Here is a 57671-nt window from a genome sequence, read left to right on the forward strand (position 1 = left end):
CAAGTTTAGGTGATATCTCTTCCCAACCGATAATTTCTTCAATCGCCGTTATGGGTATACCAGCTATAACAGTACCTAGTATGGGTATTTTAATAGCTTTATTGGATTGATCAGATCTGGAATCATTTATTATATCTCCTTTTTTGATTTAATTTTACAAGGAATTAGACATAAAAGTAAAGATAATAGTTTTATCTGACAAATTAATGGGCAATATAAGTTTAGAAATTGTAGTATATTTGGGTATACCTTGTTATAATTATTGGTGAAGAAGGAGATAATATGGGGGTGTTTAAACATGGAAGAAAAAGAAAAGTTGCTTAAAAAATCTAAAGAAATTTTTAGCTTAGTTAGTTGTATGTATTGTTATTATAGTGGTCCTTATAAAATTGAAACTGTTTGTATTTTATTATGTAATGCTTGGGAATTAATGTTGAAAGCTTATATAATCGGTAAGAAGGGGAAAGAAGGAATAGTATATAAAAATAAACAGAATAAGGGTAGGACTATTGGATTAAATGAATGTATAAGTAAAGTATTTACGAATAAGCATGATATATTACGTAAACATTTGGAGTCTGTAATTAGATATAGGAATTCGGTTGTACATTATACAGTTGATAGTTTTGACTTATCTTTATACTCTAAAATAGAGTATTGTATAGTGAATTTTAAAGCGAAAATGTGTGAACTTCACAATGTTAATATGTCCGATATGATAGTTAACCAGGCTAATGAAGAAATCTTAAAAAATGATGTCGATTTGTATAAGTATAGTAAAAAGAGTTTGTGTAGGGAAATAAATAATGTATTGAAATCTTTGGGGATTGAGTTTAAAATCGATAGTCAATCCTTTGAATTGTTTGATAGGGTGTACGGAATTAAAGAAAATAAAGAGTATTGTCTTATAAGTAATGTTAATAACAGGCCATCTTATAGATATTCATCAAGAGTTTTAAATTTTATCGTAGGATTGATACAAAAAAATCCTAACAATATTAAAGAAGTCTTAAAGAATAAAATAAAAAAATAAGCTAACCCCAGGGGCAAAGGAATTCTTGGTTTAATTTATTAAATTAAACCTACTCCTATTTAGGAACCCAGCCTTATCCATCCCAAGTTAGCTTACATTTATATAATATGTACATATCGTGTATATTATTCATATACACTTACATTGTACAATAAATAATTTATAAAATCAATATTTTGTAGGTAAAAATCTGTTTAACTAGGCTTATTTAAGCTGGTTATTTTACTCGGAAATATAAGCTTACATTAAATTTATAAGTGCTTCGCGAAGCTATATTAATACTTGATTGTAGTAGAATAATTGGTATTGCTATTCATAGATGAATTATGTAGAATATTAGTGTTCGCAAAAATGGTGTGTCTATTTATGATTAGCAGCTGTTTTTAAATTTAACGGTCGCACCTCACGCAGGTGCGTGGATTGAAATTTATTTGTCCAAATTCTAAGTTGTCAAATATTTTGTCGCACCTCACGCAGGTGCGTGGATTGAAATTAGTAGGCTTGTCCTCCTTACTTTTAAACTCCCGTCGCACCTCATACAGGTGCGTGGATTGAAATTAAGATTTTTTATTGATGTGTACATAATCACCCCTGTCGCACCTCACGCAGGTGCGTGGATTGAAATCTTTATAATGGATTTGCTTTATGAGTTATTTAGATGTCGCACCTCACGCAGGTGCGTGGATTGAAGGTGTCATACATATAATAAAAACCACTTGAAATTAATCGAGTGGTTTTTAAAATCTCCGTCTAAGTTCTACGACTTTACCAATTATGTGTATAGGTTTGCTTACAATGTCATTTTTATCATAGTACATAGGCTCATATCTAGGATTTAACGACACAAGGCTTATACCGTCCTTGTGTTTTATTATTTTTTTACATGTTGCTTCATCACCATTAACGCAAACTATAGCTATGTCTCCAGAGTTAACGTCTTGCTGTTTCCTGACTATTACGACATCTCCAGCATCCATTGTGGGAGACATGGAGTCTCCTTTAATTTTTAACGCAAAGTACTCTCCTTGAGATGCAAGTTTAGGTGATATCTCTTCCCATCCGATAATCTCCTCAATCGCCGATATTGGGATACCCGCTATTACGGTGCCTAGTATGGGTATTTTTACGCAGGCTTGTACGTTTAGACCAAGACCATTTTTATATGATATTACTTTAGTAGAACTGGTAACTTGTATAGGTTGCTGTGCATTGATAAATTCAATATGATCTTGATCATTTAATAGTACGGATTCATCGATTCCTAATGCTTGGGCAATTATTTTAATTTTGGACTGAGGAATATCGTTGATACCAGTCTCTATCTTATTTATTGTAGACCTAGCTTTATAACCGCACCTTTTTGCCAATTCATCTTGCGACAATCCACGCATTAGTCTAATACGTTTGATTTTGTCGCCTAGTTTCTTTTTTTCAATATTATTAGTATCCATGTATAAATTATAGTAAGCAATATGTCAATCAGTCAATAAAAACAGCCTTTTTAATAAAAAAATGTTGACTTTACATAAACAAGGTGGTAAAGTGTGATTGTAGATTAATAATAAACATAATGGACATGGAGGTGAGCAAATGGATAATATAAGGCTAGTGGATTGTATACACAAATCAGGATTAAAACACAAATACATTGCAGGTCAACTGTCATTAAGTAAGCAGGGGTGGAGTAATAAAATCAACAACAGGACAGAGTTTAGGCTGTCAGAAATTAAAAGATTATGCACATTACTTAACCTTGATAGTAAGCAGAGAGATCATATTTTTTTTGAGGATTAAGTAGATTTAAAATATACAAAGTAATGATAAATAACGATAAGTTACGCTAAGTTACAACTAGTTAAATAATAACGTAAAAATAGATTGAAAAAAGAAAAAGGCAAGCCAATAACTAAGCTTACCTTCTCGTTGGGTCATCTGATCTACCGACCAAATAATCAATAGATATATTGTAATAATCAGCTAATTTAATCAACGTATCATATTTAGGTTTAGATTTCCCATATTCGAGATTTTGATATGATCTATCGTTGATTTTAAGATAATTGGCTATATCTAATTGTGTTAGATTATTAGATAATCTTAGGGTTTTTAGTCTATCTTTAAAATCCATAAAAACATACCTTATTAAAAAATAAATAAAAATAGTTGACACGAACTAAACCTCGTGATATAGTGTATCTTGTAGACGAGGTAAACACCGTATCAATTTTAAAGGAGGCGTATGAATAATTTAAAAAAAATTCGAAATAAAGCTGGTCTAACCCAGATGTATTTATCTAGTCTGATAAATATAAACGTGCGTAGCTACCAGAGTATAGAGCTCGGTAAAAGTTTACCGAGAGTAGATAGAGCATTAGCAATAGCAAAGATATTAAATACAACTGTGGAAGAACTATTTGGTAAAGATAAGTAATGCTAAATTACGCTACGTTACAACTAAGTAAATAATAACATAAAAAGGAGATTGAGACAAATGGCAAATGACATAAAAGTATTTGAGCATGATGAATTTGGACAAATAAGAACAGTTTTAATTAATGAATGACCAAACATGGTTTGTTGGAAAAGATGTAGCTAGGGCTTTAGGATATGCAAATGGAAGCAGAGATATAAATAGACATGTTGAGATCGAGGATAAAGTTTTGAGAAAATTACCACAATACCAAAACGGTAGTTTGGTATCAAACACAGTATTAATCAACGAATCAGGATTGTACAGTTTAATTTTATCAAGCAAATTGCCTAAAGCTAAGAAATTTAAAAGATGGGTGACTAGTGATGTATTACCATCAATACGGAATACAGGGGCTTATATAGCATCTAACAGACTTGATGAGTTAGATGATAGGGTTAAAAAATTAGAATCTAAAACAGTAATTGGCAAAGCCCAAAAGCCGATTGTGGGGGTTAACACATCAGAAATAGCATTTAGTTTAGGGATATCGCCTAAAGCTTTATTTGAATTTTTGAGATCGACTGGAGTCGCTAATCGTAAATGGGATAAATACGAGTTGCACGATGATTATGTTGGATTTGGTTATATCCAGAATGCAAGAGTAGCTTATGAGAGATGCTACGAAAAAAGAATTAAATTTTGGACGCTTAAAGGCGTTTGGTTTGTAATGGATTTATATAATAAAAGGCAAGCCAATAACTAAGCTTACCTTCTAGTTGGATTAGTAGTCTCGCCGACTAAATAATCAATAGATACATCGAAAAACCTTGCCAAAGCTATTAGTATATCAAAAGTAGGTTTGCGAGCATTCAACTCATAATTTTGTATACCTCTTTCGCTTATCCCTATAGCTTTAGCTAAATCTTTTTGGGTTATATTATTTTTAAGCCTTAAACCTTTTAAATGATTACCAAAATCAAACATTTTACACATCTCGCTAAAAATTTTATTAAAAATAGTTGACACGAACAATTGTTCATGTTAATATATATTTGTAACACGAACAAACGAGTATCAAGTAAGTTGAGAAAGGAGAAAAAATTGCATAATAATTTAAAGCCAATCCGTGATAAATTGGGTCTTACCCAAAATCAGGTATCAGATATAGCGGAGATAACTTTGAGAAGCTACCAAAACTATGAATACAGTAAACGGATACCTAAAGTAAACATCGCATTAGATATAGCAAAAGCTCTTAACACAACGGTGGAAGAACTATTTAGTAATGATAAATTACAATAAATTACGTTAAGTAATGATAAGTAACATAATAACACAAAAAGGAGATTAGGACAAATGGCAAATGATATTTTATACACTGTACCCGAGGTATCAAAATTGATTAAAACCAATCCATCTTATGTTTACACATTAATAAGATTAGGATTACTACCAGCGCTAAAACTTGGGAGTTTAAAAGTAAGGAGGACAAGCCTATTAGATTTTTTAGAGAGATTTGAAGGCAAGGATTTAACAGATTTGGAACATATAAGAGATTTAGAAACAGGAGTGTAAAAGTATGATAAGAAAACAAATTGAATCTTTAATTGGACAAGTTGATGATAGGACTTATGCCGAGGCTCTGAAAATGACCGAGGCAGATATTAAAGCTAACAGGTTAAGCTTTAATCTGAAAACACAAATAGAAGACTTTATTTTAATCCTTATTAACTCTATTAAGATAATAAGGAGAAAATAAAATCTCCAAAAATAAAAAACCAATATGATTGTACCAAATATTTAATAATAAGAAAAGTTTTTTAACAAATAAAAATGTATGAGGTATGGATCCGTTAACTGATGAGTTGGTAATAGCTTATAGTGTACAACCAAACGATACAGAGGTAAAAATAGTCAAACTAAAACTAGAAGAATGGGACAAGGATGAATTAAAAGATATACTTGCGGGGGATTTTGTAACCTTTGAGACGTTAGAGGTAGTCACACCAGAGGAACTATCAGATGTAGTATCTGATTGGATAAGCTTTAATGATGATCTGACAGATGATGAGTTTATAGATTCTTGTGTAAAAAATATAACTAAACAGTAATGGAGGACTGAAATTTATGATATTAACTTTTAAGCTAGATTCTAATGATACTAACGGGATTAAAAAATTAATAACTTTATGTGAAAATTTACTAAGTTTTGAAGAAACAGCTACCCCGGAACTTGAATTTGTTAGGGAAGAACCTAAAACAGATATTAAAATTGATGACTTGAGGAATGCATTAATAAAGTTAGCAAAGGATAAAGGGAAAGAAACTGCCAAAGAATTACTAAATGAATTTAAGGTTGAAAAACTTACAGATGTAAATACATCTGACTATGATAGATTATTACAGCGTATACGTGAGGTGCAATAATGTTACATGCTAAATTATCAGCAAGTGGTGCTAAAAAGTGGATTAATTGTCCTTTATCAGTAGTGCTGGAAAGTAAGATGCCGAATGAAGAAACACCATATGCAAAAGAAGGAACTTTAGCCCACGAATTAAGTGAATTAAAGCTTAGAAGGGAATTAAATCTAATAGGTAAAGAGGCTTATGATACCGAAGTTAGTAAACTTGATTATGATGATGAGATGGACAAGTATACAGATTATTACTGTGATGTAGTGATGGAGATTGTAAATAAATATGATCGCAATTATAGCACGGTCAGACTAGAGGAAAAGGTCGATTTTAGTCCATGGGTGCCAGAGGGATTTGGGACATCTGATGTAATCATTATATCGGATAACACCGCGGAAGTAGTTGATCTCAAATATGGTAAAGGTGTTAAAGTATCTGCAGATAACAACCCTCAATTAATGCTCTATGCACTAGGTGTATTAAACGATTACAATTATATTTGTGATATTAAAGAGGTTAATTTAACAATTGTACAACCTAGGCTGGATAGTATATCTAGTTTTAAGATAAATGTTTATGATCTGCTTGAGTGGGGCGAGACTATAAGAGTTAAAGCATTAAAAGCTTTTAATGGTGAAGGAGATTGTGTAGTAGGTAAGCATTGCGATGATGGATTTTGTAGAGCTCGCCCTATCTGTAAAGCCTACGCTGATGAGAGACTAAAGATAGCCAAATATGATTTTAAAGATCCAGCGGAATTAAGTGCTGATGATATAGCAGATATCCTCGGGACTGTAGATGAGCTAGTTAGATGGAGTAAAACAATTAAGGATTATGCTTTAACTAAGGCTTTAAGCGGTGAGGAGTATAAGGGATTCAAACTGGTTGAGGGGAGGAGTAATAGAACATTTAACATAGATGATTCTAAAGTTCTTGAGATTTTAAAAGGTGGAGGTTTTAAAGAATCTGAGGTTTGTGAGACAACTCTTAAGAGTCTAAGTAGTCTCGAAAAAATGATAGGTAAAAAGGATTTCAAAACTATGCTGGGCAGTCATGTTATTAAACCTATGGGCAAACCTACCCTAGTACCAATAGATGATGTAAGACCTGTATACAATAGTGCAGTTAACGATTTTAATAACATTTAATAAGGAGAGTAAGACATGGAAAATTTGAATACAAAAGTAATCACAGGGAAAGTAAGATTTAGTTATGCAAATGTATGGGAGCCAAAAAGTATAAACGGGAGTAATCCTAAATATTCAATATCTTTACTAATTCCAAAATCGGATACTCAAACATTAAATAACATAAAACAAGCAATCGAAAATGCAAAGAAAATAGGATTGAGTGTTTTTAACGGTAAAGTACCAGCCAATATTAAAACACCACTAAGAGATGGAGATATTGAAAAACCAGATGATGAGATTTACGCAGGTTGTTATTTTGTAAATGCAAATAGTGTTAATAAACCAGGTATGCTGGATAAATATAAAAATCCAATTACTAACCCAGAGGATTTCTATAGTGGCTGTTATGGATATGCATCAATCAATTTTTATGCTTTTAATACTAACGGTAACAAGGGTATTGCTTGCGGACTTAACAACCTCATGAAGATAGAGGATGGAGAACCACTAGGAGGACGAGTAAGTGCTGAGATAGATTTTGAGGGAATTGATGCAGCGACTCTAAACGCAGAAATGGATGAGATATTAGGATAATGAGAACACTCGCGATAGATATTGAAACTTATAGCGATATAGATATTAAAAAAGCAGGGGTCTATGCTTACGCAGGATCTACTGCTTTTACTATACTCTTATTCGCCTATAGGTATGATGACGAAGAAGTAAAATTAATTGATTTAACAGAGACAAAAACATTACCTCAAAGCATTATAGATGATCTTATTAATCCTAATATTATTAAGACAGCATATAATGCAAATTTTGAGAGGGTATGTTTATCTAAATTTTTAAATATTAAATTACCAATTGATGATTGGAGATGTACAGCAGTGCAAGCATCAATGTTAGGATTACCTAACAACCTCAAAGATGTAGCTAAGGTATTAAACCTAGAATCTCAAAAGGATTCTAAGGGTACAAGGCTTATAAATTATTTTTCAGTTCCTTATAAAGGGCAAAGACGTATGCCTAGTGAGGATATTATAAAGTGGGAGGAATTTAAAAGTTATTGTATCCAGGACGTAAAAGTGGAGTCTGCAATAAGAGATAGATTAAGTAAGTATCCAATATCAGACTCGGAGCAAGAGTTATACATAATAGATCAGATTATTAATGACAGAGGTATCAAGGTGGATGAGGTTTTTGTGGATAATGCCATAAGATTTGATGCAATCCACACAGACATATGTAAGCAAGCTTTTAATGAGTTAACTGGAGGAGTTAATCCTAAGTCAAGCACTCAAATCAAAGAGTATTTAATTAATAGAGGTCTTAAGGTATCAAACGTTGATAAATCGACTATAGCCGATATCATAAAAGATACAGATGATAAAGGGTTAAAACAAATACTTGATTTAAAACTAAAGCTTGGTAAGACATCAGTTAAAAAGTACGAGGCTATGAAAAGATGTACTTGTAGCGATGGGCGTATAAGAGGCTTATTACAGTTCTATGGAGCAAATCGTACAGGTAGATGGGCAGGGAGATTAGTACAAGTACACAACTTACCACAAAATCATTTGGATAATCTAGAGGATGTTAGGGGTTTAATAGTTAATGGGGATTATGATCTGTTAGAGATGCTCTATGATAACATCCCAGATGTATTATCTCAACTTATAAGGACAGCTTTTATTCCAAGTGAGGGGAAAAAGTTTATAGTATGCGATTTTTCAGCGATTGAAGCTAGAGTAATAGCATATCTAGCCGATGAAAAATGGAGGATAGATGTATTTAATACTCATGGGAAAATCTATGAAGCCTCAGCCGCTCAAATGTTTAAAGTACCTATTGAATCTATAACAAAATCCAGTCCACTCAGGCAAAAAGGAAAAATTGCTGAGCTTGCACTCGGTTACGGAGGTAGCGTTGGAGCATTAAAGCAAATGGGAGCTACTAACATGGGATTAGATGAAGATGAACTTCAAGGACTCGTTGATAGTTGGAGATTGGCTAACCCTAATATAACCAGATTTTGGAAAACTGTTGAAAAATCTGCAATAAACGCTGTTAAAGGCATAGCGTCTATCATAGATAAAGGTATAAAATTTAAGAGAGAGGATGGGATATTATTTATAACCCTTCCATCTGGTAGGAGATTAGCATATGTAAAACCCCGAATTGTATTAAATAGCTTTGGCAGTGAATCTATAGCTTATAATGGGGTAAATGGAACAACCAAAGTTTGGGAAGAGATCGAAACCTACGGGGGAAAGCTTGTTGAAAATATTGTACAAGCAGTGGCAAGAGATTGCTTAGCAGAGAGTATTAAAAGATTACATAAGAGAGGGTATAGGATAATATTCCACGTGCATGATGAGGTTATCCTCGAATCTGATAAAGATATTAAAGTTGAAGATATAGAGAGTATTATGGCTGAGCCTATTAAGTGGGCAGAAGGTTTAAATTTAAGTGCTGCTGGATTCGAAGCAGATTTTTATAAAAAAGATTAATGAGGTGTTGTTTATATGATTATGTATGTTGCTAATAGCAGAAAAAATAAATTTTGGACTAAAGTGGAGTTAACTTGGGATGATTTTGTAGAGAATCTTAGGAAACCAATCAGAACAGATGAAACACAAGAAGAATATTTCAGTATGCCTAAGGATAAACAAGATGATATTAAAGATGTTGGTGGGTTTGTTGGAGGTGAATTAAAAAAGGGGTTACGTAGATCAGGTAATGTAATAAACAGATGTTTATTAACATTAGACGCTGACTATGCAACCCAAGACTCAATAAAATATTTGGACGAATGTGCAGATTTTAGTTACTGCCTATACTCGACGCATAAGCACACGAGGGATAATCCTCGCTACAGATTAATTATACCACTTTCTCGGCCGTGTATCACGGATGAATATGAAGCTATAGGAAGAAAAGTCGCTAGCCAATTAGGGATTGATATGTTTGACGATACAACATATCAACCACATAGACTTATGTATTATCCGAGTGTTAGTAAAGATGGGGAGTATGTATTTAAACATAAAAACGGAACCTTTTTAGATGTAGATAAGACATTAAAATTATACGGTATTAGTTGGAAGAATAGAGCTAATTGGCCAGTATCTGACAGGGAACAAACAAAAATAAGAGTGTCTAAAAATAAGCAGCAAGACCCGCGAGAAAAAGAAGGATTAATAGGAGCTTTCTGCAGAGCTTACAACGTGCATGAGGTAATCGAAGAATATTTATCAGACGTCTATAAAGAGTGTGGGAATGATAGATATACATATCGCAAGGGTAGTACATATGGAGGGGTGCTGGTATATGATGATGGATTATTCACATACTCAAATCATGCGACTGATCCAACATGTGGCAGATTGTGCAACGCTTTTGATTTAGTTCGTATCCATATTTTTGGACATTTGGACGAGGGATTTAAACAAACGATAAATGTAAAGTATCTGCCTTCTTTTAAAGCTATGAACTATTTGGCGTACAAAAATAAAAAAATAGACCCAAGAGAAGTAGAAAGTTTTAAAAAATACAAGGGTAAACTTAAAAAGCGCGAGGAACATATAGCTATAAAGTATGGAGATCATGTCATGATATTCGAGGGAGCTGGTAACGGAGCATGTAACACGAAAGAATGCGGGTTTGAAGTACTTAGAAATACCGTTACTAGCTATGCAGAAAAGCATAAAAAACAAGAAAAAATAAGACCTGATGAATTATGGAAAAATGAATTAAAATACAATAAAAAAAGAATAATTATGCATTCTATTGATAATATTGAACTTATTTTATCTAACGATAAAAATTTGAAAAATAAATTTGCGTTAGACACTTTTGATAGTAAGATTTGGGTCCATGGGGAGTTACCTTGGGATAGAAAACATAAGACTAAGAGACAATGGGAAGATTTTGACGATGCGGGATTGAGAGCGTATCTCGAAAAGAATTATGGTATAAATCACCGCAATAATACTTATGATGCGTGGGAAGTAGTTGTAAGAAAAAATAAATATAACTCAGTCGCAAAGTATTTAATATCTCTAAGGCATGATGGGATCAAGCGTTTAGATACACTGTTTATTGATTACTTGGGTGTTGAAGATAATATATATTCAAGATCCGTAACACGCAAATCACTTGTTGGGGCTGTTGCTAGAGTATTCGAGCCAGGTATAAAGTTAGATACGAGTATAGTACTGGTAGGAGACCAAGGTGTTGGTAAAAGTCAGATAATTAATAGGTTAGGTAAAGAATGGTACAGCGATAGTATAACGACACTCAAAGGTCGAGAGGCATGCGAGCAGATACAAGGCTTTTGGATTATAGAGATCGCAGAACTTGCGGCAATGGCAAGGACGGAAATAGAAACCATAAAACAATTTATGACAAAACAAGAGGACACATATAGGAGTGCATACGCACGGAATGTAAAGAGCCACAAGAGGCAGTGTATTTTTATCTGTACTACCAACAACCACGATTGTCCAAGAGATACGACAGGTAATAGAAGATTCTTGCCACTAGATGTTGATGCTAACAAAGCTACAAAGAATATATGGAGAGAATTAAACTCTTATGAAGTAGATCAAATATGGGCGGAGGCAGTGAAATATTATAAGGCTGGCGAATCATTAATATTGGATAAAGAGGCTAATGATCTAGCAAAAGAGCAGCAAAGAGAGTCATACTAAACACAACCCTCTTGAGGGTATTGTTAATGAGTATTTGGAAATGCCCGTACCAGATGATTGGTATGAGAAAGATACTTTTGAAAGGATCAACTATATAAGAAATGAGAAGAGAGTAGGAAAACCTAGAAACAAAATATGTGTTATTGAGGTGTGGTGCGAATTACTCGAGGGGGACAAAAAAGATTTAGATCAACGCAAAAGTCGTGAAATAACAACCCTGATACTTAAAAGCGGAGAGTGGGAGAGAGCAAGTATGATAAGAACTGGATATTTATACGGGAGACAAAGAGGATTCAAAAGGAAAAATTCATCCTAAGTGTCAACACTTGCAACACTTGGAGCAACTGATATATTGAAAAGTGTTGCTTCTCATAAAGCTTAAAATATAAGGCTTATAACTATATAAGCAACAATGTCAACACTTATATATATAAAAGAGTATAAATAATAAAAATATATAGATATACAGAAATATAGATATATAAAAAATATATAACTATATAGAAAAAGTGTTCCTAGTGTTGCTCTGTTGACATTAAACGCTTGAGAATAGATAATACATAGGTTTGGGAGAGCAACACTTTCAGTTGATAATTTTAATGGAGTTTTTATGTTAGAAAAAACTATTGAGAATTACTTTAAAATCAAAATTGAATCTAATGGAGGTTTGTGTATAAAACTAAATGGGTTTGTTGGCATACCAGATAGGTTGATCCTATTACCTAGTGGTAGAATATTTTTTGTAGAATTTAAGCAAAAAGGTAAAAAACCTCGTAAGATTCAAAGTTTTATACATGATAAATTAAGGAGTTTAGGTTTTAGAGTTTATGTTATAGATAATAAGGACAAAATAGAGGAGGTTTGCAGGGAGTGGAATTTAGACCTCACAAATACCAAGAAGAAGCAATTAACAAGATAATTAAGATTGATAGATGTGGTTTATTTTTAGATATGGGATTGGGTAAAACGGTTATAACTCTAACAGCTATTAATGATTTAATGTTTAATCGCTTTGAAGTCAATAAGGTTGTAATAATAGCACCTTTAAAAGTAGCAGAAGATACATGGGTTAAAGAGTTATCTAAGTGGGATCATTTAACTAATTTAAGCATGTCTCTTGTATTAGGAGATAAGAATAAGAGGATTAAGGCATTAGAGACACAAGCAGATATATATGTGATCAATAGGGAGAATGTGTCTTGGCTTGTTACATATTTAGGTAGAGATTGGGATTTTGACATGGTGGTTATTGATGAGTTATCCAGTTTTAAAAATCCATCTGCTAGTAGATTTAAGTCTCTTAAGAAAGTTATAGGTAAAAGTTCCAGGGTTGTTGGGTTGACGGGTACACCTAACCCTAATGGGTACATAGACCTTTGGGGTCAGATATACCTACTTGATAGTGGTGAGAGACTTGGTAAGACCTTGACTAGATTTAGGGATACTTATTTTGTACCTGATAAGAGAGATAGTTATAGGATATTTACCTATAAATTAAAATCTGGAGCGGATAAATTGATTAATAAAGAAATATCTGACATTTGTATAAGCATGAAGGCTGATGATTATTTGGATCTACCAGATAAGATATTTGTTAATCACGAAATAAGTTTAGAAAATAGGCGGTCTTATGATGAATTAGAGAAAGAATTTTATTTTGAGTTTGATAAAGGATCTGAAGTTACAGCTGCATCTAAGTCAGTTTTAATTAATAAGTTATTGCAGTTATGTAATGGTGCAGTTTATACGGATGGAGATAAATATCAGGTAGTGCATGATGATAAATTGGACAAGTTGGAGGAGATAGTTGAGAGTACTCTAGATAGTCCTATTTTATGTTTTTATCAGTATAAGCATGATCTGGATAGGATAATAAATAGATTTGATTTTGCGAAAGAGTTATCACAAGATAATATCGATGCTTGGAATAAGGGTAAAATTAAATTACTACTTACCCATCCAGCGTCTAGTGCTTATGGACTTAATCTACAAGATGGCGGCAATGTTATTGTGTGGTTTGGTCTTCCTTGGAATCTAGAGCTATACCAGCAAGCTAATGCCAGATTACACAGACAAGGACAAAGGCGTAATGTGTTTATACATCATTTGATTTGTGCAAATACTGTTGAGGAGAGAGTGCTAGATACACTACAGCGTAAAGGTATAGTGCAGGATGAGTTATTAGATTACCTTGCTTTTAAATATAGATAAGGAGTGTTTGATTTGGAATCGATTAAAGATTTGTTAGAGCATATAAGATTTGCGGATCTAGAGATAAAGAGTTTGATGACTTTGAAGGATAGATTAGGAGCGAGAGCTCTAGCTATAACATCAAACATTTCGGAGAGAGTTAGCGGTAGTAAGGATATAGATGGTGTCTATAGTATTGTGGATGAGTATGTAGATTTAGAAAAAGTTATAATTGATAAATCTAAAGGATTACTAGAAGATAAGAAAAAAGCTTTTGATATTATTAATGGCTTGGATGATAATATGCATAGAATAGTCTTAATTGAGCGTTATTTCAATTCTGAGCCTTGGAAATCTATAGCTATACATATTAGTCGAAGTGAAAAAAGAACTCGTCAGATCCATGATAAAGCGATTAAATTATGTGAGATAAGGAGAGAGACTGATGTACGATTATGATAAATTGATAGATTTGGTAGTTGAAAAGCGAAAAGAGAAGGGTTGGTATCAGTATGATTTAGCTAATGCAGTTTATATGAATGCTAGGATTATATCTAGGATTGAGAGTAAGCGGAATGTGGTTAAGTTAGATACGTTTTTATTAATGCTTGAAGCTTTAGATTGTGAAATTGAAATAAGACCTAAGAAAAAATTTTAGCGTTGCTTGAGATGTAAAATCTTGATAAAATATCCGTAACAAATATTTAACATTTATATTTGAGAGGATGTGTTTTTTTGGGGTTATTTGGTTCTAAGAAAAAATGTGTAGCTTGTGGTGTAGGTGATGCTAAGCATAAAATAGCAAATAAAGAAGAGATATGCAAAACGTGTACTAGTAGATTAAGGGTAAATATTTTTAGCTTGAAGAAATTAACGTCTCGAGAGATTAAAGAATTTTTGTGTGATTTGGACTCATTTACTGTTACTAAAAGTGTATCGTTTTATCTGGAAGTTGATGAAAAAAATAAGAAGTTTTTAGCACCTTTATCCAAGCGTAAAATTTATGACTTTTCTCAATTAGTTGATTTTGAATTGCTTGAAGACGGCGAATCACTTGCAAAGGGAGGCTTAGGTAGAGCCTTAGTGGGAGGTGCTCTCTTTGGAGGGGTTGGTGCTATTGTTGGAGGTGTCACTGGTAAGCGTAAGGGTAAAAACATATGCAATAGTCTGAGGATAAAAATAACTTTAGATGATATTAGCGATCCTGTTTTATACATAGATTTTATTAATGTGAGGACAGATACAAACAATCCTTTTTATAAAAATATTTTTAATTCTGCCCAGGAGTGTTTATCTATTTTGCAAGTTATATCTAATAATACACCTGATGTTTCTGTCGATACTGGTGTATCCAGTGCTGATGAGATTCTTAAGTTCAAAGATCTATTAGATAAAGGAGTAATAACACAGGAGGAATTTGATTTAAAAAAGAAGGATTTATTAGGATTATGAGTATGTTAGAGAGAGGAGATTTTTTTAATGGGATCCTCTCTTTTATATTTTTTTAAAAACACTTCCGTAAATTTCCCAAAAGTTCCGTAAATTTCCCATCATTTCCATCTTGCGTTGTGAGATAATTAGAATGTGAAAATTTGTGATAACGAGGAGGTGAGGTATGACTAAGAAGCAAGAAAGATTTATAATTGAATATCTAATTGATTTGAATGCGACTCAAGCTGCAATTAGATCAGGTTATAGTAAAAAGACTGCGTACTCGATTGGGAGTGAACTGCTGAGCAAACCTGAGATAAAATCACGCATTGAGGGGTATATGCAAGAAATGAAGAGTGCTAGAGTAGCAGAACTTGAAGAAGTACTTGAGTATCTCACGTCTGTTATGAGGGGAGAATCTAGGGCTTGTGTAGTTGCTGTTGAGGGTACTGGTGATGGATGCTCATCTGCCAATATAATTAGTAAACCTCCAGATGAGAGAGAAAGATTGAAAGCTGCTGAGTTACTTGGTAGGAGATATGGGATGTTTAATGATAAACTTAAGGTTGATAGTGTTATACCTGTTGTTATAAAGGAGGACTTATGAGGACTTTTGCAAGTGGAGCTATAAGAGATGACAATGATTGTAAGGGTAGATGCGATTTGATACCCCTTGATATTGTGATTAATGTAAAAGAGGATAAGCCTTTAAATTTAATACATAATTTTAAAGTATCGGGAGAAGTAGAGCATCTTATTGATTTATTAAAATTAGAAATGAATGAAGATATATATAATGTTTTGTTGGATGTTAGTCATAGGTTTGGCTTAGGTGCAATTAAATATGGAGACCATAATTGGCAAAAAGGTATACCAGCTAATGTGTATATTGATAGTGGTACTAGGCATTATCTTAAGTACATGAGGGGTGATGATGATGAAGATCATCGTGCTGCGTATATCTGGAATATTATGTGTTGTATTTGGACATGCGAGCATTTACCAGAGCTAAATATATATGCTAAAATCGCCTAGAAGGCGTTGATTTGATGGTAGAGATATCTTTAAAAGATGTTGTAGGTAAGGGGTATAAGGATTTTTGGAAGTTTACAGGACGGTATAGAGTTGTTAAAGGTAGTAGAGCTAGTAAGAAATCTAAGACTACAGCTTTGTATTATATAGTTAATCTTGTGAAGCATCCTAAAGCTAATCTATTGGTTGTACGTAAAACTTATAGGACACTTAAGGATTCGTGTTTTACGGAGCTTAAATGGGCTATAAATAGATTAGGTGTACAGGATTATTTTGATATTAAAGAGAGTCCTTTGGAGATTATATACATACCTACAGGGCAAAGGATTTATTTTAGAGGTTTAGATGATCCATTTAAAGTAACATCGATCACAGTTGAGGTTGGTTATTTATGTTGGATGTGGCTTGAGGAAGCTTATGAGATCAGCAATGAAGATGATTTTAATGTTTTGGACGAATCTATAAGGGGTAGCTTAGAAGCTGCTCCTTTTTTATTTAAACAAATAACTCTCACACTAAATCCTTGGAATGAAAAGCATTGGATTAAGAAAAGGTTTTTTGACACTAAGGATGATGAAATTTTAGCTATGACGACAAATTATATGTGTAATGAGTGGCTAGATAAATCTGATTTAAGAGTGTTTGAGACTATGAGTATCAATAATCCTAAAAGATATAAAGTCGCTGGATTAGGTGAGTGGGGTATAGTTGATGGACTTGTATATGATAATTGGGTAGAGCAGAGTTTTGATTTGAATGAAGTGCTAAAAATATCAGGTATACAATCAGCGTTTGGATTAGATTTTGGTTACACCAACGATCCATCAGCTTTGTTTTGTGGACTTATTGATAATGCTAATAAGATTATTTATGTATTTGATGAGATGTACCAAAAGAGTATGTCTAATGAGGATATATATAATGAGATATTGAAACAGGGGTATGCAAAAGAAAGAATAATAGCTGATAGTGCTGAACCTAAATCTATTGATAGGCTTAGAGTATTAGGTCTCCATAGGATTAGAGGAGCTAGAAAAGGTCGAGATAGTGTTAATAATGGTATTGATTATATACAGGGATTTAAAATTGTAATACATCCCAAATGTGTGAATTTTTTGATTGAGATCAACAACTATACTTGGGATGTCGATAAGAGGACAGGTCAAAAGATTAATAAGCCTATTGATGATTTTAATCATTTGATGGATGCTATGAGATACGCACTAGAAGGGTTTATAAGAGGTGATATATTTAGTTTTGATTAATAATAGGGGCTATTGCAAAAAAACGCAACAGCCGCTTTTATTAATCTTGTTCTTTTTTAGAGGATTTAGGTATTATTTTTAATTCACATCCTAAAATATCTATTATTTTGAGTAGAGTGTTTAATTGTGGGGAAGAACTTTTGTTTTCGATTCGGGCTATAGCTGATTGAGGTAAATTACAAGCAGTGGCTAGATCATGTTGAGTCATATTATTTGATTTTCTTTGTTGGATAAAATCGTAGATAAATTGGTTGTATGTATGGTTTGGAGAGTCTATTATAGTGCTGTTTTCATATAAGTGTTCTGGAGATATATCTAAATCGTCGTTCCACACGACAGTACCACACTCTATTTTGGCTTTAGAAAATAGCACGGGGTTTTTTAGAGGTTCAAATATTTTTGTATCTAATAGAGGATTAAAATCAAAAATTCTTGTTGATCCGTCAGAAAAATTAAGTATTAGCCTGTAATCAGGTGTAGGTTCTACTTTTGTAACAACCCACATGGGTATATTGTTCATGGCATAGACTCCTTTTTGTATTGTTTGTTAAATAGATCCACTATCGTAGTGGATCTATTTTAAAATAATCTCCTTCTCTCATTAAGCTCCAATTTGCTATGAGTTCATCTTGGTGTATCTCAATCCACGCGACAATAAGTTTTTGATGCCTGGTGCTCATTTCTCCATCAGTTAATTTACCATCAAAGTTAAATACAGCTTTATAATTTTGATACTCAGCGTGTAAATGCGGCGGATTGTGTTCATTCCAGTTCATGCGTATGATTATTCCGTAAAATGATGATATGACTGGCATTTTTGTACCTCGCTTTCGATTTAATAATTTAATTATATCAAATTCGATATAATTTGTCAATGTAGAGGTCTATAAAATGGGAGGGAGTTGGTTAGTTGGACAAAAGAATTGTAGAGCTTGATATAGCAAGGTGGAGGACAAGTCTTAAACGTAAGATAATGATTGATGGAGAAAGGTATTATAGAGGAGATCATGATATTTTAAGGCGTAAGAGGACTGTCATAGGGGATAACGGAGATCTTAAAGAAGTTGATAATCTACCTAATAACCGTATTGTAGATAATCAGTATAAAAAGATGGTTAACCAGAAGGTTGATTATTTACTTGCCAAGCCTTTAACTCTTGAATGTGACAATAAAAAATATTTAAGTTTGCTTAAAACAATTTTTAATAAACGATTTCAAAGGATTTTGAAAAATGTTGCCGAAGATGCCCTTAATTGTGGTCTAGGTTTTTTATTTGTCTATTATGATGATCTTGGAGAGCTTAATTTTAAGAGATTTAAGCCCTATGAGGTTATACCGCATTGGTTAGATGACGAGCATACTAAATTAGACTATTTAATTAGGTGTTTTAGCGTCGAGATTTTTGAAAATAATATGTATCGTTTAGTTGATAAAGTGGAAGTGTATTCTTCTAACGGGATTGATTATTATGAATATACAAATGGTAATTTAAAACCCGTTGAACCTTATCATAATAATTATTTTACACGAGTTGTAGATGGCGTGGAAAATCATTATACGTGGGATAAGATACCTGTCATATCTTTTAAATATAATCATAAAGAAATACCTCTTATTAAAATGGTCAAAACCCTTCAAGATGGGCTTAATCTCATCGAATCTAATTTTCAAAATCAGATGGAAGAGGACGCAAGAAATACAATCCTGATACTTAAAAATTATGATGGTGAAAATCTAGGAGAGTTTAGACGCAACTTAGCTACTTACGGAGCTATTAAGGTTAGGACTGAGTCTGGAGCTGATGGTGGTGGAGTTGATGCCTTGCAGGTTGAAATCAATGCAGATAATTATAGGACACTCTTAGATGTGTTTAAGAAAGCCATTATTGAGAATGCTATGGGTTATGATGCTAAAGATGAAAGACTCTCAGGTACTCCTAATCAGATGAATATTTTATCTATGTATTCGGATATTGAATTAGATGCGAACTCTATGGAAACTGAGTTCCAAGCCTCTCTTGAAGAATTATTGTGGTTTGTTAATGTGCATTTTGGACTTAAGGGATTAGGTAATTACGATAGCAGTATAGTTGATATTATTTTTAATCGAGATATTTTAATATCTGAGAGCGATGTAATTGATAATTGTGTTAAATCGATAGGTATTTTATCCAATGAAACTATATTATCTCAACATCCTTGGATATCTGATGTTGATTTAGAGCTTAGGAGACTTGATGAGCAAAAACAGATGGAGTTAGATTCTTTTGGATTTGGAGAAACTCCTGAGGATGAATAATTATTGGAAAGATAGATTTCTTTCCTTAGAAAAAGCATCCCATAAAATAGGTGTTGAAACTTATAAAGAGATAGAAATTGCATTTGATAGAGCTCAAAGAGAGATAGAAAAAGAGATTGAATCCTGGTATGGTAGATTTGCTAAAAATAATAATATCGATATGGTTGAGGCCAAGAGAATCCTAAATACAAAAGAGCTTAAAGAACTTAAGTGGGATGTTAATGAGTACATAGCAAAGGGACGAGAAAATGCAATTAATCAGAAATGGATGAAAGAACTAGAAAACGCATCTGCTAGATTTCATATAAATCGACTTGAAGCTTTAAAACTTAGGATGCAACAATCTGCTGAATTAGCTTTTGGCAATCAACTAGATTTAGTTGATGGCTTAGTTCATAAGGTATTTACAGAGAATTATTACCGGAGTATATTTGAAATCCAAAAAGGGTTCAATGTAGGTTTTAAGGTTTCTGAGATTGATGATAATTTACTCAATAAAATAATATCTAAACCTTGGGCTAAAGATGGTAAAACTTTTTCTGAGAGAATATGGGGATCTAAGGATAAATTAATTAATGAGCTGCATGCTGATTTAACTCAGAATGTTTTATTAGGCAAACCACCTAAGGATCTTATAAATAATCTTGTTAAAAAATTTAATACAACTAAAGCTAACGCTAGCAGGTTGGTGATGACCGAGCTAGCGTTTTTTCATACAGTTTCGCAGAGGGATGCCTTTAAGGAGCTTGGTTCTGAGCAATATACGATACTAGCAGTACTTGATAATAAAACATCCTTAGTTTGTCAAGATTTTGATGGTAAGGTATTTGATACAAAGGATATGTCTATTGGTATAAATGCACCTCCTTTCCATCCTAATTGCAGGAGTGTAATCTTACCTTATTATGATGACGATTACGAGATTGGTGAGAGAATAGTAAGTGGTGATGATGGTAAGTCAGTGTATTACGTGCCAGAAGATATGAATTATAAGGAATGGCATGCTAAATATGTTGATGGAGTTAGCGTTAAAGGAGTAAAGCCTCCTGAGAAGAATTATAAGACAATCTCTATTAGTGATTTAACTAGGTTCCAGGATTTAAGTAATTTGTGTTTCAAAGCGTTTATGGAAAGTGAAAAGGATACTTTACGATTTTATACAGATGATGGTTATAGTGTTATAAATGCCTCGCTTCAAAGTGGCGATATATCTGACGATATTTGGGATAAAGTTAAAAATATAGATGACTCTATAGAACGCTTTGAATTATCCGAAGATATAATAGTTTACAGGGGAACTAAGATGGATTATTATAAAGATGTTAAGGTTGGAGATATAATTGATGCTAAAGTGTTTTATAGCACTTCGTTTTTAGAATATATAGCTCAGGATTTTGCCGATCAACTTAATAATCCAGTTATGTTAGAAATAAAGGTTCCTAGCGGCACTAAATCCCTTTACATAGGCTATAATAGTTCTGTAGGTGATGAAGCAGAATTATTACTCAGCAGGCATTTAAAATATAGAGTTTTGAAAATGGAACTTGGAAGATTATTTTTAGAAGTGGAGGAGTAGCAAATGAGCAGAGCTTGGTTTGATATTACTGAGTATTTTAGGCAACGTGGGAAAAACTGGAGCAACTTGAATGATCAAGAGAGAGAGGTTTGGAGGGCTGCTTATAGAGAACAGTTTGGGAAAGAGTACAAACCTAGAACTCTTGCAGATCGTTGGGCTAGAGAGGATCTGACACCTACCATAATCCATAGAGAAAAGAGAGATTCGTAATATAAATATGATTGTGTATTGGGGTGGTAGTTTTGGCAAAAGATGATTATTATGTGATTGTATATAAGCTTTTATCTTATTTGTATAGTTGTTTGAAAAAAGGCACATATGTAGACATTGAGAATCTAAGAGATGTTATAAAGGTAGATATAGTAGATTCGTATTGGAATTACATAATTCTAGAGTTATATAAAGAGGGATATATTGATGGAATTACTAAAATTAAATATATAGGTGATATCAATGAGAATGTTAAAATTAACAAAAATATCAGAATTAAGCCTAAAGGAATTGAATTTTTAGAGAGCAATTCATTTGTTGCTAAAGCTAAAGAGTTTATAAAAGAAGCGGGGGAAATATTATTTTGGTTGTAAACACTACTAATTGATTCGGTAGTGTTTTAATTTGATTAAATTGTGATATAATTATATGATACTTGTTTGCAGAAGGAGGTTTGTTATGAGAGGTGTTATGGAGTATGCAAAGTATTTTATGCAAAAGGCTACTGGGTTAGATAATACTCTTGATGGTAATATGAAATTGCAAAAACTCTTAACGTTTGCTAATTTAATAAATATCGCTCTAAACGATGAACCTTTATTTAGTGAGACAATGCGAGCATTTAAGAATGGATGTGTAATAGAAACTGTACGTTTAAATTACCGTGAATGCTATCAATCTTTGAAAGAGGCTAGTAAGACATTTAAACCTAATTTTTCAAATTCGGAATTTGAAATTTTAGATTTGACTTTAGGTATATTTGATAAGCTGTCTGCAAAAGAATTATCGAATTTAAATCATGAGTTTGAGTTTTGGGAAAATGCTTATAAAAGATATAAAAGTACCAATGATAGCGTAGACTCAAATATAAGCGAAGATGAAATAAAAAATGAACTTCATGTGATAAAATCCATTATAGATAGTTACAAGAATAGAGATAATAGTATGCTTGTAGAGAGGGTTAATGGTATTGATTTTTTTTATGATCCTAAGAATTTAGATATAGATGGATTTGTTTTTGTATCCGGAGAAGAAGTAAGCATTTTAGATGAACTTTATGAGTTTTCTTTGTCTGAAGAGGCTGAAGATAATTGTTATACTATTTATTTAGATGAAGGGGAGCTTGTTATATTTTGAATTTTAAGGATGAAATATTATTAAGATTAGATCAATATGAATTAGAACAAGCTTATATTGATTTAGGTATTGATTTTTAAACACTGTTTATTTAGCAGTGTTTTTTTATGCCTTTTTGGTATTGTAGGCGAATAAAGAACAAGACAAAAAGAACTGGACTGAACCAGGTGAAAAATGATTTTGAAAGGATTTTACTATGAAGAAAGATGATTTTTTAAAATTAGGGTTAGATGACGAAATAGCGAAAAAGTGTGAGGCTGCATCGCTTGAAGAACTTAAAGAGTATATACCAAAAAGTAGGTTTGACGAAGTTAATAGTGCTAAGAAGAAATTTGAATCTGATGTAAAAGATAGAGATAAACAATTGGAGGATCTTAAGAAATCTACAGGTAATATTGAAGATCTTAAAAAGCAGATTGAATCTTTACAAAAAGAAAATAAAGAGAAGGCTGAGCATTATGAATTAGAGATGCAAAAACTTAGAGTAGATACAAAAATAGAGTCTACCTTATCTAATTTTGGTGCGAGGAATATTAGATCTGTTAAAGCATTACTTGATGGGGTTGATAAATTTAAATTTGACAAAGATGGAAATATTGAAGGGTTAGAGGATCAGATTAAGCAAATTAAGAAATCTGATCCTTATTTATTTGCTAATAATGATACATCGTCTGTTAAAGGTGTAAAGCCTGTCGAATCTACAGCTGAGGCTAAATCAGTTGATGTAAATAATATGACGTACTCTGAGTTAGTGTCTTATATGTCTAATAACCCAGATTTTAAACTTAATAATTAGGAGGTATTATGAGATTTGATTCAAAACTTTTTAATCCACAAGCATTTGGTAGTTATGTAGACCGTATACCAAATGTGACTAAAAATGAATTAGCAAGGAGTGTTGCAGTTGGAACAAATGAGCAAGCAGCGAGATCATTATCCACTCAAACAGGATCTTTATATACGAGAGTACCTTATTTCGGAAGGATAAGTGCTCAAACATCTCAAAACAATGATGGTGCTACTGATATAACATCTACAAATACATCAACTTATTCTCAGGGATTTGTTGTTGCTAGCAGGATGGATGGCTGGACAGAGCGTAGTTTTAGTAAAAATATTACTGCAGGCGTTGATTTTATGGATAACGTTGCTAAGCAAATAGCAGATTATAAAATGGAAGTTAAGCAAAATATATTGTTAGCTATGCTTAAAGGTATTTTTTCTATGTCTGTTGGTACAAGTACAATAGAGGAGCAAGCGGCTAAAGAATTTATTGAAAAGCACACTTATGATTTAAGTGCTAAAACAGGTGATGACAGCAAGGTTAGCTCATCCACTTTAAATAAAGCTATACAGCAAGCTTGTGGAGATAATAAAAATATTTTTAAACTCGTTATTATGCATTCCGAGGTGGCAACTAACTTGGAAAACATGAAGTTACTTAAATATATGACTCAAACAGATGCTAATGGTATTGAGAGGGAACTATCTCTTGGGACTTGGAATGGTAGGATTGTACTAATAGATGATAATATGCCAGTTGATAGTACGACTAAAAACACACCTACGTATACAACTTATGTGCTAGGTGAAGGATCTATTATTTTAGATGATATTGGTGATGCCTTACCTTATGAAATGTATAGAGACCCTAAAACCAAGGGAGGTCAGGATACGTTATATGTTAGAGATAGATTTGTTTGTGGAGTAGACGGGATTAGCTTTGAAAAACCAGCTACGATAACTGCATCAGCTTCTAATACCGATTTATCTACAGGAGCTAATTGGTGTGTTATAAATGATGGCGTTAAATCTATACCGCATAAAGCTATAGCAATCGCTAGAATTTTATCTAAGGGATAAACAGCTGTGTTAAATTTGGTAATTGAGAGATTAAATTATTTAAATTATAAGGTTACTCAGAGTGATCTCTATATTATTAAATTCCTAATCTTAAAAGAGGGAAATATTATTAGGATCGATTGCAATATAACTGATATACCTGAGGAGCTATCTTATATTCTTGTAGATAGGATAGTAGGTGCTTTCCTCCGTGAGAAGAAAATTGTTGATCCTGAGAGCCTTATTGGTATTGATTTAGATACTCAAATTAAACAGATACAAGAGGGAGACACCAATATTACATTTAGCGATAAGTCTAAGACCCCTGAAGAGCGTTTTGATGAGCTGATTAACTATTTGGTTAATAAGGAGGTAGATTTAGCATGCTATCGCAGGCTCAGATGGTGAGAATAAGAAAAGCAAAAGAGATAATGTATATTGGTTTGTGTACCATCGTTGAATACCATAAGGTTAAGCAAGCAAACCAATCTACAGGATTTACTGAGGTAGCTGTGTTTGAGGATATACCTTGTAAGTTATCTTTTAAGAGTGCACCTAGCGTACTCGAGAGTGATAAGGCTTCGGCTTTAACTCAATCCATAAGCTTGATATTAGCTCCGGAGATTGAAATAAATCCTGGAAGTAAAATTATAGTGACTCAAAATGGAGTTACTAAGGCTTATAAAAATAGTGGAGTACCTGCTGTATATACGACTCACCAAGAAATAATGCTTGATATTTTTAAGGGGTGGAGCTAGTGAGCGGATTTAATTTTAATGATTTGATAGCATTGAGAGATAAGATGGGTAAGGCTCTAGCAGACACAGAAATTAACAACTGCTTATTAGATACAACCAAGGAGCTTGGAGGTAGACTTTATTCGGGTGCTGTACGAAATACAATCCATCGACCTAAAGGTACAGGTACTCTTAAGAGGGGTTGGAAATCTCAGGTTAATAGTGTTGCAAATAACAAGTGTAGTGTTGACGTGTTTAATAATGTACCTTATGCGATTTACGTTGAAAAGGGGCATAGGACTCGAAATCATAAAGGGTGGGTTGAAGGTCAATTTATGCTTGAGAGGGCTGAAAATGAAGTTAAAAAGGTTATGCCTCGGCTAGTTAAAAGTAAAATTGATAAGCTTTTAAAGGGAGGATTTAAGTGATAGTAAATAGTATTATAGATGCTATCTGCATTACTATTAACGATGAGTTTAGTGATGCTTATACGATATATACGGAATCTATAAAACAGGGTTTTGAAGAGCCCTGTTTTTTTATACACAATTTTAGTGCTACTAATAATTTGTTTTTGGGCAATCGGTATTTTCGTGAGTCTATGTTTTGCATAAATTATTTCCCTCTCGAAATTAATAAGAAGAATAAAGAGTGCCATGATATAGCTGAGAGATTGTATGAGTGTTTGGAGTGGTTGGATGTTGGTGATAATTTGTTACGTGGTATAGGATTAAAGCATGATATTTTAGATGGAGTGCTTAATTTTTATGTTAATTACAATTCGTTTGAATATAAACCAAAAGGTACTACGCCGATGGGCGAGGTTGTGAAAAATTTGAGAGTGAAGGAGTGATAGTATGGACAAGAAAAAGATCAAGGAGCCAGAAGAAATCGAAGTTGCATTTAGTAAGGAACAAATTTTAAAAAGTTCCCGGTACGTAGATAAGAGAGATATCTTAAATGCTTTATTAGAGGATGATAAAAGGTATAAACTCAAAGAGGTAGATACGTTTATTAGTGATTTTTTAAAGAAAGAGGTGATTTAGTATGGCTTTAGGTGGAGGTACGTTTATTACTCAAAATAAAGTGTTACCAGGTACTTATATCAATTTTATATCTGTTAATTCTGCAAGCCCTAGTTTATCTGATAGAGGCGTTGTAACTATGCCACTAGAACTTGACTGGGGTATAGAGGATGCCATTTTTGAAGTTACTCCAGAGAGTTTAGAAAAGGATGCTGTTAAACTTTTAGGATATGAATATACGCATGCGAATCTTAAAGGGCTAAGAGATCTATTTAAAAATATAAAGCTGCTCTACGCTTATAGGTTAAATGGGGGAGGTATTAAAGCATCTAACATTTACGCTACAGCTAAATATTGTGGATTAAGAGGTAATGATTTAAAAATAGTCATTAAGAGTAACATAGATAATCAAGGGCATTACGATGTTATGACTTATCTTGATAATGTACTTCTCGACACCCAAACAGTAGATGATGCTAGTAAATTAGTCTCTAATGATTTCGTGGATTTTAAGAGTTCGGCTACCCTACAGGAGGAAGCTGGAGTTGCGTTAACTGGTGGTACTAATGGTACAGTTAACGGAGCATCTCATCAAAATTATTTAGACAGAGTTGAAGCTTATACATTTAACGCTATGGGAGTTACATCCACAGATGATGATATTAAATCTTTGTATGTTAGTTTTACGAAACGTCTTAGGGAAGATGTCGGAGCTAAATTTCAAACTGTAATCTACAATAAATCTGCTGATTATTTGGGGGTTGTTAATCTTAAAAATAGAGTGCTAGATGCTCCTGAGTCCTCCCTTGTATATTATGTTACTGGATTGATTGGTGGGTGTGCTGTTAATAAATCTAATCGTAATAAGATATATAATGGAGAGTTTGAGGTTGACACGAATTATACTCAAAATCAATTAGCGACATGTATTAAGTCGGGAGAGTTCGTCTTGCATAGAGTTGGGGATGATATACGGGTCCTTGACGATATAAACTCGATGGTATCAATAACGGATGAGCAAGGAGATGTGTTTAAGGACAATCAAACTGTACGAATTATTGATCAGATAGCTAATGATATAGCTGTTATATTTAATACTAAGTATCTAGGGGAGATACCAAATGATAGTGCAGGTAGAGTGTCCTTATGGAGTGATATTGTTAAGCACCACGAGGAATTGCAAAAGATTAGAGCAATTGAAAATTTTAGCGCTGAAGATGTTACGGTTATACAAGGGGATACAAAAAAAGCAGTTGTTGTAAGTGATGCTATAACTGTGGTTAATACTATGGCTAAATTATACATGACTGTTAAGGTTTCTTAGGGGGTGATTAAATGGAAAATAATGTTAAGATGCATTCGCGCGATACAATATCTGCAGCACTCGCAGAGTGTTTTATAACTATAGATGGCAGTAGATATAATTTTATGCAAGCCATTAATTTAGAGGCAAAGTTTGAAACATCTAAATCAGAGGTACCAATACTTGGAAAGCCCGGTAAAGGTAATAAAAAAACTGGGTGGAAAGGTACTGGATCTGCAACTTTTCACTATAACACGTCTATTTTTCGTAAGCTTATGGAACGTTACAAGGATACAGGAGAGGATATATATTTCGATATACAAATTACTAATTACGATCCTTCGAATAGACTTGGAAGGCAGACAGTTATTTTATATGATTGCAATCTAGACAATGGGATTTTAGGTAAATTTGATGCGTCAGGAGAATATCTAGATGAGGATATGGATTTTACTTTTGAAGATTTCAAAATTCCAGAAGAATTCAATATGTTAGAAGGGATGATTTAATATGTCTAAATTTGCTAGGTTTATGAAGAAAAATAAGATCTTAAAAGAAAATACTACATACGCTCCAACTAAGTCTTTACTTGATGAGAATGGAGAACCTGTAAAGTTTACTATAAGACCTTTATCTACGCGGGAAGAAGGAGATATAAGAGATGCTTGTACGATTGATGTGCCTATTACAGGCAAACCTAATATGTACAGACCAAGACTTAATACCACAAAATATTTAGCTAAAACTCTTTGTGCTTGTATTGTTGATCCGGATCTCCACAATAAAGAGTTACAGGATTCTTATGGAGTTATGAGCCCAGAAGAGTTGATAAAAGAGATGATAGATGATCCAGGAGAGTATCAAGACTTTGCCAATTTTGTTCAGACTTATACAGGCATTGATAAGAGTTTAGAAGATGAGGTGGAAGAGGCAAAAAACTAATTGAAGAGGGGGATGCAGAAGCTAATTATGCTTATTATGCCCTTCTCAAACTTAAGGTGCTTCCGTCTGTGTTTTTGAACATGGATAAACAAGAAAAGGCTTTTGTTATCGCTTGTATAAAAATAAAGATTGAGCAGGATAAAAAAGAGCAGAAAAAACTAGAGAGCCAAGCTCGTAGAAAGAGGTGATAAATATTGATAAAAACATCTATCGAATTACAAGATAACTTTAGTGCTACCATACATAGAGTTATCCAGTCTGTTAGTCTTAGTGTTAGTGCTATGCAAGAGTTACATAATAGTGTCAGCACACCTGTTGATGTAAGGGCTATGGATGCTGTACGTGATAATTTAAATCAAGCCACAATTGATGCTCAAGCATTGGATAGAGCTTTTAAACAAATTAGTACTGAACATATAGCAGCTCCTAAACTAGATAATATCAATTGGGTATCACCTAATTTTGAGGTTTTTACTAACTCTGGAATTGATAGATTTAATCAGGAGATATCAAGTGCTAATAGTTTATTAGATCAGTTGAATCAACAACAACTTAAATTATCGACTACTGCATCTCAGATAGATATATTACCTGATAATATGATATCTGATATTACATCTGTCCAATCGAGGATTGACGGTATAAGAAATAAAATAATCGAGCTGGAGAAGATACCACTTTGGCAGGTTGATGATTCGACCAATGCTCAATTAGAAACATTAAGAGGTAAACTTGCTCAAATGGTATCCGAACAACAGGCTCTTAATAATGCAGTGGATAATATGGATTTTGAGTCAGCTAATAGATCATGTTTACAATTATCTAATACACTAGATGGAGCTGAGCAGCATATTCGGGATAATATGAATGGTCAGGATAAGTTTAATAGGAAAATCCAGGAAGGACAGAATCAAGCTAGTAGATTAACGGGTTTGATTAAAGGGGCAGTAGGAGCGTATTTAGGTATTGCTGGGATGAAAAGTGTACTTGATTTATCTGATACTATGACCTCAACTACAGCTAGACTTGATTTGATGAATGATGGGCGGCAAGACATAGAAACATTACAAAATATGATATATTTGTCGGCGGAGAGATCTAGAGGATCATACCAAGATACTGCAGATGCCGTATCTAAATTAGGACTTATGGCTGGAGATGCATTTAGTTCGTCGGAGGAGATAATCGCTTTTACCGAGCAGCTTAATAAACAGTTTACTATTGCTGGTACAGATGCTGCGGGGATATCGGCGGCGATGTTACAATTAACTCAGGCTATGGGATCTGGAGTTTTAAGAGGCGAGGAGTTTAACAGTATTTTGGAGCAAGCTCCAAACATTATAGAGTCAATTGCTGAATATATGGATGTACCTAAAGGAGCTCTTAAAGATTTAGCAGGGGAGGGTAAAATTACAGCCAATATTGTTAAAAATGCAATGTTCGAGACTGCAGAGAAAACTAATGCTAAATTTAATTCCATGCCTAAGACTTTTTCTCAGATTGCGACGTCAGTACAAAATACCGCTCTTATGGCTTTTCAACCCGTGCTTGAAAAGTTAAATGACGTTATGAATAGTGATGCCTTTAATACTGTAATACAAAATATAATAAATGGATTATCAACCCTTGCCAATATAGCCACTAATGCTTTTAATGTATTGATAGCCATTGGCAGTTTTGTTGCTGATAATTGGTCGATTATTAATCCTATTATTTATGGGGTTGTAGCAGCTTTTGCTGTTTATTACGGTAAAATATTACTTGTTAAGGGAGCTACATTAGCTATGGCTGCAGTTAATGGCGTTGTTGCAGTAGCTAAGGGTGTGTTGGCCGCTGTAACCTGGGTTGCAACTAGTGCAACATGGGCTCAAGTTACGGCTCAGCATGGATTAAATGCAGCTATATATGCATGCCCTATAACATGGATAATAATAGCTATAATCGCCTTAATAGCAGTTGTATTTATGGTAGCAAATGCAATAGCTAAGTTTACTGGGATTGCTACTAACGGTTTTTCTCTGATTTGTGGTGGGATTAATGTAGTCATACAGTTTTTTTGGAATTTATTTAAAACTGTTCTTAATATTGGTTTGGGTATCAGTAATGTTGTATTTGCTTTGGGTCATAACATCCAAACCGCTTTTGGTAATTCGATTGCAAATGTGCAGTCGTTTTTTTACAATTTATTGTCTACTGCACTAAATGTAATTGCTAGTATTGCCGAGCAGCTAAATAAGCTACCATTTATCAGCTTTGATTTTTCAGGTATAACCTCTCAGGCTAATGATTATGCGAGCAAAGCAGCGGCATTGCAAGCGAATAAAGGTGAGTATAAATCATTAACAGATGCGTTTAATAGTGGCTTTAACACATTTGAGACTTTTAAGGACGGATGGGATTCAGATGCGTTTAATAGTGGAGCTGCTTGGGGTGATTCTGTTGGTGATAAGATATCAGGATTATTAGATGGTTTTGGGGGAAACAGCAATATACCTAACCTTAATGATTATGCGGATCTAAGTAATTATGGTGGTGCTGGTAATACTGATATAGGGGCTGGATTAAATGACATAGGCAATGGCTTAAATGATATAGGTAGTGGTGTTAAAGATACAGCAGGTAATACGGGTGCTATTAAAGATTCTCTTGAAATAACTGAGGAGGATCTAAAATATTTAAGAGATTTAGCTGAGAGAGATGTTATCAACAGGTTTACGACTGCCGCTATTAGTGTAAATCTAGGTGGTGTTACAAATAACGTAAATAACGGCATGGATCTGGATGGGATCATAGATAAAATCGCTACAGGTGTAACGGAAGCGGTTGAAGTTGCAGCAGAGGGGGTACACGTATAATGTATAGTTTTTATTTGGATAAAATTATGTTGCCTGTCGCTCCATCTAAACTCAAAATAGGTTTTGCTAGCCAAAATAAAACGCTGAATCTAATAAATGAGGGTGAGATTAATATTTTAAAAGATCCAGGATTACTAGAGATAGAGTTTGATGCAATGTTACCTAATACGCAATACCCTTTTAGTATTTATAAGGATGGTTTTGTTAAAGCTGATGATTTTATAGCTAAGATAAATAAGCTTAAGATGGATAAAAAACCTTTCCAATTTATCGTGACGAGGACACGACCTGATGGTACTGCCCTTTTTAACACTAATATCAAGGTATCTTTGGAGGAGTATGAAATGGCAGAAGATGCCGATGAGGGATTTGATGTTATATTGTCTATTAAACTTAAGCAGTATAAGGTTTATGGGACTAAAAAAATTAAGCTTGAGAAATCTACTAATAATGAAAAAGTTAAAACTCAAGAAGTCAAAGAAAGAGAATCAGATGCTAGCGAAATTATGATAGGATCTGATGTTATTGTTAATGGTAGATTGCATAGAGATAGCTATGGTAAGGGACCCGGACAGACAAGAACTAATTATAAAGGTAAGATAAATTTGATAAATGAAAAAGGATCACATCCCTATCATGTAACAACTCCTGGAGGGTCTCATCTTGGTTGGGTTACTAAAGATAGTGTTAAAGGGGTGTAGGTATGGATTATGAAATCATTATACAAAATATTGATGAGCTTTATATACCTATAACTGAAGAGGGCATCATTTGGAAGACTGAGAGGAAGGGTGTACCAGGACAGCTTGATTTTAAAATTTTAGATGACGGTGAGATCAAAATCGAGGAAGGTAATGCAGTCAGTTTTAAGGTTAATGGAGAGAAAGTATTTTATGGGTTTGTTTTTACGCTTAAAAGAGATAAGGATAAGCTTATAAGTGTCACTTGTTATGATCAATTGAGATACCTCAAAAATAAAGACACATATGTTTATAATAATAAAACTGCAGGTGAGATAATTAAGATGATTGCCGAGGATTTTGAAATGAATTGTGGAGATATTGAAGATACGGGATATAAAATTCCGTCGAGGGTCGAAGATAACACAACCCTGTTTGATATGATACAGAATGCTCTTGATTTAACACTTGAAAATAAAAAAGAGATGTATGTTTTATATGATGATTTTGGTAAGCTTACTCTTAAAAATATCTCCTCTTTGGCTTTAGATATTCTTGTCGATGCGGAGACTGGAGAAAATTTTGACTACTCATCAAGCATTGATTCCGATACGTATAATAAAGTTAAGCTTACTTTTGATAATGAAGACACAGGAAAACGAGATGTCTATATATCTCAAGATCGCGAGAATATGAATAAATGGGGTGTGCTACAATACTTTGATACTCTCTCGGAAGGAGAGAATGGAAAAGCTAAAGCTGATGCACTTCTGTCTTTATATAACCAAAAGACTAAAACTCTATCTATTAATAATGTCTTCGGGGATATACGAGTTAGAGGTGGATCTATGCTTATTGTAAAACTGGATTTAGGTGATGTAGTAGTAGATAATTTTATGATAGTTGATAAATGTAAGCATGAATTTAATAAAGATGAGCATTTTATGGATTTAACTTTAAGAGGAGGAGATTTTATTGCTTGATGCTAATGATTTGTTAGTTGCTATAAAAAGAGCATCGATAGATGCAATTGAGAGTGTAAAACCTGTAAATATAGTTTATGGTAAGGTTGAGAGTGTTAGTCCTCTTAAGGTTAGCGTTGAAAATAAATTAACCCTTACTAAGGATCAATTAATTGTGCCAAATAGATTTAAAATTTATGAGATTGATTGTGAGATTGAAAGTAAAATTGGGATAGCTAAATACGATAACACCCTCAAACCTGGAGAAAATATAATTTTATTTAGGATGCAAGGTGGTCAACAGTATTTAGTTATAGATAGGGTGGTTAAATGATACCTAAGATTAATATTAATCTATCTAAAGTTAATTTAGAGTCTACGATTGCTCCTAGTAAAAATTATAGGATGGATATAAAAAAAGAATATATCAATGGCTACAATGATTTGATTGAAGGTGTTAAACAAGCAGTGTTTAAAATATTAAATACTGAAAGATATAAGCACTACATATACACTAAAAATTATGGAGTTGAATTGGATGATTTGTTTGGGGAGCCTATATCCTATGTGTGCCCTGAGATTGAGAGACGCATATTAGAAGCTCTTAAGATGGATGATAGAATTGAGTCAGTTGATACTTTTAATTTCGAGATATTAGGTAAAGGGATTTTACATGTAACTTTTACCGTACACAGTATTTTTGGAGATTTTAATACCTCTAAGGAGGTGTATTTTTGATGTATGATAACATTAGTTACGATTTAATATTAAAGCGTATGCTAGATAGAGTTCCGAGTGGTTTTGATAAGCGGGAGGGGTCTATCATTTATGATGCTCTTGCTCCAGCTGCGATGGAATTGATGGGTATGTATATTGAACTTAATATAATTTTACGAGAGACCTTTGGCGATACTGCGTCAAGGGATTTTTTAATTAGGAGAGCGAAAGAAAGAGGACTAACACCTCAACCAGCAACACAAGCAATACTCAAAGCCATAAGCAAACCAAGCACATTAGATATTAAACTTGGATCCAGATTATCTTTAGAGGATCTTAACTACGAGATCGTCGAAAAAATACAGGATGGAGAATATAAAGTTAGATGTGAAACCCTAGGAGTATTAGGTAATAAATATTTCGGCTCTGCGATACCAATAGATTACATTCAGGGGCTCGAGTCCATAGAAATAACTGAGTTGCTAATACCTGGAGAAGACGAGGAAGATACAGAAATATTTAGGAAAAGATATTTTGATTCCTTTGATTCTAAAGCCTATGGTGGTAATGTTGAGGATTATCTACGTAAAACTAATTCCATACCTGGAGTGGGTTGCACTAAGGTAATTCCTGTTTGGGACGGTGGTGGCACAGTAAAACTCACTATATTAGATGCTAATTTTGACAGAGCTAATGATACTCTTATTGAGTATGTGCAAGATATTATAGATCCTACAATGGATGCTACAGGTATTGGGATTGCTCCAATAGGGCATATTGTAACCGTTGATACGGCAGAAGAAGTAGCAGTTAATATTAGTAGTGTTATTGTTTGTGATACAGGTTATACTTTTGCTAGCTTAAAATCAAAATTAATGACTGTGTTGGAGGAATATCTATTAGAAATCCGTAAGAGTTGGGCAGACCAAAATAATCATGTAGTACGTATCGCTCAGATTGAATCAAGGATATTAGCTGTAGAGGGTATAGTAGATATCACAAATACTAAGATTAACAGGGTTGAGAACAATCTTACACTAGATAAGTATCAGATACCTATTATAGGAGATATAACAAATGAGGCAAATTAGTCTAATAGAATGGATACCTAAATATCTACAAGAATATAGAGAACTTAAAAAAATAATGGATGTTGAGAATCCTGAAATTAAGCAGTTGTATGATGAAATAGCAATCCTTATGGATAATCTATTTATACATACCTGTAACGAGGATGGCATAGCAAGATTTGAAAAACTCCTAGATATCAATCCAGATGTGGATGATACTCTAGATATACGTATAACTAGAGTATTAAGTAGATGGACGGATTCCATCCCTTACACTTATAAAGGATTACTCCGTAAACTTGATATCTTGTGTGGCGAAGGTAATTATGAGATTGAACTTGATAATAATGCTTATACTCTAAAACTAGATGTTTTATCGATGACAATAAAGCAATTACAAGAGTTAAAGTATATGTTATCATACATGATACCAGCTAATATAGCAATGGATTTAGAAGCCCGAAGGGAAGTTAATATATCTATATACACTGGCATTGGTATTAACAGGATCAAAAATTCAAAAGTTAATATAAGCCCCCACGTAGAAGACTTAATCAAGGCTTCTTTTTTTGTTGGTGCGGGTGTTAAGAGATGTAAAAAAATTAAAGTGCAAATTAATCAAATAAATTATAAAGCTGTTTTAGGACGTTTTGTGTGTGGGGCAATGAAGGTAGGTGAGATAAATGATAATACATAGTTTTAGATTATTAAGTGATAATCTACGCATGAGACCTAAATTATTTTTTAGGGGCAAAAATATAGAGAATTTAGACCAATTCCCACGCGGCGGCATATCTGTATCTTGGACTGGAGATCCAGAGGTAGTAGATAATGGTATAAAAACTGTACCTGGTACATATGGTATGTTTAACTATGCCATGAGCGGCTGGCAAGAATTTACAATGTGTTACACATTTAAGATACATGCCAAGGCGGAATGGAGAGGATTTTTAAATTTAGCTTGGGGGCGCTCTACAGTAGGTATGCGGATTGAGAACGGATCTGGAGATAGAGCACGTGAAACCTATTTGTGGGGTATCAACAATGATGACAAAGCTATAGTATCAATAGTAGGTGGTCCACCTTGTTTTGTAACTGATGTTGATAAAATTTATAACTTAATTGTAGTCGTGTCAAAAACAGAGCCTGTTAAGATATACGTAAATGGTAATCAAACACATGAGCTTATACAACCTGATGATAAAAAAGGGTTTAACGGTAAGGGCCATGCTAATATAGACACTCATGCTTTTAATAGGCGATTATCCGCTAATAGATCTGATGATAATGTAACACATTATGCTCTACGAGTTTGGGATAAGGCTTTAACATATGATCAGATAATGCAAGAGGTGTTAGAAGATGCCAAAGATTATGGTATTGATATTACAATACATAGATCTGTCGTAAATAAATTCCGTGTGAATGAATATAAAGTTGGGGAGTGAGAAAATGAGTTATACAAAAACTGAGTGGATTGATAATGTTACTATAGTTGATGCTGCAAAACTTAATAAGATTGAGGATCAATTGGAGACTTTAGATACTCAAAAAGTGAGTAGGGATGGGAATAAAGGACTGTCCAGTAATGATTTTACAGATGCTTATAAAACTAAGCTTGATAATTTAGAGGATACGATATCAACATCGACGGAAGATAAAGTCGACAAAGAGGATGGTAAGGGTCTCTCATCTAATGATTTTACCGACGAATATAAGGTCAAAGTTGACTCGATTGCAAATGTGACAACAGACATAACAACAATCCAATCGACACTGGACACTAAAGTTGATAAAGACGGCAATAAGGTTTTATCCGATAATAATTTTACTAATGAGTTAAAGCAAAAAGTAGAGAGTATAGATGCTTTAAATACTACTTTAGATACTAAGGTAGATAAAGTTAACGGTAAAAGTTTATCATCTAATGATTTTACAACTGAGTATAAAAATAAGGTTGACTTAATAGATGGAATACAAACAAAGGTTGATAGACTAGAGAGAGCATCCGATGTAATAGAGATAACAGCGGTTGATGGTAATATTACGCTGGAGACTAATAAAATATATAGGACTAGTATTAGTAGTGATACTGCTTTTGTATTACCTACTATAGATGATAGTACATTCCATCAGATTTTAGTACAAGCTGATGTATCAGATGGAGTTAATATTGATTTTGGTACTGAGTACTATTTTGGTAGTGGGTATCAAGGAGATGCGGGTAAGTATAATTTTATTTTTGAGCATAACGGCAGTGATTGGGTATATGGTGCTCTATACACAGGAGGTCAATAGTGCAAAATAAGAACTTATTTTTTGAGTATGTGGTATTGACTACTAAGAGTTACGAGTTTGTAAGTCACGTGGTAGCAGGTAAACAAATGAGATTTACTAAAGCTCAAATAGGTGATGGTGAGGTAATAGATCCAGATAATCTTGCTAATTTGGATGAGCTTATTAACTACAAAAGCGATGCTGATATAGTAGGTGTACGAGGTGATGGTAAGCAAGCAATTATAGATATTAATATAAATACCGATCATGTAACGGATGCTTTTAAGTTCCGTGAAGTCGGTATTTTTGCTGAAATTGATGGAGAGGAAATACTTTATGCTTATCTTAATGCCGGTGATAAATTTGATTACTTAACACCGAATGAAGGAGGTCAAACATTTAGCCAAACCATACAATTTGTAGTTGCGGTAGGAAATGCTGCAAATGTTGAGATTGTATTTAGCAAGGTAGATATACCTGATGCATCTATAAGATTATCAATGCTATCAGACGAGATTATGGATTATATTAATGGAATACAATCTGATATAAGCGAGCACATAACAAATGATATTTTAGGTTCCGGAGTTCATGGGTTAAAGTTTGATGAGACCCAAGCTAAGTTAAAATACAATAAAAATGGAGCGTGGATAGATATACCAACAGGGCAGGCCGCAGAATCCGAGATTAACAATCATAAACTTTTGTCAATCCTTAATGATAGTGGAGTACATGATTTTAGATATGTGGTAGACCGTAAAAAACTCCAATATAAGACTGATACAGGCTGGGCTGATATGGAGATCGAGGGGACTGGTGATATATCGGTCACCGGATTGACAGCTGACACCTTAAGAGCAGGGGTAACAGTTGTCATAACAAGAGGTGATCAAGAGATTGATAGGATTGTTGGATCTTATACAGCTGATGCGACAGCAACGAGCGATGATATTATGCCAGGTAAAACCGCTTATGCTAATGGACAAAAAATTACTGGATCGATGATTGCAAATACAGGAGATATACAGTTAAGCAATCCATCTATTGTAAATGATCGGCTTAAGAGTCCTACCATCCCAGATGGTTTATATAAAAACGCTACAGTATCTTTTGGACACAATCTTTATCCTGAGTCTATAAAGGCTGGAACTAATATTTATGGGGTTAGTGGTACATATACAAATGATGCTAATGCTACAAGTGCTGATATATTATCGGGTAAAACTGCTTATGCAAGAGGCAGCAAAATAACAGGTAATATTAGTACTTACTCAGGTGATAGGAGTATATCCGCTCCGACAATAAGTGGGAATAATTTGATTACTCCGACAATTAGTAACGGGTATTATAATAATGCTAGATTATCTTTTCCAAAAGGTAATCTATCGCCCGAGAATATCAAAAAAGGAGTTAATATATTTGGTGTCACTGGCTCAATGGATTCAGGGCGTGTTCTCGGTGCATTGTGGGCAAATTTCTGGAATTCTGGAGGGGGTAAAGACACGGTTGTATGGGATAGTAATTATCTAACAAAGAGGAGTGATTTAACTTTAAGTTTAGCACAATCAGCTAATATTGTATTTAAAAAATCTATTTATACAACCGAAAACTCAATGTTCAGTTTCAATTATAATGATGGATATTATAATGCAAGTCAGCAATTTACTATGACGATAAATACTAGCTCTACAGGACAAATAAAAGTTTGTATTGTTATATTATTAGCTTAAATTGCAGCTAATTTTTATTATATATGGCGAATCCTCTTATTATGCGTTTAATAGGCATTTTAAGAGGATTTTTATTGCAGTAGTGTTATTACATTAAAATATTAAAACAATAGGATTACAGGTTAAATGGTGAGGTGTTTTTTTCGGAGATTAAACAAAACAATAGAAAATTATGTAAATGAGGGGAGAACAAATGAAGAATAATGGGATTGTAAAAATTGGATTACTAATTTTAATATTAGTTTTTGCGATAGGGTTAAGTCTTTGGATTGGAATAGATTTTGCGATAAGGACATTAATACTTGTTATGTGTGTTGATTATGTTTTGGGGTTATCTCTTGCGATAAGCGATAAATCTAAGCATGGTGACGGAGGGTTATCAAGTCATATAGGGTATAAGGGACTAGTTAAAAAGATTAATATGTTATTACTTGTTGGGGTTGCCGTGATAGTTGAAAACTTTTTAATAGGTATGGGACTGCGTGTTAAGTATATAAAAGATATCATTGTTATAGCTTTTGTACTTAACGAGATTATATCGATCCTAGAAAATAGTAAGCTAATGGGATTGGACATAACCCATATGGTATCTCAGGCTTTAAAGATATTTAAAAATAAAAAATAACCTCTTTTCTCAGGTTTGAAGAAAGGAGGTTATTTTTATGCAAATTAAAAAGCTTAGTAATTGTTTTAAAGCTACTTCAACAATTACTAAAGTTAATAAAAGAAATACTACTTTGATTATATCACTTTCGGAGGTATTTTACAAATGAAAATCAATGAGAAACTAGTAAAGTATAATTTTTCGAGTCGTAAAGGAGAAAAAATAAAATACATAACAGTTCATGATACAGGTAATCCAGATAGAGGTGCCGATGCTGAGGCACATTTTAAATTACATGATAGAGCAGATAGAGGAGCATCAGAACATTATTTTGTTGATGATAAACAGATATTAAGGATTATAAGAGATGAGGATAAAAGTTGGCACTGTGGAGATGGAAAAGGAAAGTATGGCATAACAAATGAAAATAGTATTGGAATTGAAATGTGTATCAATAGCGATGGAGATTTTGATAAAACCTATAAAAACACACTAGATTTAGTTAAACATCTAATGGGTAAATATAATATATCAATTGATAAAGTAGTTAGGCATTATGATGCTAGTAGGAAGAGTTGTCCTGATACTTGGTCTGAAAACAATTGGGATGGGTGGGATAAATTTAAAAGTGATTTACAAGTTAAAAAAGATTACACACCATCCATAACATTATTGTATAAAAATGTTTTACAAAGAGAGCCAGATGATGAAGGCTTAAAATATTGGAATGAGCAATTGAATACTGGACTTAGTTTTGGAGATTTACTTAAAAGATGGGGCGAGAGCGAGGAGTTTAGAGAAAAGTATGCTATATAATTATATAGCATACTTTTATTTAACATATTTTTATGCCTCTTTTTAGTTATTCTAAAGGTGGAAGTTTTTTTAATGTTTTAGAATCCCACATTTCCATCAGGTCAGTTTTATATTTTTCCGCCCACTCTTTTACAAGTGATTGAGCTATGTCTGTTAAATCACCTTCCACCATTTCGAGTGTGTCAATTTTAAAAATACCTAATGTATCGTCATATAAAGCTTGGAAGTGAGGAGGGTTATAGCCAGTGAAAAATATTTTAACAGTAATGCCATAAAATTTGGTAATTTCTCCCATTTAATTCACCTCGATTTAGTTGGTTTTGTTGTTTCAAGAGGAACTATTGCAATTGTTTTCCCTAAGGGTTTTAGTAATTTTAAAATAGTGTTAAGTTGTGGTATATTTGTTCCTTTTTCCATCCTCGCTATAATTGGTTGTTTTATGTTGCTTAACTCTTCAAGTTGTTTCTGTGTGAGTCCATTTTCCTGTCTAAGTTTTATTATTTCGGATACAATTTCTTTTATCTTTTCTTCAATCATTAGCAAGTTATTTTAATATTCCATTTTCCCAGAGTTCGTATTCTGAAATATCTATATTTTCATTCCGGGATATTCCGATACCGCCAGAATCAACACATACATTTTTAAATAGCGATGGATTATCTTGTATAGGTTTAAACATTTGAGGTAGCTTTTCAAAAAGGTTTTTTACGTCATAAATTTTTTCAATATCATTTGTAAAAGTGACAGACAGAATAAAGTTTTCAAGAGGTTCTACATTTTTAATTTTAATTGATAAATTCATAGTATTTCCACCCTTAAATTTTTATTTAAGCTTTCCACCATTATCTTAATGGTGGAAGCTTTTTTAATATTTTGGTATTCCACATTTCCATGATATCGCTGTTATATTTTTTAGCCCACTGCTTTAAAAATTTTACAGCATACATGGGAACAAGATAACTGGTCAAAGTGGGATAATTTTAAAGAGGATTTAATGAGATTAGATACGGAAAATCATAAGGATTACATATCATCTATAACATTACTCTATAAAAATGTTTTTCAAAGAGAGCCTGATAATGAAGGTTTGACTTATTGGAATGATCAATTAAATACAGGATTGAGTTTTGGTGATATGTTGAAACAATGGGGAGAAAGTGAAGAGTTTAGGGAAAAATATATAATTATTAGAAGGTATACCTTTTAGAGGTATACCTTTTTTATTTTTGTAAGCAATTCTTACGAATTGCTTACATTATATAAAATATTATAAATTTTTACAGGTTATTGTGGGTATTTATAAGTGCTTTAGTGCCGTTTATATTTTGAATTTTACTATATTGTAAGTATCCATGAACTATGATAGATATTTATAAATTTTTACGTTTTGTCAAACATATCATGTAGAAACTATTGTTAGATTTACTTTATGACCTATACGGGGAATATATTAATATATTTTTATAGAATTTTTGATGAGGGATCTTCCCCCTTATTTTTATATTTAAAGATGAAATGTATTTTAATACAATATTTTCTATTTGTAAAAAAATTTATTTAAGGTAATAATAAGATAAGGTTAATAATTTGTTTAGGTTAATAATTTTGAAAGGTAGAAGTATGGAATATGGATAGAAAAAATTGTGATGATATGAATATAAACGTAGAAGATTACAGTACTGATAAATTATTAGATTTTTTAAATGAGAGCGATACATATTTTATAAAAGATGATAAAAGTGGAATTATTGGAAATAAAAAGACAGGTGTTATGATAGATAAGAGGACTGGTCAGAAAATTTTTGATAGTAAAAATAGGGATAGTTTAGAAATTAAAAATTATTTAGGTAATATAAAATATGATTTTTTAGATTGTAAGAGTTCTATTAAAAGCCTTAATACTTCTGATTTAAAAATTTTTGAAGATAATTCTAATAATAGTTCAAATAATAGTGAAAAAGAGAATGATATAAGCAATTTAAATCCATTTGAAAATAATTTAAAGAATTCTAATTTGAGCAGAGATAATTTGAGAAGATTGTTGTTAAATAGGGCAAGAAAGGTGAGTAAAAAACCTAGTAATATTGAAATTGAAAGTAGTTTAAATAAGAACAAGAATTTAAATTTAAGTGAAAGCAAGGATATTTCTAATGAAAATTTATCTGATAATAGTAAGAAATTAACTGAAGATAAGGAAGAAATAATTGATAAAAATATAAGTTTAGAAATAAACAAGAAAGAAGATGAATTAATAAGTGATAATATTGGAAGTGATGAAGAACTATTAAAAAAGATTAATTCTAAATTTAACAATGTAGAAAATGAGATTTCGGATATTAAAATTGAAGATTCGCATTTAAATGATTATAATTTTTATTCTTTTGAAGAATTTGAAAATTTAAATTCAGATATGGAGAGCTCTAAAAATGCTGCTATAGAAGTTAAGAGTGAAAAGAAAAAGATTAATGAATTAGATAAATTTAAGACAATTATGGATTTTGAAGATTATTTACTGATTATGAAAAGCGATGAAGAAATTCTCAAATCTCCATTTTCAGATGAAAAAATTGAAGTTCCTAAGGTGGTTGTTAAGGAAGATGAAGAGGGTGATTCCTTTAATCCATTTGATACTTTATTTGAGGTTGAAGAGATTGAGAATCATGATGTTAACAATGAAAATGCAATTGAAGAAGGAATGCTTCCAGAATTTAATTTAAATCAAACTATGAGTAAGAAGGTAAGTATAAGGGAAGTAATCAAAAATAAGCAGAAAAAGAAACAGGATAAGAAAGAGATGCAAGAGAAATTATTCTTTGAGACATTAGACGAGAGGATAGAACAGTTTAAGAATTTTAAAGAGAATAGTATAGATTCACAAGGTGTATTAAATGCTATTAATATGGATTTAAATAAGATAAATTCTTCGATCAAGGTTGAGTTTAATAATTTAAATAAACGAAGGAATGTAAGATCAAAGGATGGATCATATAAGAAAACATTGAATTCTAAAGATGATAAATTTTCCCTTCAAAATTTACTCGAAGAGATTTATGAGGAAAAAGGGGAAGAAGCAAAGGGACTTGATACAAATGAATTAGATATAGATGCTATAAAGAAAGATTTATCTAATAATGAAAATACAAAACAAATAGTAAATTAAAAATTGGGTTTAAATTTGTATAAATATTTACTATAATAGTTTTAATGCTAAAAATGAGAGGACCAGTTTATGGGAAAGTATAAAGATGATCAAGAAAACATTTTTGATAAAAATGAATTCTATAAAGAAGATGATGAGGAAGATTTGTCTGATGAGTATGCGTATCTTTTAGAAGATGAGGATAGCCTTGAGAGTGATGATAAACCTCTACCCAAGAGATCGGAAAATAGAAAGCATAGGGGTAGGTTTTTATCTACGATTTTAGAATGGGGTATAACGATAGTTGCAGCTTTGTTAATATCTTTTCTAATAAATAAATTTTTAATATTCAAGGTATATATACCTTCAGAGTCTATGTTTCCAACTCTTAAGGTTGGAGATCAGCTTTTTGTAACTAAAATGTATAGTGCAGATTCTATACAAAGAGGAGATGTACTTGTATTTTATTCGGAAGAATTCAATGAATTACTTATAAAGAGAGTTATAGGGCTTCCAGGGGATGATATAGTTGTTAAGGCATCGGGAGAGGTGCTTGTGAATGGTGAGGTACTTAAAGAGGATTATGTTTTTCAAAAAGATGAAACTGCCATATTTGATTTGAATTTTAAAGTTCCTGAGAATGAATATTTCTTCCTTGGAGATAATAGAGCGAATTCTCTAGATAGTAGATATTGGAGTGATCCTTATATAAGCTTTGATGATATAAGGGGAGAGGCAAGAATTATTGTTTATCCATTTAATAGGATTAAGTTATTAAAATAATGTTTAGTCGTTCTTTTAAAATATACCGTTAGAAGGTATAATTGAAAGAGCGACTTTATTTTTTTAAGAAGGATAATGGGGTATGGATGTAAAATTAAATTATAAAATTGAAAAGGAATATTTAGATAATGTGCTTGTTTATTTAAATGACAAATTGGCTGAGTATATAGAAAATAGACGAGATATTTCTGATTCTATCGTTGAGTATCGGAAGAAATTTATAGAAGAATATAGAGATGATGATGATAAAATAATAGATTATTTTGATCATGAAAATTATAAGAATGAACAAATTTTTATGGTAGTTGAAAGAAAAATTAAAGAGATTCTTTATTTAAAAAAAACCCCTTATTTTGGAAAGATTGTTATAAGCGAGGATGGTAAGGAAGAGAAATTCTATATAGGATCATATGGGTTTGATGTTGGACTTGAAGTTCCTCTCATAATCGATTGGAGAGCACCTATAGCTTCCTTATTTTATCAGGGTAAAATTGGAAGTCTTAGTTATACAATACCATCTGGTGAAGATATTTGTGTTTCTTTAAATGAGAGAATACAATTTTTGATTAGAGATGGGAAAATAATTTCCATGTTTGATTCAGAGATAGATGTTAAAGATGAGTTTTTAAAGGAGATGTTATCTTTAAAATCTTCAAATAAATTAAAAACTATCGTTCAAACTATTCAGATCAATCAGGATAAGATAATAAGGGAAGATAGGAGAAAATCAATTATAATAAATGGAGTGGCAGGAAGTGGAAAGACATCTATAGCACTCCATAGAATAGCGTATTTACTTTATAATTTTAGAAATTATTTTAAAGATAGGGTTCTTATATTATGTCCAAATAAGATTTTTATGGAATATATATCATCTGTTCTTCCATCTCTTGGAGAATACGGAGGAGTACATAGTTATACCAGTGAGGATTTTATTTATTTGAGTACGGGGGGAGATTTAAATTTTAATTCTTATGAATTACATATGGAGAAGATACTTAATGATAAAGAATATTTAGATGAATTTAAATTTAAGGGTAGTTCCAAGGTAAAATGTGAACTGGATAAGTTTATTTTAGATGTTGAGGAAAATATAAATCTTGGAGGAGATATTTATTTTAGAGAGGAACTTATTATAGATTATGAGGAATTAAATAGATTATTTTACAAATCATTTAAGAGTCGTGCTATAAGTGTTAGAATAGATTTAATAAGAAAGAGAATATTTGATAGAATAAATAAAGTTAGAAATAGTTTTGTTTTTAAAATCAAAAATAAGTATGAGAGCATGAAGGTACATCCTGATATGGAGAATTACTATGATATGTTGATGAAAAATGAAATATATGACGTAGTAAGAGAGAGCAGTGATTTAAAATCATCGCTACATTATTTAAAATTAGAGTCATCTTATGAATTATATAGGGAATTTTATGAAGATTATTTTTCAAAAGATCTAGGCGATTTAGATTTTGGAGATTTAGTATTAATAAAGTATATTGATATTAAGTTTTATAAGCCTAAAAAAGATCGGGAATATAAGCTTGTTGTTATAGATGAGGGGCAAGATTTTTCTTATATGTTTTATGAAGTTATAAAACTGTGTACAGAGGCGTCTTCTTATTTAGTAGTTGGTGATTTAAATCAAAGTATTATAAAATTTGAAGAAAATTTTATTTATAGCACACGTGTACTTGAAAATAAAGAAGATTTTACAATACTTGATTCGTATAGATCAACTAAAAATATAATTGATTATTCTTTGAAATATATAGATAATGATATTTGTGTTAACTCTATAAGAAATGGTGAAGATGTTTTATATTATGAATGTGATTATGATGATTTGAGAAGATTATTAATTGAATCCATAAATAATTTAAGATTACAAGATGAGACAAATATAGGAATAATTGTTTTAAACCAAAGTATGATAGATAAGGTATACAATATGATAAGATCCAATTTTTATATTAAAGTAATTAATAATGAGGATCACGTTTATAGTGATAATGGAATATTTTTAATGACAGTATACTTATCAAAGGGACTTGAATTTGATTCTGTTTTGGTTATTGATTCTGGATTTGAAGATAATATTTTATATATAATGTTAACTAGAGCTATGCATAAAGCAATTCATATAAAAATAAAAAATGTAATACCTTAAAGTATTACATTTTTTATTGTATTATCTATTAAATTAATGAACTTATCTTTAATAATACAGTCTTCAAAATATTTATTTAATATTAAATGCTTATTTTTCAATTCTGTACATATTAAATTAAATTCTTTAAGATAGTTGTTAAGCTCTTTTTTCATAATTGATAGTTCTTTATTTTCAAAATCTATGAGAAATTCTTTATCATATATTTGTATTCCTGGAATTTTATCATTAAACAATATATTATTTGAGATTATGCAAAGGTTTAAAGTTGGAATTCTTATATGATCTATTGATTTATTTATAGAATTTTTATAGATTTCATAATACAAATTTAAATTAATTGATTCATTTAATATTTCGTTTATTAAAATATCTTTAAATATAGAAAAATAATCATTTAGTATAAATAGTTTGTTTTCATAGGAATGTAATTGACTTGAAAACGATTTAAAACCATTTATTCCAACAGATGAGATTAAAAACTCTGAGTTATTAAGATTATCTTTATGGGGAATATCGTTAAATATATTATTTAACAAATTATCTTTAAAATTGTATAGTTTATTTGTGTTTAGGTATTTTGAGAGTTCTTTAGATATTAATTTAAATAGGGTATATATTTTATTTATCCATTCTTTTAGATTATGTGATAGAACATATTCTATATCTTCTTTTATTTTTATTATGCAATCATTTTTTTTATAGTTAACAAATGAATCTAGTTCTATTAAATGAGTGTCTTTACTAAGATCATTCGAAGTATTTATCGAGATATTTAAATCAGGAAGAATAATTTTGCAGATATGATCATTTATGAATTTGTCATATAGATATAATTGAGTTGTTTTAATATTGTATAATCTATTAGAAATTATATTTAGAGACTTATTACTGATGTAGTTGTTTTGTGATTTTAAATATATATTTTTTTCATAATTGCTGTTTAATTCATTTAAAAATAATCTTTTTAGATAGAATGTCAAGATAAATGCTCCTTTTAAAATTACTTATAATATTATAATAGTAAATAAAAAAAATAAGGTGTTTTAAACACCTTAATTAAATGTATTATTTTTAAATATTTTGCAATCGAAGTTGTTATATTTACTTAGGACAATTTTTGTACATTCATCTATGATATCAAAGTTTATTTTATCGTAAAATTCTTTTTTTAGTTTAATCTCAAAGAAAATAGTATTCTTTCCGTTTTTATTTACTACTCTAAAATCTATAATATCGCTTATTTCATTTATATTTTCCTTAATAAGTGACCTAATTGTATTATATATTTCGAGTGATTCTTTATTATGAATGTCTATCGGATCTATATGTATAACCAGATGTATCATCATAGTATTTTCAATATCTTTTTCTATTCTATCTATTAGTGAGTGTACATCTATTAAATTTAAGTTGGAGGGTACTTCTACATGTATAGATGCAAGAGTTTTGTTTGGGCCATAATTATGAACGACAAGATCATGTAGCCCCAAAATGTTTTTATAGCTCAATATTTTCTCTTTCAATTCTTTAACTATCTCATCACTAGGAGCTTCTCCAAGAAGAGAACTCATAGTCTCTTTTATAAGTCCAATTCCAGAATAAATTATAAATAAGGATATAATAACTCCCGCATATCCATCTAATGATATTTTTATAAAATTTGATAATAAAAGTGACGCACTTAAAATCGTAGTTGTTAAGGCATCGTAAAATGCATCAACTGAAGTTGCCTTAAGAGATTTTGAGTTTATTTTTTTAGATACTTTAAGGTTTATTATACCAATCCATATTTTTATAAAAATGGATATTATTAGGATTACAAATAGAATTATGCTAAAATTTGTATTTTCTTTGCTCATTATCTTTTCTATGGATGATTTGATGAAACTAATTCCAATGAATATTATGAGGAATGAAACTATAAGAGATGCTATGTATTCATATCTACCGTGGCCTTGAGGATGTTCTTTATCAGCTGGTTTCATAGAAAATTTAAATGCTATTAGGTTTATTATGGATGATGCAGAATCAGATAGGTTGTTAAATGCGTCAGCTGTTATTGAAATACTTTTTAATACTACTCCTATGAACACTTTTATTAAAAATAAAATTAAATTTAAAACTATGCTTATATAACTGCACAAAAGACCATAAGAGGAGCGGACTTTTGGATCCTTAACATTTTGATGATTTCTTATAAATTTTTTGGATAAGAAGTTTAACATATTAGACCTTCCTAAAATTTTATTTGTATTAAAGTATAACATTATATAGTTGATGTTTAAACAAAAAATTATTGACTAATATTGTTAGAAACATATAACATTAAATTAAAAATATTTCAGAAGATGTTATTTTAAGGAGTGTATTGTGTGTCTATAGTTGTACAAAAGTATGGAGGAAGTTCCGTAAGTACGATTGATAAAATTAAAAATATAGCAGAGAGTATAATAAGACGTGTAGAACAGGGAAATAAGGTTGTTGCTGTTGTTTCTGCTATGGGAGATACTACAGATAATTTACTTTCTATGGCAAAAGAGGTTTGTGATAATCCGAATAAAAGAGAGCTGGATTCATTACTTTCAACTGGTGAGGTAGTTTCTAGTTCTCTTTTAAGTATGGCTATAAATTCTTTTGGATATGATGCTATAAGTTTGAATTCATTTCAAATACAATTGAAGACCTTAGGGGTTCATGGTAAGTCATTAATTGAAGATATTAATCATGAAAAGATACTTGAATATTTAAATCAAGGTAAGATAGTTATTATAGCAGGGTTTCAAGGTATAAATGACAAAGGAGATGTAACAACTCTTGGACGTGGTGGATCAGATACTACTGCTGTGGCACTTGCTGTGAAATTAAAATGTGATTGTGAAATTTATACAGATGTTGATGGAATATATAGTGTTGATCCGAGGAATTATAAAGATGCAAAGAAAATTCCAGAGATAGATTATGAAGAGATTTTAGAATTGTCTAGCCTTGGAGCTCAGGTAATGCATTCAAGAAGTATTGAACTTGCACAAAAGTATAAAATTAAGATTTATGTAGGAAAAAGTTTGGGAGATATGAATGGAACTTATATAATGGAGGTTAAAAATATAGATATGGAAAGTAAGCCTATAATAGGAATTGCAACAAGTGATGAAGATATTGCATTGAGTATAAAGAATATGAAAAATGATATTAATTTGATTTCATCTATTTTTAATGATGTTGGCAAGAAAAATATAAATGTTGATATGATAAGCCAAACAACTCCAATCAATTCTAGTATAAATTTATCATTTACAATTCCTCTTGAGGATTTATTTGAATGTAAGGAAGTTTTAAGTAAGTATGTATTAGAAGATGATATAACTATAGATGAGAGTATTTGTAAATTTTCTGTTGTTGGTATTGGCATGAGATCAACATCTGGTGTTGCGGCAAAGTTGTTTAAAATATTTAGTGAAAACGACATAGAAATAAAAATGATAACGACGTCAGAAATCAGAATAACATGTGCAATAAACAAGAAGGATAAACTTAAAGCAATCGATTTTGTGGCGAAAGAGTTTAATTTATGAGGTTGGTGTAATAAGTGAAGTTACATGGTTCTTTAAATATAGTAGAAAATGATTTATGTATTGGAGACATAAGAATTTCTGATATAGCAAATGAGTTTGGAACTCCTTGTTATATAATGGATGAAAATTTGATTCGAGAGAATATAAGTAGATTTAAAAAATCTATGGGAGAAAATAATGTAGTTGTTTATGCAGGAAAAACTTTTTTAAACACTCATATGGTTAACATATTGAAAGATGAGAAAATAGGTTTAGATGTTGTATCTGAGGGTGAACTTTACATAGCATTTAAGTGTGGTTTTGATATGAAAAGTGTTATTTTTCATGGTAATAATAAGAGTGATAATGAAATTAGGATGGGAATTGATTTTGGAGTTGGAAGATTTGTTTGTGATTCGGTACAGGAGCTTATAAGAATTTGTACTATCTCGAGGGAGCTAAATAAAAAAAGTAAGGTATTTTTGAGGATAAATCCGGGGATAGATGCACACACACATGAGTATATAAAGACAGCTTGTATAGATTCAAAATTTGGTATATATAAGGATAAATATATGATATCAGACTTATTAAACGAGTATAAAGATAATGAAAATTTAGAGATAGTTGGGTTTCATTGTCATATAGGATCTCAGATATTTTCAAAGGATGCATATATAAATGAAGTGGATGAAATATTTGGTTTAATGAACGAAGTTAAGGAATATGGATTTGAATTAAAAGAGGTAAATTTAGGTGGAGGATTTGGTATTTATTATACAAAAGATGATTCACCTATGGATATCGAAGATAATATAAAAATTATTTTAGATAGGGTTCATTATAATTCTAATAAGTTTAGCTTAAGTTTACCAAAGGTTTATATAGAACCAGGTAGAAGCATAGTTGGAAACGCTGGAACGACAATATATAAAGTTGGAGTTATAAAGGAGATTGAAAAAATAAGAAATTATGTATCGGTAGATGGAGGAATGGCAGATAATATAAGGACAGCTCTATATAATGCGGATTATGAGTGCATTATTGCAAATAAGGCTTCAGAGAGTAGAAATTATAGAGCGAGAATAAGTGGTAAATGCTGTGAATCCGGAGATATTTTAATAAAGGATACTCTTATACAAACTCCTGATAGCGGAGATATTTTAGCTATTTTTTCAACTGGTGCGTATTGTCATTCCATGAGTAGTAATTATAATAAGATAACCAGAGCACCTATTATATTTTTTCATAATAATAAAGTTGTGCTCAAAACTAGAAGAGAAAGTTTAGATGATTTAACTAGATTGGATGTTTAAATGAATAATTTTGCTATATATCCAAATAATAAAATAAGGTTGTAAAATTATCTTTTAAGGAGAAAAAATGATTAAACTTATTATATTTGATGAGGCAAATGAGATATTAAACATAGAGAAATTTTTAAAAGATGATGTAGATATTGTTGGATATTTAAAAGGTGATAAGAATTACTTTGATGATTATATAAATGGTATAAAGGTTTACGATTTAAACGATTTACATGATATTTTATCTAAAATTGGTTTTGACTATATTTTGGTAAATAGTAGGAGATATAATATTATTTATGATAAAATAAGGGAATTTAATATTAATCCAGAGTGTATACTTGATGTATCGTTCTTTTTTTATGATTCTATAATTAGTGAGATTAGAGATAAACTTTCTTATTGTAAAGAGGAAAAAAGTTTAAATTTTGATATCATGTTTATGGGAAGAAATTATATAAAAGATGAATTTATTTGTGAATATTTTAATGATTACATAAATATATCCAGCATTTTTTCGGATGCACATTATGATTATCATTTATTATATTATTTGATAAAGAGTAACAAGATAAGTAAGTATACTAGGATAGGAATTTTTACAAATTACTCTATGATTTATGAAAATATAGATCTAAAGGATGATAAGTATGGTTTTATGAAGATGTTTGAAGATATATTTTCTGTACATAAAGATGTAAGTGTGAGAAATACTTTTTCATCTTTTTGTTGTAAGAATTTTAAAAGTAATGTAAGCAAGATATTTAAGAGATTTAATTTAGATGATGTTGTATTTGGTGATAATTTTAATATATCTTGCCATGAAGATGGAAAGATTCAATATGAAACTCAAATAGAAACCATTAATTATAAAGAAGCCAATATTATAGCATTTAAGATGAATAAAAATATAATAAATCAAACTCTTAAGATGTTAAAAGATAATGGGATAGATGTATTTTTTATAGTGCCACCTGTACATAAATTATATAGAACATATGTAAACAAAACTCTTCAGAAAGAATTTTATATGATTTTAAATAAAAACTTGAATGATAAATTATATGTATTTGATTATTTTGATTTAGAATTTGATGATAATTATTTTTCTTCACCATCTAATTTAAATTATAATGGATGTAGAGAATTTTTAAGAATACTCAGTAAGGATATAAACAATAAGTTTTTGGATGTTATAGCTTGTAATGATTTATAGTTGTTTTGAGAGGAAAAGATTATGAAAAATAAAATTATAGAGAGGTCAATTGATTTATGTAAATTTTTAGATAAGGGTGTTAGTGTTTATCATGCTACTGAAAATATATGTGATAAATTATTAGATAGGGGATTTAAGGAACTTTTATATAAGGATAGTTGGTGTTTTGAGGGTAAGGGATTTGTGAAGTTTAACAATTCATCTGTATTTGCTTTTTCATTAAATAAAGAAAGAATAAAAGATGGAATTAAGTTTATATTATCTCATTTAGATTCGCCTTCCCTTAAGATAAAGACCGGGAGCGATATTTTAAATAGAGATGGTATTTTATATCTAAATGTCGAAGTTTACGGAGGTGCTATATTAAATACTTGGCTTGATAGGGGTTTATCTATTGCAGGTAGGGTTTTTATAAAGAGTGAGAATTATAAATTTAGTGAGGTTTTAATAGATTTTGAGGATGATATAGCATTTATACCTAATTGTCCGATTCATTTAAATAGGGAGATTAATTCGGGATTTTCTTTGAATAGGCAAACTCATATACTTCCTATAGTTCTTACTAATTCTTTGTGTAGCGATGCATCTTTAAAAGGAATGATATCATCATATTTAGGTGTATCTAAAGATGATGTGCTAGATTTTGATTTATATTTATACGATACTCAAAAGGCTAGTATAATTGGTTTTAATAAGGAATTTATACAAAGTAAAAGAATAGATGATTTAGCGATGAGTGAATCAAGTTTATATGCGTTTATGAATTCGTGTGATCATGCAAATAAATTTATTTGTATGTTTGATGGTGAAGAGATAGGAAGTTCTATGAGTGAAGGTGCTTATTCTAATACATTATTAAATATATTAGATAGATTATATGAATTAATGAATATTACAACTGAGGATAAGCTTATATCGCTTAATAATAGTTTTATAATTTCTGCAGACATGGCCCATGCGTATAATTCAAGTTATTCTGAGAAGTTTGATGAAAATAATAGGTGTGTTATAAATAAAGGAATAGCTATAAAGAGTAATTCAAATAGGAGTTATGTGACAACAGGAGAGAGTTCATCTTATATAAAATCCTTATGTAATAAGATAAGAATACCGTATCAGGTATATTATAATAGATCAGATATACAAGGGGGATCAACTCTAGGTCCAATAATTACTAAGTATTTATCTATAAAAGGTGTTGATTTAGGTAATCCGATGTTTGCTATGCACTCTTGTAGAGAAACTTCAGGGGTTATTGATCACCATTATATTAGTGAATTATTTATGGAATATTTTAAATGAAAAGGGTCAAAATTATTGACCCTTTTTTATTTTGTGTAAAAGGCATACAGCTTGGCAAGCGATCCCTTTCTCTTTTCCTGTAAAACCTAATTTTTCTTCTGTAGTTGCTTTGATTGTTATTTGTGAAATATCTATCCTAAGAACATTACAGAGTGTTTCCCTCATTATATTTATATAAGGATTAATTTTAGGCTTTTGGCAAATTATTATACTATCTATATTTGAAATTTCATATTTTTCATTTTCCATAAGTTCGCGAGTTTTTTCGAGCAATTTTAAAGAACTTATATCTTTAAAGTTATCGCTTGTATCTGGGAAGTATGTTCCTATGTCGTAAAGTCCACATGCTCCTAGTATTGAGTCTATTATAGCGTGTATTAAACAATCTCCATCAGAATGGGCTACAAGACCTTTTTCATGGGGTATTTTAACCCCTCCTAAAATAAGATCACGATTATAATCTAATTTATGTACATCATATCCAATTCCTATTCTCAAAATTTAATTCTCCTTAAATTCCTATTAATTGAAATAGTTCATTGAGTTCATCATAAGTTAAGTGCCTATACTTTCCAACTTTTAAATTACCTAACTTTATATTTAAAATACGAGTTCTTTTTAAATATGAAACTTTATAATCAAGTGTTTCACACATACGTCTAATTTGTCTATTAAGACCTTGAGTTAGTATTATCTTAAAGGAAAAATTATCTATTTTCCATATTTTGCATGGTTTGGTAATTTGATTTAATATTTTTACCCCGGATTTCATCTTTGAGATGAAGTCAGGAGTTATTTCCTTATTTACACGAACTAAATATTCTTTTTCATGGTTATTTTCTGATCTTAATATTTTATTTACAATATCTCCATTATTTGTAAGTAGTATTAACCCATGAGAATTTTTATCTAGTCTACCTATTGGGAAAATTCTTTTAGGGTAATTTATAAAATCTATTATGTTTGATTTGTCTTTTTTACAAGTTGTTGAGGTTATACCGAGTGGTTTGTTTAAAGCTAAGTATATGAAATCAACTTGATTTTTAATTTCTTTGAGTGATGAGTTCTCTTTTATGTATATTTTGTCAGAGTAGTTAACGAGTGATCCAAGCGTTGCTATAGAATCATTTATAAAAACTTTATTTTTTCTAATAAGATCATCAGCTACTCTTCTCGAACAATATCCGTACTTAGATAAAAATTTATTAATTCTTAGCTTTTCTTGATTCGAAATTTTATTCACATTTAAACTCCTTAAAAAATATTAAGTTCATTTTATCATAGAAGATTATTAAGTACTATTTATTTTTACCAAATTTCCGGAGTTATTTATAATGATATTTAAAGGTATATCTTTTAGAGCTTCCCTTAGTTTATTAAAAGATTTTTTATTTAGGGGTGGACCTATTATGTAAATTTTTACATCTTGACCTGGTTTCAATATGTTATTTTCCATGCCATAATTTATAAATGATGGTATGGAGTGATCTATTTTTTTCATTATTTGTTTATTTTGTTTGATCATTGTGCGAGCTGATTTTGTTTTAGGTCTATAAGATAAAATATAGCCATTGTGATTCATCTTCATATGCATTGTTAAGTTCATTTCCATAATGATATAGTTGTTTGGTATATTAAATATCATAAAATATGTAACTATAATTGAAAATACTGTTAAATAAATTTTAGATTTTAAGTTAAGTGAAAAGCGTTTTTTGTTTTTGCAGAGGAATAATTCCCCTTTTTTGTATTTGATGTTTTTCTTTATAAAAATATTTAAATGTTCATTTAAAATAATAGAGTATCTTGAATTTTTTTCAACAATAACACTTAAACATTCTATGTTTTCATTTATCATTGAAAGTTTAGAATTATTAAATAAATAAAACGATAAGTGAGAACAACTCTTTTCGGTAAAAAGAATTGTATAGATCTTTATAAGTTCTATATTTCTTTTATATATTTTAATATTATTTTTGTTAGTTATATTTTCACTTATTATTTTAAATAATATGGAATTATTTATTTTAGATATTTTATTATTTTTTAAGTATATAGATATATTTTTAGAAATTATTAAGCATTTACATTTTTCAAATGATGATATATTATTTAAATTATTAAAATTTATATTTTTGATGTATATACTTTGACTCAAGAATGTATAAAGATCTTTTAAAATTTTATATTTTAGATTATATTTATTTAAATTAATAAGATCATTCATAAAAGTATCCTCTATTGTAAGTTTAATTAGCAGATATTTGAAAATTTTAGTATAATTTCATTATTAAGATTTATTTTTCTATGTAAAAGTGTTTTTTATACTATTTAATAATGATGAAAAAGATAAATAAATATTAAAGATTTTGTTTATTATAATTAATAGTAGTCAAAAATAGATATACATTTTTAAATATAGGAGTTATATAAATTGTTATTTTAAGTTTTAGAAGGTTTTTTAAAAGGAGGAGAGATAATTGATAAACAAGAGCTTTAAAATAAATATGGTCATTATTATAGGAAGTATATTGTTATTTTTGGTATTAAGTTATTCAGAGTATATGGTTAGGGCTATAAAGCCTAATAATGGTAATATTAGTGTAAAGTCTTTAGAAATTAAAGAAAGCTCCGACGGAATGAGTTTTGATTTAAAGTACCCAGAAGTTGAGTATGGAGATAATATTGTAAAAGATAAAATAAACGGATCCCTAAGGGCTCAGGTCTTGGAGTTTAAACAGTATATAGAGGACATATATAAAGAGTTTATTTCATCGACTCCTAAAGAGTTGGTGGATAATTCTATTTCCTCTGAATTTAGAGGAATGTCTGATTTTGAATATGAAATTATAGATAATATTTTATCTATTAGACTTAATTTAATACAATTTACTGGTGGAGCTCACCCTATGACATATAGAAGGGACTTTAATTTTGATTTAAAAACTGGGAATGTTTTAAAATTTGGAGATCTTTTTAATGAAGAAGGAAAGAAAGTATACAAAGATAAAGTTGATTCTATAATTAGGAATGTTATTGAGGAGAATCCTGATAATTATTTTGTAAATGAGTTTAAAGGTATTGGAGATAATGTTCAATATTATTTAACTAAAGATAATATTGTGATATTTTATCAATTATATGAATTAGCACCGTACTCTGCAGGTATACCTGAGTTTAAAATACCTTATAGTGTATTTGGTGGGAATATAAATGTAGACCCTTTAAAGTAGAAGATTTTCTCTTATTTTTTAGTTTATAATTGAGTGTTAGAGGTGGAAAAATGAAAGGATTATTTTTAGATTATTCCAAGTGAACAAGTGTAAGAAAGGCCAAGGATTGGCTTGTTAAAAATAATATAGATGTTGAATTTAGATCTCTTATTTCAAATACACCAACTAAAGATGAAATTTTATCCTGGGTGTTAAAATATAAGGCAGATATAAATAAGTTCTTTAATGTTAATGGTAAGATATTTAAGGAAAATAATTTGAAAGAGAAGATAAATGAATTATCTTTAGAAGAATGTGCTGATATGTTATCAAAAGAGGGTATGCTCATTAAAAGGCCTATATATATGGGTGAAGATTTTATATTATTTGGTTTTAAAGAGAAGGAATGGGAGTCGTATATATTAAAAAAATAAAGCTATGTTCTACATAGCTTTATTTTTGTTTTTTAGGAGTAATGTCTGAGAATTCAGATATTTTAAAACATTCTCCTGTATTTTCTATTGATAGATTTTGTTTTAATAGTTGACTATATCCGTCTGTATGTAGTGATTTATATGTGAT

Annotated in this window: 74 protein-coding genes and 1 CRISPR repeat array (2 of these 75 running past the window's edge); of the genes, 59 read left to right on the forward strand and 15 right to left on the reverse strand. The window is 31.1% G+C overall.

Features of this window, described 5'->3' with window-relative positions:
- Positions 1-148: the 5' portion of a LexA family protein gene (locus tag SFBM_RS00520; RefSeq protein WP_371137054.1), read on the reverse strand. The gene continues 296 nt to the left of window position 1, outside the view; 148 of the gene's 444 nt are visible here — the first part of the coding sequence; the start codon lies at positions 146-148; the stop codon falls past the left edge of the window.
- A gap of 150 nt (positions 149-298) precedes the next feature.
- On the opposite strand from SFBM_RS00520, the gene SFBM_RS00525 reads away from it, so the two are divergent.
- Entirely contained in the window at positions 299-1033 is a 735-nt protein-coding gene (locus SFBM_RS00525; RefSeq protein ID WP_014017795.1) for a DUF3644 domain-containing protein, read from the forward strand.
- A 395-nt stretch (positions 1034-1428) separates the two neighbouring features.
- Positions 1429-1726: a CRISPR direct-repeat array (repeat unit 33 nt; unit sequence GTCGCACCTCACGCAGGTGCGTGGATTGAAATT).
- A gap of 44 nt (positions 1727-1770) precedes the next feature.
- On the opposite strand, the gene SFBM_RS07845 is transcribed toward SFBM_RS00525, so the two are convergent.
- A complete protein-coding gene (locus SFBM_RS07845) occupies positions 1771-2424 on the reverse strand; it encodes a helix-turn-helix domain-containing protein (protein WP_242821628.1) in 654 nt (217 codons plus the stop codon).
- A gap of 199 nt (positions 2425-2623) precedes the next feature.
- Here SFBM_RS07845 and SFBM_RS00535 point away from each other — a divergent pair, with 199 nt between their 5' ends.
- Entirely contained in the window at positions 2624-2827 is a 204-nt protein-coding gene (locus SFBM_RS00535) for a DUF739 family protein (protein ID WP_014017797.1), read from the forward strand.
- 118 nt (positions 2828-2945) lie between these two features.
- On the opposite strand, the gene SFBM_RS00540 is transcribed toward SFBM_RS00535, so the two are convergent.
- Positions 2946-3161: a helix-turn-helix domain-containing protein gene (locus tag SFBM_RS00540; RefSeq protein WP_041568926.1), complete on the reverse strand. Its 216-nt coding sequence runs from the start codon at positions 3159-3161 to the stop codon at positions 2946-2948.
- 156 nt (positions 3162-3317) lie between these two features.
- Between SFBM_RS00540 and SFBM_RS00545 the strand changes: the two genes are divergently transcribed.
- Positions 3318-3464, forward strand: coding sequence for a helix-turn-helix transcriptional regulator (locus SFBM_RS00545; protein ID WP_242821629.1), 147 nt, complete (start codon positions 3318-3320; stop codon positions 3462-3464).
- A gap of 124 nt (positions 3465-3588) precedes the next feature.
- Positions 3589-4209 carry a BRO family protein gene (locus SFBM_RS07795; RefSeq protein WP_014017800.1) on the forward strand — a complete coding sequence of 207 codons (621 nt, stop codon included), beginning with the start codon at positions 3589-3591 and terminating at the stop codon, positions 4207-4209.
- Positions 4210-4211: 2 nt separating this feature from the next.
- Here SFBM_RS07795 and SFBM_RS00555 read toward each other — a convergent pair whose 3' ends face one another.
- On the reverse strand, positions 4212-4430 hold the full coding sequence (locus SFBM_RS00555) for a helix-turn-helix domain-containing protein (protein WP_014017801.1): 219 nt from the start codon (positions 4428-4430) through the stop codon (positions 4212-4214).
- Between the two features lie 117 nt (positions 4431-4547).
- On the opposite strand from SFBM_RS00555, the gene SFBM_RS00560 reads away from it, so the two are divergent.
- The 18 genes from SFBM_RS00560 to SFBM_RS00645 all read left to right on the forward strand — a co-directional run bounded on the left by SFBM_RS00560 (position 4548) and on the right by SFBM_RS00645 (position 17624).
- Entirely contained in the window at positions 4548-4748 is a 201-nt protein-coding gene (locus SFBM_RS00560) for a helix-turn-helix transcriptional regulator (RefSeq protein ID WP_014017802.1), read from the forward strand.
- Positions 4749-4802: 54 nt separating this feature from the next.
- Positions 4803-5021 carry a helix-turn-helix domain-containing protein gene (locus SFBM_RS00565; protein ID WP_005807558.1) on the forward strand — a complete coding sequence of 73 codons (219 nt, stop codon included), beginning with the start codon at positions 4803-4805 and terminating at the stop codon, positions 5019-5021.
- 4 nt (positions 5022-5025) lie between these two features.
- A complete protein-coding gene (locus tag SFBM_RS00570; RefSeq protein ID WP_005807556.1) occupies positions 5026-5205 on the forward strand; it encodes a hypothetical protein in 180 nt (59 codons plus the stop codon).
- Positions 5206-5290: 85 nt separating this feature from the next.
- Entirely contained in the window at positions 5291-5557 is a 267-nt protein-coding gene (locus tag SFBM_RS00575; RefSeq protein WP_005807554.1) for a hypothetical protein, read from the forward strand.
- A 16-nt stretch (positions 5558-5573) separates the two neighbouring features.
- The gene (locus SFBM_RS00580; protein WP_005807552.1) at positions 5574-5873 is read left to right on the forward strand and encodes a hypothetical protein; all 300 of its coding nucleotides are present in this window, start codon (positions 5574-5576) and stop codon (positions 5871-5873) included.
- On the forward strand, positions 5873-7009 hold the full coding sequence (locus tag SFBM_RS00585; RefSeq protein ID WP_005807550.1) for a DUF2800 domain-containing protein: 1137 nt from the start codon (positions 5873-5875) through the stop codon (positions 7007-7009). The genes SFBM_RS00580 and SFBM_RS00585 overlap by 1 nt, the downstream gene beginning before the upstream one ends.
- Before the next feature lie 15 nt (positions 7010-7024).
- Complete coding sequence (locus tag SFBM_RS00590; protein WP_014017803.1) at positions 7025-7585, forward strand: DUF2815 family protein; 561 nt, start codon at positions 7025-7027, stop codon at positions 7583-7585.
- Positions 7585-9504 (forward strand): DNA polymerase, encoded by a 1920-nt coding sequence (locus tag SFBM_RS00595; RefSeq protein WP_014017804.1) that lies wholly within the window; start codon positions 7585-7587, stop codon positions 9502-9504. Before SFBM_RS00590 ends, SFBM_RS00595 begins: the two co-directional genes overlap by 1 nt.
- Positions 9505-9519: 15 nt before the next feature.
- Positions 9520-11706 carry a virulence-associated E family protein gene (locus SFBM_RS07800; protein WP_242821630.1) on the forward strand — a complete coding sequence of 729 codons (2187 nt, stop codon included), beginning with the start codon at positions 9520-9522 and terminating at the stop codon, positions 11704-11706.
- Between the two features lie 40 nt (positions 11707-11746).
- On the forward strand, positions 11747-12022 hold the full coding sequence (locus tag SFBM_RS08115) for a hypothetical protein (protein ID WP_242821631.1): 276 nt from the start codon (positions 11747-11749) through the stop codon (positions 12020-12022).
- A gap of 294 nt (positions 12023-12316) precedes the next feature.
- On the forward strand, positions 12317-12625 hold the full coding sequence (locus SFBM_RS00610; protein WP_014017805.1) for a VRR-NUC domain-containing protein: 309 nt from the start codon (positions 12317-12319) through the stop codon (positions 12623-12625).
- Positions 12577-13917, forward strand: coding sequence for an SNF2-related protein (locus SFBM_RS00615; protein ID WP_014017806.1), 1341 nt, complete (start codon positions 12577-12579; stop codon positions 13915-13917). Before SFBM_RS00610 ends, SFBM_RS00615 begins: the two co-directional genes overlap by 49 nt.
- Positions 13918-13920: 3 nt before the next feature.
- Entirely contained in the window at positions 13921-14355 is a 435-nt protein-coding gene (locus SFBM_RS00620) for a hypothetical protein (protein WP_242821632.1), read from the forward strand.
- Positions 14342-14554, forward strand: a complete 213-nt coding sequence (locus tag SFBM_RS00625) for a helix-turn-helix domain-containing protein (RefSeq protein ID WP_005807536.1) — start codon at positions 14342-14344, stop codon at positions 14552-14554. Before SFBM_RS00620 ends, SFBM_RS00625 begins: the two co-directional genes overlap by 14 nt.
- 77 nt (positions 14555-14631) lie before the next feature.
- The gene (locus SFBM_RS00630) at positions 14632-15348 is read left to right on the forward strand and encodes an SHOCT domain-containing protein (protein ID WP_007440106.1); all 717 of its coding nucleotides are present in this window, start codon (positions 14632-14634) and stop codon (positions 15346-15348) included.
- A gap of 163 nt (positions 15349-15511) precedes the next feature.
- On the forward strand, positions 15512-15934 hold the full coding sequence (locus SFBM_RS00635) for a terminase small subunit (protein ID WP_005807533.1): 423 nt from the start codon (positions 15512-15514) through the stop codon (positions 15932-15934).
- Positions 15931-16362, forward strand: a complete 432-nt coding sequence (locus SFBM_RS00640) for a dATP/dGTP diphosphohydrolase domain-containing protein (RefSeq protein WP_005807531.1) — start codon at positions 15931-15933, stop codon at positions 16360-16362. The genes SFBM_RS00635 and SFBM_RS00640 overlap by 4 nt, the downstream gene beginning before the upstream one ends.
- A gap of 14 nt (positions 16363-16376) precedes the next feature.
- Positions 16377-17624 (forward strand): PBSX family phage terminase large subunit, encoded by a 1248-nt coding sequence (locus SFBM_RS00645; RefSeq protein WP_005807529.1) that lies wholly within the window; start codon positions 16377-16379, stop codon positions 17622-17624.
- A gap of 40 nt (positions 17625-17664) precedes the next feature.
- On the opposite strand, the gene SFBM_RS00650 is transcribed toward SFBM_RS00645, so the two are convergent.
- Positions 17665-18144: a DUF2442 domain-containing protein gene (locus SFBM_RS00650; protein WP_007440341.1), complete on the reverse strand. Its 480-nt coding sequence runs from the start codon at positions 18142-18144 to the stop codon at positions 17665-17667.
- 40 nt (positions 18145-18184) lie between these two features.
- Positions 18185-18439 (reverse strand): DUF4160 domain-containing protein, encoded by a 255-nt coding sequence (locus tag SFBM_RS00655; protein WP_007440342.1) that lies wholly within the window; start codon positions 18437-18439, stop codon positions 18185-18187.
- A 95-nt stretch (positions 18440-18534) separates the two neighbouring features.
- Here SFBM_RS00655 and SFBM_RS00660 point away from each other — a divergent pair, with 95 nt between their 5' ends.
- From SFBM_RS00660 to SFBM_RS00790, 27 genes are all read left to right on the forward strand, one after another.
- The gene (locus SFBM_RS00660) at positions 18535-19923 is read left to right on the forward strand and encodes a phage portal protein (protein ID WP_007440343.1); all 1389 of its coding nucleotides are present in this window, start codon (positions 18535-18537) and stop codon (positions 19921-19923) included.
- Positions 19916-21499, forward strand: a complete 1584-nt coding sequence (locus SFBM_RS00665) for a minor capsid protein (RefSeq protein ID WP_005807521.1) — start codon at positions 19916-19918, stop codon at positions 21497-21499. Before SFBM_RS00660 ends, SFBM_RS00665 begins: the two co-directional genes overlap by 8 nt.
- 3 nt (positions 21500-21502) lie before the next feature.
- Positions 21503-21709 carry a hypothetical protein gene (locus SFBM_RS00670; protein ID WP_005807519.1) on the forward strand — a complete coding sequence of 69 codons (207 nt, stop codon included), beginning with the start codon at positions 21503-21505 and terminating at the stop codon, positions 21707-21709.
- A 23-nt stretch (positions 21710-21732) separates the two neighbouring features.
- Positions 21733-22083, forward strand: coding sequence for a YjcQ family protein (locus SFBM_RS00675; protein ID WP_005806954.1), 351 nt, complete (start codon positions 21733-21735; stop codon positions 22081-22083).
- Between the two features lie 85 nt (positions 22084-22168).
- On the forward strand, positions 22169-22846 hold the full coding sequence (locus SFBM_RS00680; RefSeq protein WP_005807517.1) for a Panacea domain-containing protein: 678 nt from the start codon (positions 22169-22171) through the stop codon (positions 22844-22846).
- Between the two features lie 196 nt (positions 22847-23042).
- Positions 23043-23642, forward strand: coding sequence for a phage scaffolding protein (locus tag SFBM_RS00685; RefSeq protein ID WP_005807516.1), 600 nt, complete (start codon positions 23043-23045; stop codon positions 23640-23642).
- An 8-nt stretch (positions 23643-23650) separates the two neighbouring features.
- A complete protein-coding gene (locus tag SFBM_RS00690; RefSeq protein WP_014017808.1) occupies positions 23651-24709 on the forward strand; it encodes a hypothetical protein in 1059 nt (352 codons plus the stop codon).
- 6 nt (positions 24710-24715) lie between these two features.
- Positions 24716-25096 carry a hypothetical protein gene (locus SFBM_RS00695; RefSeq protein ID WP_005807512.1) on the forward strand — a complete coding sequence of 127 codons (381 nt, stop codon included), beginning with the start codon at positions 24716-24718 and terminating at the stop codon, positions 25094-25096.
- Positions 25090-25446 carry a hypothetical protein gene (locus tag SFBM_RS00700; RefSeq protein ID WP_014017809.1) on the forward strand — a complete coding sequence of 119 codons (357 nt, stop codon included), beginning with the start codon at positions 25090-25092 and terminating at the stop codon, positions 25444-25446. Before SFBM_RS00695 ends, SFBM_RS00700 begins: the two co-directional genes overlap by 7 nt.
- Complete coding sequence (locus tag SFBM_RS00705; protein WP_005807507.1) at positions 25446-25853, forward strand: HK97 gp10 family phage protein; 408 nt, start codon at positions 25446-25448, stop codon at positions 25851-25853. Before SFBM_RS00700 ends, SFBM_RS00705 begins: the two co-directional genes overlap by 1 nt.
- Complete coding sequence (locus tag SFBM_RS00710) at positions 25850-26278, forward strand: phage tail terminator family protein (RefSeq protein WP_005807505.1); 429 nt, start codon at positions 25850-25852, stop codon at positions 26276-26278. The genes SFBM_RS00705 and SFBM_RS00710 overlap by 4 nt, the downstream gene beginning before the upstream one ends.
- A 4-nt stretch (positions 26279-26282) precedes the next feature.
- Entirely contained in the window at positions 26283-26471 is a 189-nt protein-coding gene (locus SFBM_RS00715; protein WP_005807504.1) for a hypothetical protein, read from the forward strand.
- 1 nt (position 26472) lies between these two features.
- Positions 26473-27774, forward strand: coding sequence for a phage tail sheath family protein (locus SFBM_RS00720; protein ID WP_005807500.1), 1302 nt, complete (start codon positions 26473-26475; stop codon positions 27772-27774).
- A gap of 11 nt (positions 27775-27785) precedes the next feature.
- Positions 27786-28262, forward strand: a complete 477-nt coding sequence (locus SFBM_RS00725) for a phage tail tube protein (RefSeq protein ID WP_005807498.1) — start codon at positions 27786-27788, stop codon at positions 28260-28262.
- A gap of 1 nt (position 28263) precedes the next feature.
- Entirely contained in the window at positions 28264-28695 is a 432-nt protein-coding gene (locus SFBM_RS00730) for a phage tail assembly chaperone (RefSeq protein ID WP_005807496.1), read from the forward strand.
- Positions 28696-28889: 194 nt separating this feature from the next.
- Positions 28890-31550: a tape measure protein gene (locus SFBM_RS00735; protein ID WP_014017810.1), complete on the forward strand. Its 2661-nt coding sequence runs from the start codon at positions 28890-28892 to the stop codon at positions 31548-31550.
- Entirely contained in the window at positions 31550-32251 is a 702-nt protein-coding gene (locus tag SFBM_RS00740) for a hypothetical protein (RefSeq protein ID WP_005807488.1), read from the forward strand. The genes SFBM_RS00735 and SFBM_RS00740 overlap by 1 nt, the downstream gene beginning before the upstream one ends.
- 2 nt (positions 32252-32253) lie before the next feature.
- Entirely contained in the window at positions 32254-33213 is a 960-nt protein-coding gene (locus SFBM_RS00745) for an XkdQ/YqbQ family protein (RefSeq protein ID WP_005807486.1), read from the forward strand.
- Entirely contained in the window at positions 33206-33526 is a 321-nt protein-coding gene (locus tag SFBM_RS00750; RefSeq protein ID WP_005807484.1) for a DUF2577 domain-containing protein, read from the forward strand. The genes SFBM_RS00745 and SFBM_RS00750 overlap by 8 nt, the downstream gene beginning before the upstream one ends.
- Positions 33523-33930 (forward strand): DUF2634 domain-containing protein, encoded by a 408-nt coding sequence (locus SFBM_RS00755; RefSeq protein WP_005807482.1) that lies wholly within the window; start codon positions 33523-33525, stop codon positions 33928-33930. Before SFBM_RS00750 ends, SFBM_RS00755 begins: the two co-directional genes overlap by 4 nt.
- Positions 33930-35000, forward strand: coding sequence for a baseplate J/gp47 family protein (locus SFBM_RS00760; protein WP_005807480.1), 1071 nt, complete (start codon positions 33930-33932; stop codon positions 34998-35000). The genes SFBM_RS00755 and SFBM_RS00760 overlap by 1 nt, the downstream gene beginning before the upstream one ends.
- Positions 34987-35676, forward strand: coding sequence for a putative phage tail protein (locus SFBM_RS00765; RefSeq protein ID WP_005807479.1), 690 nt, complete (start codon positions 34987-34989; stop codon positions 35674-35676). The genes SFBM_RS00760 and SFBM_RS00765 overlap by 14 nt, the downstream gene beginning before the upstream one ends.
- On the forward strand, positions 35663-36427 hold the full coding sequence (locus tag SFBM_RS00770) for a hypothetical protein (protein ID WP_005807478.1): 765 nt from the start codon (positions 35663-35665) through the stop codon (positions 36425-36427). Before SFBM_RS00765 ends, SFBM_RS00770 begins: the two co-directional genes overlap by 14 nt.
- A gap of 4 nt (positions 36428-36431) precedes the next feature.
- Entirely contained in the window at positions 36432-37277 is an 846-nt protein-coding gene (locus SFBM_RS00775) for a hypothetical protein (protein ID WP_007441037.1), read from the forward strand.
- Complete coding sequence (locus SFBM_RS00780) at positions 37277-38986, forward strand: phage tail-collar fiber domain-containing protein (RefSeq protein ID WP_014017811.1); 1710 nt, start codon at positions 37277-37279, stop codon at positions 38984-38986. The genes SFBM_RS00775 and SFBM_RS00780 overlap by 1 nt, the downstream gene beginning before the upstream one ends.
- Positions 38987-39179: 193 nt before the next feature.
- Complete coding sequence (locus SFBM_RS00785) at positions 39180-39611, forward strand: phage holin family protein (protein WP_007439697.1); 432 nt, start codon at positions 39180-39182, stop codon at positions 39609-39611.
- 144 nt (positions 39612-39755) lie between these two features.
- The gene (locus SFBM_RS00790; protein ID WP_005807468.1) at positions 39756-40406 is read left to right on the forward strand and encodes an N-acetylmuramoyl-L-alanine amidase; all 651 of its coding nucleotides are present in this window, start codon (positions 39756-39758) and stop codon (positions 40404-40406) included.
- A gap of 46 nt (positions 40407-40452) precedes the next feature.
- Here SFBM_RS00790 and SFBM_RS00795 read toward each other — a convergent pair whose 3' ends face one another.
- The 3 genes from SFBM_RS00795 to SFBM_RS00805 are packed head-to-tail and all read right to left on the reverse strand — an operon-like array spanning position 40453 to position 41208.
- Entirely contained in the window at positions 40453-40701 is a 249-nt protein-coding gene (locus SFBM_RS00795) for a DUF4160 domain-containing protein (RefSeq protein WP_005807466.1), read from the reverse strand.
- Positions 40702-40706: 5 nt separating this feature from the next.
- Complete coding sequence (locus tag SFBM_RS00800; protein ID WP_005807464.1) at positions 40707-40943, reverse strand: helix-turn-helix domain-containing protein; 237 nt, start codon at positions 40941-40943, stop codon at positions 40707-40709.
- 7 nt (positions 40944-40950) lie between these two features.
- Complete coding sequence (locus SFBM_RS00805; protein WP_005807462.1) at positions 40951-41208, reverse strand: DUF2442 domain-containing protein; 258 nt, start codon at positions 41206-41208, stop codon at positions 40951-40953.
- A 192-nt stretch (positions 41209-41400) separates the two neighbouring features.
- Here SFBM_RS00805 and SFBM_RS00810 point away from each other — a divergent pair, with 192 nt between their 5' ends.
- From SFBM_RS00810 to SFBM_RS00825, 4 genes are all read left to right on the forward strand, one after another.
- Positions 41401-41613 carry a DUF4214 domain-containing protein gene (locus SFBM_RS00810; RefSeq protein ID WP_005807460.1) on the forward strand — a complete coding sequence of 71 codons (213 nt, stop codon included), beginning with the start codon at positions 41401-41403 and terminating at the stop codon, positions 41611-41613.
- 420 nt (positions 41614-42033) lie between these two features.
- Positions 42034-43566 carry a hypothetical protein gene (locus tag SFBM_RS00815; RefSeq protein ID WP_005807458.1) on the forward strand — a complete coding sequence of 511 codons (1533 nt, stop codon included), beginning with the start codon at positions 42034-42036 and terminating at the stop codon, positions 43564-43566.
- A gap of 69 nt (positions 43567-43635) precedes the next feature.
- Positions 43636-44328: a signal peptidase I gene (gene lepB, locus SFBM_RS00820; protein ID WP_005807456.1), complete on the forward strand. Its 693-nt coding sequence runs from the start codon at positions 43636-43638 to the stop codon at positions 44326-44328.
- Positions 44329-44410: 82 nt separating this feature from the next.
- A complete protein-coding gene (locus SFBM_RS00825; protein WP_014017812.1) occupies positions 44411-46498 on the forward strand; it encodes a HelD family protein in 2088 nt (695 codons plus the stop codon).
- Here the strand turns inward: SFBM_RS00825 and SFBM_RS00830 are convergent.
- Entirely contained in the window at positions 46495-47481 is a 987-nt protein-coding gene (locus SFBM_RS00830; protein WP_014017813.1) for a hypothetical protein, read from the reverse strand. The two genes, SFBM_RS00825 and SFBM_RS00830, sit on opposite strands and share 4 nt — an antisense overlap.
- 72 nt (positions 47482-47553) lie before the next feature.
- Positions 47554-48726 carry a cation diffusion facilitator family transporter gene (locus tag SFBM_RS00835; RefSeq protein ID WP_007439695.1) on the reverse strand — a complete coding sequence of 391 codons (1173 nt, stop codon included), beginning with the start codon at positions 48724-48726 and terminating at the stop codon, positions 47554-47556.
- A 147-nt stretch (positions 48727-48873) separates the two neighbouring features.
- Here SFBM_RS00835 and SFBM_RS00840 point away from each other — a divergent pair, with 147 nt between their 5' ends.
- From SFBM_RS00840 to SFBM_RS00855, 4 genes are all read left to right on the forward strand, one after another.
- On the forward strand, positions 48874-50073 hold the full coding sequence (locus SFBM_RS00840) for an aspartate kinase (protein ID WP_005807447.1): 1200 nt from the start codon (positions 48874-48876) through the stop codon (positions 50071-50073).
- Positions 50074-50087: 14 nt separating this feature from the next.
- Positions 50088-51368 (forward strand): diaminopimelate decarboxylase, encoded by a 1281-nt coding sequence (gene lysA / locus SFBM_RS00845; protein WP_005807445.1) that lies wholly within the window; start codon positions 50088-50090, stop codon positions 51366-51368.
- Positions 51369-51435: 67 nt separating this feature from the next.
- Entirely contained in the window at positions 51436-52575 is a 1140-nt protein-coding gene (locus SFBM_RS00850; RefSeq protein ID WP_005807444.1) for a hypothetical protein, read from the forward strand.
- A 21-nt stretch (positions 52576-52596) separates the two neighbouring features.
- On the forward strand, positions 52597-53877 hold the full coding sequence (locus SFBM_RS00855) for a M18 family aminopeptidase (protein ID WP_005807442.1): 1281 nt from the start codon (positions 52597-52599) through the stop codon (positions 53875-53877).
- A gap of 12 nt (positions 53878-53889) precedes the next feature.
- Here the strand turns inward: SFBM_RS00855 and ispF are convergent, their stop codons facing one another.
- From ispF to SFBM_RS00870, 3 genes are read right to left on the reverse strand one after another with little or no spacing between them, the layout of a single operon-like run.
- Complete coding sequence (gene ispF / locus SFBM_RS00860; RefSeq protein WP_014017814.1) at positions 53890-54375, reverse strand: 2-C-methyl-D-erythritol 2,4-cyclodiphosphate synthase; 486 nt, start codon at positions 54373-54375, stop codon at positions 53890-53892.
- A 13-nt stretch (positions 54376-54388) separates the two neighbouring features.
- Positions 54389-55120 carry a pseudouridine synthase gene (locus SFBM_RS00865; RefSeq protein WP_005807438.1) on the reverse strand — a complete coding sequence of 244 codons (732 nt, stop codon included), beginning with the start codon at positions 55118-55120 and terminating at the stop codon, positions 54389-54391.
- Between the two features lie 48 nt (positions 55121-55168).
- Positions 55169-56104 (reverse strand): hypothetical protein, encoded by a 936-nt coding sequence (locus SFBM_RS00870; protein WP_005807437.1) that lies wholly within the window; start codon positions 56102-56104, stop codon positions 55169-55171.
- A 253-nt stretch (positions 56105-56357) separates the two neighbouring features.
- Between SFBM_RS00870 and SFBM_RS00875 the strand changes: the two genes are divergently transcribed.
- Both SFBM_RS00875 and SFBM_RS00880 read left to right on the forward strand, forming a co-directional pair.
- Positions 56358-57110 carry a DUF3298 and DUF4163 domain-containing protein gene (locus SFBM_RS00875; protein ID WP_005807435.1) on the forward strand — a complete coding sequence of 251 codons (753 nt, stop codon included), beginning with the start codon at positions 56358-56360 and terminating at the stop codon, positions 57108-57110.
- A gap of 125 nt (positions 57111-57235) precedes the next feature.
- Positions 57236-57523: an ArsC/Spx/MgsR family protein gene (locus SFBM_RS00880; RefSeq protein ID WP_081467327.1), complete on the forward strand. Its 288-nt coding sequence runs from the start codon at positions 57236-57238 to the stop codon at positions 57521-57523.
- 19 nt (positions 57524-57542) lie between these two features.
- On the opposite strand, the gene SFBM_RS00885 is transcribed toward SFBM_RS00880, so the two are convergent.
- Positions 57543-57671, reverse strand: partial view of a hypothetical protein gene (locus tag SFBM_RS00885; protein WP_005807431.1) — the 3' portion only. It continues 501 nt past the right edge of the window; the window shows 129 of its 630 coding nt (coding positions 502-630); the start codon falls outside the window, past its right edge; the stop codon is at positions 57543-57545.

It is taken from the genome of Candidatus Arthromitus sp. SFB-mouse-Japan, from assembly GCF_000270205.1.
Lineage (GTDB): Bacteria > Bacillota > Clostridia > Clostridiales > Clostridiaceae > Dwaynesavagella.

Excerpts from the sequence above, each read along its gene's own strand:
- SFBM_RS00785 (WP_007439697.1), top strand. The coding sequence starts at position 39,180 with ATGAAGAATAATGGGATTGTAAAAATTGGATTACTAATTTTAATATTA.
- SFBM_RS00720 (WP_005807500.1), top strand. The coding sequence starts at position 26,473 with ATGGCTTTAGGTGGAGGTACGTTTATTACTCAAAATAAAGTGTTACCA.
- SFBM_RS00725 (WP_005807498.1), top strand. The coding sequence starts at position 27,786 with ATGGAAAATAATGTTAAGATGCATTCGCGCGATACAATATCTGCAGCA.
- SFBM_RS00690 (WP_014017808.1), top strand. The coding sequence starts at position 23,651 with ATGAGATTTGATTCAAAACTTTTTAATCCACAAGCATTTGGTAGTTAT.
- SFBM_RS00760 (WP_005807480.1), top strand. The coding sequence starts at position 33,930 with ATGTATGATAACATTAGTTACGATTTAATATTAAAGCGTATGCTAGAT.
- SFBM_RS00870 (WP_005807437.1), bottom strand. The coding sequence starts at position 56,104 with ATGAATGATCTTATTAATTTAAATAAATATAATCTAAAATATAAAATT.
- SFBM_RS00545 (WP_242821629.1), top strand. The coding sequence starts at position 3,318 with ATGTATTTATCTAGTCTGATAAATATAAACGTGCGTAGCTACCAGAGT.
- SFBM_RS00580 (WP_005807552.1), top strand. The coding sequence starts at position 5,574 with ATGATATTAACTTTTAAGCTAGATTCTAATGATACTAACGGGATTAAA.
- SFBM_RS00685 (WP_005807516.1), top strand. The coding sequence starts at position 23,043 with ATGAAGAAAGATGATTTTTTAAAATTAGGGTTAGATGACGAAATAGCG.
- SFBM_RS00700 (WP_014017809.1), top strand. The coding sequence starts at position 25,090 with ATGGTGAGAATAAGAAAAGCAAAAGAGATAATGTATATTGGTTTGTGT.
- SFBM_RS00825 (WP_014017812.1), top strand. The coding sequence starts at position 44,411 with ATGGATGTAAAATTAAATTATAAAATTGAAAAGGAATATTTAGATAAT.
- SFBM_RS00740 (WP_005807488.1), top strand. The coding sequence starts at position 31,550 with ATGTATAGTTTTTATTTGGATAAAATTATGTTGCCTGTCGCTCCATCT.
- SFBM_RS00795 (WP_005807466.1), bottom strand. The coding sequence starts at position 40,701 with ATGGGAGAAATTACCAAATTTTATGGCATTACTGTTAAAATATTTTTC.
- SFBM_RS00850 (WP_005807444.1), top strand. The coding sequence starts at position 51,436 with ATGATTAAACTTATTATATTTGATGAGGCAAATGAGATATTAAACATA.
- SFBM_RS08115 (WP_242821631.1), top strand. The coding sequence starts at position 11,747 with ATGCCCGTACCAGATGATTGGTATGAGAAAGATACTTTTGAAAGGATC.
- SFBM_RS00555 (WP_014017801.1), bottom strand. The coding sequence starts at position 4,430 with ATGTTTGATTTTGGTAATCATTTAAAAGGTTTAAGGCTTAAAAATAAT.
- SFBM_RS00570 (WP_005807556.1), top strand. The coding sequence starts at position 5,026 with ATGATAAGAAAACAAATTGAATCTTTAATTGGACAAGTTGATGATAGG.
- SFBM_RS00805 (WP_005807462.1), bottom strand. The coding sequence starts at position 41,208 with ATGAATTTATCAATTAAAATTAAAAATGTAGAACCTCTTGAAAACTTT.
- SFBM_RS00625 (WP_005807536.1), top strand. The coding sequence starts at position 14,342 with ATGTACGATTATGATAAATTGATAGATTTGGTAGTTGAAAAGCGAAAA.
- SFBM_RS00775 (WP_007441037.1), top strand. The coding sequence starts at position 36,432 with ATGAGTTATACAAAAACTGAGTGGATTGATAATGTTACTATAGTTGAT.
- SFBM_RS00590 (WP_014017803.1), top strand. The coding sequence starts at position 7,025 with ATGGAAAATTTGAATACAAAAGTAATCACAGGGAAAGTAAGATTTAGT.
- SFBM_RS00755 (WP_005807482.1), top strand. The coding sequence starts at position 33,523 with ATGATACCTAAGATTAATATTAATCTATCTAAAGTTAATTTAGAGTCT.
- SFBM_RS00800 (WP_005807464.1), bottom strand. The coding sequence starts at position 40,943 with ATGATTGAAGAAAAGATAAAAGAAATTGTATCCGAAATAATAAAACTT.
- SFBM_RS00575 (WP_005807554.1), top strand. The coding sequence starts at position 5,291 with ATGGATCCGTTAACTGATGAGTTGGTAATAGCTTATAGTGTACAACCA.
- SFBM_RS00640 (WP_005807531.1), top strand. The coding sequence starts at position 15,931 with ATGAGGACTTTTGCAAGTGGAGCTATAAGAGATGACAATGATTGTAAG.
- SFBM_RS00815 (WP_005807458.1), top strand. The coding sequence starts at position 42,034 with ATGGATAGAAAAAATTGTGATGATATGAATATAAACGTAGAAGATTAC.
- SFBM_RS00655 (WP_007440342.1), bottom strand. The coding sequence starts at position 18,439 with ATGCCAGTCATATCATCATTTTACGGAATAATCATACGCATGAACTGG.
- SFBM_RS00595 (WP_014017804.1), top strand. The coding sequence starts at position 7,585 with ATGAGAACACTCGCGATAGATATTGAAACTTATAGCGATATAGATATT.
- SFBM_RS00610 (WP_014017805.1), top strand. The coding sequence starts at position 12,317 with ATGTTAGAAAAAACTATTGAGAATTACTTTAAAATCAAAATTGAATCT.
- SFBM_RS00790 (WP_005807468.1), top strand. The coding sequence starts at position 39,756 with ATGAAAATCAATGAGAAACTAGTAAAGTATAATTTTTCGAGTCGTAAA.
- SFBM_RS00745 (WP_005807486.1), top strand. The coding sequence starts at position 32,254 with ATGGATTATGAAATCATTATACAAAATATTGATGAGCTTTATATACCT.
- SFBM_RS07800 (WP_242821630.1), top strand. The coding sequence starts at position 9,520 with ATGATTATGTATGTTGCTAATAGCAGAAAAAATAAATTTTGGACTAAA.
- SFBM_RS00540 (WP_041568926.1), bottom strand. The coding sequence starts at position 3,161 with ATGGATTTTAAAGATAGACTAAAAACCCTAAGATTATCTAATAATCTA.
- SFBM_RS00715 (WP_005807504.1), top strand. The coding sequence starts at position 26,283 with ATGGACAAGAAAAAGATCAAGGAGCCAGAAGAAATCGAAGTTGCATTT.
- SFBM_RS00810 (WP_005807460.1), top strand. The coding sequence starts at position 41,401 with ATGAGATTAGATACGGAAAATCATAAGGATTACATATCATCTATAACA.
- SFBM_RS00680 (WP_005807517.1), top strand. The coding sequence starts at position 22,169 with ATGAGAGGTGTTATGGAGTATGCAAAGTATTTTATGCAAAAGGCTACT.
- SFBM_RS07845 (WP_242821628.1), bottom strand. The coding sequence starts at position 2,424 with ATGCGTGGATTGTCGCAAGATGAATTGGCAAAAAGGTGCGGTTATAAA.
- SFBM_RS00525 (WP_014017795.1), top strand. The coding sequence starts at position 299 with ATGGAAGAAAAAGAAAAGTTGCTTAAAAAATCTAAAGAAATTTTTAGC.
- SFBM_RS00765 (WP_005807479.1), top strand. The coding sequence starts at position 34,987 with ATGAGGCAAATTAGTCTAATAGAATGGATACCTAAATATCTACAAGAA.
- SFBM_RS00855 (WP_005807442.1), top strand. The coding sequence starts at position 52,597 with ATGAAAAATAAAATTATAGAGAGGTCAATTGATTTATGTAAATTTTTA.
- lepB (WP_005807456.1), top strand. The coding sequence starts at position 43,636 with ATGGGAAAGTATAAAGATGATCAAGAAAACATTTTTGATAAAAATGAA.
- SFBM_RS00670 (WP_005807519.1), top strand. The coding sequence starts at position 21,503 with ATGAGCAGAGCTTGGTTTGATATTACTGAGTATTTTAGGCAACGTGGG.
- SFBM_RS00770 (WP_005807478.1), top strand. The coding sequence starts at position 35,663 with ATGATAATACATAGTTTTAGATTATTAAGTGATAATCTACGCATGAGA.
- SFBM_RS00635 (WP_005807533.1), top strand. The coding sequence starts at position 15,512 with ATGACTAAGAAGCAAGAAAGATTTATAATTGAATATCTAATTGATTTG.
- SFBM_RS00565 (WP_005807558.1), top strand. The coding sequence starts at position 4,803 with ATGGCAAATGATATTTTATACACTGTACCCGAGGTATCAAAATTGATT.
- SFBM_RS00730 (WP_005807496.1), top strand. The coding sequence starts at position 28,264 with ATGTCTAAATTTGCTAGGTTTATGAAGAAAAATAAGATCTTAAAAGAA.
- SFBM_RS00585 (WP_005807550.1), top strand. The coding sequence starts at position 5,873 with ATGTTACATGCTAAATTATCAGCAAGTGGTGCTAAAAAGTGGATTAAT.
- SFBM_RS00535 (WP_014017797.1), top strand. The coding sequence starts at position 2,624 with ATGGATAATATAAGGCTAGTGGATTGTATACACAAATCAGGATTAAAA.
- SFBM_RS00835 (WP_007439695.1), bottom strand. The coding sequence starts at position 48,726 with ATGTTAAACTTCTTATCCAAAAAATTTATAAGAAATCATCAAAATGTT.
- SFBM_RS07795 (WP_014017800.1), top strand. The coding sequence starts at position 3,589 with ATGAATGACCAAACATGGTTTGTTGGAAAAGATGTAGCTAGGGCTTTA.
- SFBM_RS00665 (WP_005807521.1), top strand. The coding sequence starts at position 19,916 with ATGAATAATTATTGGAAAGATAGATTTCTTTCCTTAGAAAAAGCATCC.
- SFBM_RS00650 (WP_007440341.1), bottom strand. The coding sequence starts at position 18,144 with ATGAACAATATACCCATGTGGGTTGTTACAAAAGTAGAACCTACACCT.
- SFBM_RS00645 (WP_005807529.1), top strand. The coding sequence starts at position 16,377 with ATGGTAGAGATATCTTTAAAAGATGTTGTAGGTAAGGGGTATAAGGAT.